The organism is Streptomyces sp. NPDC096176, assembly GCF_044763255.1.
GTDB lineage: Bacteria > Actinomycetota > Actinomycetes > Streptomycetales > Streptomycetaceae > Streptomyces.
On sequence record NZ_JBIWFV010000008.1, the window covers coordinates 1 to 57,671 of the forward strand.

A 57,671-nucleotide genomic window follows, 5' to 3' on the forward strand; every position below is an offset into this window, starting at 1 on the left:
GTATCCAATCCGCGTCACGGGCGGCAGGCATCCGCGAAGCTCGAAGCCGCGCAACAAGCCCTGGCCCGATTCCCGCGCCGCAAGGCCAAGGACCGCCCTCACGCTGGTCCGTGAGCATGATTTCATCGCGCACGAAGACCTCAAGATCCGCAACATGGGCAAGGCGCCCGCCCCGAAGCCCGATCCCGACAAGCCGGGCGCGTTCCTGCCCAACGGGGCAGCGTCCAAGGCCGGGCTGAACCGCTCGATCGCTGATGCCGGATGGGGGGTGTTCCTGACGAGCCTGCACGCCAAGGCTGAAAGCGCCGGACGGGAAGTGATCGCTGTGGACCCCCGCAACACCTCCCGACGGTGCCCCGAATGCGGGCACACCGTCAAGGAGAACCGGCCCACACAGGAGAAGTTCCACTGCGTCGCCTGCGGCCACCACGCGCACGCGGACACGGTGGGGGCGATCAACGTTCTACGGGCCGGGCTGGTCCGTCGCGAAGCCCAACCGGCATAGCGAGAAGCCACCCCCTTCAGGGGGCGGAGGAGTCACGATTGCTTCCCGCTGGAGAGTCGCCCGCTCTGCGGCCAGACGGATCTTCGCTTCTTCCTGGGCGAGCAGCCGGTCACGCCGGAGGGTGCGTGCGTCGGACAGCTTCTGACCGAGCAGCGAGCCGAGACTTCCCAGGACGAAGCATGGCGGGCGAACGTGTGCTGCCGCTCCCGGCGCTCGTGCGCGAGGCGCTGAAGACGTTCCGCGCGACGCAGGCGAAAGCGGCGGGCGAAGGGTACGAGGGCGGCGGGTACGTGCTCGTGGACGGACTCGGCGCGGCGTTGAACGGTCGGCAGTTGCGAGTGCCGGCCTACAAGGTGATGGACGAGAACGGCCTTCGCAGGGTCCGTCTGTACGATGCTCGGGCGTCGTGCTTGACCTTCCTGGCGAATAGACGGGGTGCCGGATCACCTGCTCGCCATGTGGGCCGGGCACACGAACGTGAAGACGACCAAGAAGTGGTACGTGAAGCCAGACGTGGCGGACCTGCTTCCAGCAGCGGAGGCATGGGGAGGTCTCGCGGGGCGTGTGTGACAGATCGTGACAGATGAAGGTGTGAACCCGTGAGCGAGACCAAGATCAATATGCTGCAATACCGCTTTGACGGGCCAGAAGACGCCCCAGTCCTGATCTTGGGCCCGTCCCTGGGTACTACATGGCACATGTGGGACCGGCAGATCGCCGAGCTGTCCGAGCGCTGGCGGGTGCTCCGGTTCGACCTGCCCGGCCACGGCGGCGCGCCCGCGCACCCCGCCACCTCCGTCACCGCCCTCGCCGAGCGGCTGCTCGCCACCCTGGACCAGCTGGGGGTGCAGCGGTTCGGCTACGCGGGCTGCTCCATCGGCGGCGCGGTCGGCATCGAGCTGGCGCTGCGCCATCCGCACCGCGTGGCGACGCTGGCACTGGTCGCGGCGTCTCCGCGGTTCGGCACGGCCGACGAGTTCCGCCAGCGCGGCGTGGTCGTCCGCACCAACGGCCTGGACCCGATGGCACGCAGCGCGCCCGAGCGCTGGTTCACCCAGGCCTTCGCCGCCGCCCAGCCGGCGATCGTCGAGTGGGCCGTCCAGATGGTCCGCACCACCGACCCCGGCTGCTACATCGCCGCCTGCGAGGCGCTCGCGGCCTTCGACGTCCGCGCCGAACTCGGCCGGGTCGGCGTCCCCACACTCGTCCTGGTGGGCTCAGAGGACCAGGTCACCGGCCCCGCGGAGGCCCGCACTCTGGTCGCGGGGATACCGGACGCCCGGCTGGCTCTCGTGCCCGGCGCCTCCCATCTCGCCCCCGTCGAGCAGCCCGCCGCCGTCACGGATCTGCTCGCCCACCACTTCGCCACCGCCTGGCACGACACCCTCACGGCCTTCCCTGCGCCGCCCGCGCCGGTGATCTCCGCCCCGGTCGCCCCGGTGGCGGAGATCGGCCCCGCCTCCCCGGAGCAGCCGCAGGCGCACACCGGCAGGACCGACCCGTACCAGGCCGGGATGAAGATGCGCCGCGCGGTGCTCGGCGACGCGCACGTCGACGCGGTCATGGCCGACGAGGACGACTTCACCGGCGACTTCCAGGAGCTGATCACCCGCTACGCGTGGGGCGAGGTGTGGACCCGCGAGGGCCTGGACCGGCGCACCCGCAGCTGTGTGACGCTGACCGCCCTGGTCGCCGGCGGACACCTGGACGAGCTGGCCTTCCACACCAGGGCCGCGCTGCGCAACGGTCTGACTCCCGCGGAGATCCGGGAGGTACTGATCCACACGGCCGTGTACTGCGGTGTCCCGGCGGCGAACTCCGCGTTCAAGGTCGCGCAGGCCGTGATTCAGGAGGAGACGACGCCGCGGGCATAGCAGGATGGGGACATGAGGCTCACCAAGAAGACCCATGCCTGCGTGCGACTGGAGAAGGACGGGCGGTGTCTGGTCGTCGACCCGGGAGGCTTCAGCGAGCAGGACGCCGCCGCGGGCGCCGACGTGCTCCTCGTGACCCATGAGCACCCCGACCATTTCGACGAGGGTCGGCTGCGGGCGGCCCTGGAGACGAATCCGGCGGCCGCGCTGTGGACGCTGCGCAGCGTTGCCGACCAGCTCTCCGCGGCGTTTCCCGGCCGCGTCCACACGGTGGGCCACGGTGACTCGTTCACCGCGGCCGGCTTCGACGTGCAGGTGCACGGCGAGCTCCACGCCGTGATCCACCCGGACATTCCGCGGATCACCAACGTCGGATTCCTCGTGGACGGCTCCGTCTTTCACCCCGGCGACGCGCTGACCGTCCCCGACCATCCGGTGGACACGCTGATGCTGCCCGTGCACGCACCGTGGAACAAGATCTCCGAGGTCATCGACTACGTACGCGAGGTGCGGCCGCGCCGCGCCGTCGACGTCCACGACGCCCTGCTCACGGACCTCGCCCGGCCGATCTACGACCGGCAGATCGGCGAACTCGGCGGCGCGGAGCACGGCCGGCTGGCTCCCGGGGAGTCGCGGGACGTGTGAGACGCGGCGGGCGGACCGGTGACTGTCGTACCCCGCCGTTAGGCTTTGGACCATGCGTATCGCCACGTGGAACGTCAACTCGATCACCGCCCGGCTGCCCCGGCTGCTGGCCTGGCTGGAGAGCAGCGGCACCGATGTGCTGTGCGTCCAGGAGACCAAGTGCACCGAGGAGCAGTTCCCCGCCGACGAGCTGCGCGAGCTCGGCTACGAGTCCGCGGTCCACGCCACCGGCAGGTGGAACGGTGTGGCGCTGATCTCCCGGGTCGGTCTGGACGACGTCGTCCGCGGTCTGCCCGGCGCCCCGGACTACGAGGGCCTGCAGGAGCCACGGGCGATTTCCGCGACCTGCGGCCCGGTCCGCGTCTGGTCGGTCTACGTGCCGAACGGCCGGGAGGTCGCCCATGACCACTACGGCTACAAGCTGCGCTGGCTGGAAGCCCTGTCCGTCGCGGTGACCGACGACGCCGCGGGTGGGCGTCCGTTCGCCGTGCTCGGCGACTTCAACATCGCGCCGACCGACGACGACGTGTGGGACCCGTCCTTCTTCGAGGGCATGACGCATGTGACGCCGCCGGAGCGGGCGGCCCTGGAGGCGCTGCGCAAGCGGGGTCTGTCCGATGTCGTGCCGCGCCCGCTGAAGTACGAGCACCCGTTCACGTACTGGGACTACCGCCAGCTGTGCTTCCCCAAGAACCGCGGCATGCGCATCGACCTGGTCTACGGCAACGAGCCCTTCGCGAAGGCCGTCAAGGACAGCTATGTCGACCGTGAGGAGCGCAAGGGCAAGGGCGCGTCGGACCACGCACCTGTTGTTGTCGATCTGGACACGTGAGGTTGGTTGACGCGCGCCCAGTGGTGCGCTCGGGCGCCGGGATGCGACTCTTTGCCATATGAACATCCCTTTCTTGGACCACTGGCTGGGGCGCCACAGCGATGAACGGGACAAGGGCGAGTCGGCCGCCGCCGAACACGATCCGGAGCGCGCGGCAGCCATCACCGAGCTGCTGTCCGAGTGTGAGCTCCTGCGCGCCCGGGCGGGGCAGTCCGGGCTCGAACTGGACGACTCTCCCGGCTCATTGGCCGCGCTGGATCAACTGCCGCCGCGTTGGCGCGACGATCCGGAGGAACTGCCGTGGCTGGGCAACGACGCGGGCCTCTACCTCGGCACCGTGATCGTCCGTACGGTGCCCGGTGCGGCCTGGCACATCTGGCCGGGCGGCCATCCCGTGGTGCGGCTCGCCTCCGGCCGGGAGATCAGTGTGGTCGAGGCGGGGGTGGAATGGGCGTTCAACGGGGCGCCCCAGCTGTCGCAGGTCTACGGCGAGGCGGCGGAAGCCTGACCGTACCCCCAAGGCCGCACCTATACCGTGTTCATGAGGTTCTATATTAATACGGCTTATGCCCTACTTATGCGTGTCGGGTGTGAAGTCCCTTGGAGCGCTGGATAGTTTGCGCTGACCTCGACACACAGCTGAGAGTGGGTAGGGCAGCGTATGGCCGTCGATCCGTTGATCGAGCTGCGTGATGTCAACAAGCACTTCGGGCAGTTACACGTTCTCCGGGACGTCAACCTCACCGTCGGCCGGGGGGAGGTGGTCGTGGTCATCGGACCGTCGGGCTCGGGAAAATCGACGCTGTGCCGGGCCATCAACAGACTCGAGACCATCGAGTCGGGCCACATCACCCTCGACGGGCAGCCGCTCCCGGAGGAGGGCAAGGCCCTCGCGAATCTCCGCGCCGACGTCGGCATGGTCTTCCAATCGTTCAATCTCTTCGCGCACAAGACCGTGCTGGCGAACATCTCCCTCGGTCCCGTCAAGGTCCGAGGGCGCAAGAAGGAAGACGCCGAGCGCCGCTCCCGTGAACTGCTCGAGCGCGTCGGTCTCGCCGATCAGGCGGACAAGTTCCCCGCCCAGCTCTCCGGCGGCCAGCAGCAGCGCGTGGCCATCGCCCGCGCCCTGGCCATGGACCCCAAGGTCATGCTCTTCGACGAGCCGACCTCTGCCCTCGACCCCGAGATGATCAACGAGGTGCTGGAGGTGATGCAGCAACTCGCCCAGGAGGGAATGACCATGGTCGTCGTCACCCATGAGATGGGCTTCGCCCGCTCCGCCGCCAATCGCGTCGTCTTCATGGCCGACGGCCGCATCATCGAGGACCGCACGCCCGAGGCGTTCTTCACCGATCCTCGGACCGACCGTGCCAAGGACTTCCTCTCCAAGATCCTCAAGCACTGACTGCCTTCGAGCACTGACTGCCGTGGGATCCCCCTGCCCTGACAGCGGGAGCGGGAAGCGGCAGTGGTTCATGGGGCACCACCCTCTCCCCTGTGTGAGGCAGGGGACCCAGCCGGCAGCAGCCGGTGATCACTCCTGGCGCAGCGGGACCGACAGATACGAGGGGTCGGCCGTTGGCGAGGAGAAGGTCAGCTGCGCGCCGGTCGGGTTGTGCTCGATGTAGAGCGGGTCGACGGTGTCGACGACCACGGCCAGACGGTGGCCGGCCGGTACGTCGTAGGCGGTGGAGAACAACTCCAGGTCGACGGCGAACGGCTGACCGGGCGTCTTGTCGTGGAAGGTGTACGGCGCGTTGGAGACCAGCTTGCCGAGGCCGAGCGGGCCCACGTCGTAGAGGTAGGCGACGAGGGTGCCGCTCTCCTTGGTGCTCGTCACCGTGGTGTGCAGCTTCGCCGTGCCCCGGACCTGCTGGGTGCTGCGGTAGCGCGGCGACTGCCATACGGCGGCGTACGAGCGCGGCAGCAGCGGGATCGACGCCATGGGCGGCACCTTGACGAACTGGTCGAGGAGGCTGGACAGGAAGATGACCCCGCCGTTTGCCCCGGAGTCGACGTTGGCGCGGATCCGCGGCGAGCCGCCCAGCTCGATCTTGTGCCGGTCGGCACCCACCGACTTCCAGTGGGGATACGTCTCGTACGCGCCGGTGGAGCGGGTCTTGATGCGGACGGGCTGCTCGCGGTCGACTCCGTTGTCGACGCCCTTGAGGTGGTGGTCGAACCAGCGGTGGGCGCTGGTCCAGGTGTCGTTGGGCAGGCCGAGCAGGCCGGTGGCCTCCGCGGTGGCGTGGTCGCCCGGGCGGAACTCGAGACGCTTGGGGACGCTGAGCCGCTCGTAGAAGTCGGCGTACTGGTTGGGCGGGAAGAGCGAGTCGCCCCACGCGTTGCCCAGCATGATCGCGGCGCCGTTGGCGTTGATCTCGTCGAGGTATGCGCCGGGGGAGCGTTTGCGTCCCCACGCGATCATGTCCTGCTCCTTGGTCAGATCGGAGGTCAGGAAGTCGGACATGACCTGCTGGAGTTCGTCGCTGGGGCGGCCGGTGAGATAACCGGCGCCGCTGAGCAGGGCGGCGGCCTGGAGGTGCTGGGTGCGGCCGCTGTAGATGGAGTCGATGAGGTCGGCCCAGCCGCTGAGCGCGACGACGGCCTTGATGCGCTTGTCCTTCGCGGAGGCGAGCAGGCTGATGCCCGCGCCGTAGGAGACGCCCGCCATGCCGACTCTGTCCGGATCGGCCGGCGTGTTGGCCAGCGCCCAGTCGATCACCTTGGACGCGTCAGCGATGTCGGGGGGCCCGGCGGTCTCGATCTCGCCGCCGGACTGCCAGAAGCCGCGGGAGTTGTAACTCACCACCACATAGCCGGAGTCGGCGAGCCTCCTCGCTTGGGCGAGGTACTCGACCTGCGGCATCGCCCAGCTGGTGGGGAGCACGATGACGGGATAGGTCTGCCGGCCGTCCCAGCTCGCGGGCGTGGTGACGTTGGCCTTGAGCACCGTTCCTCCGTCGCCCGTGATGTCGACGAACCGGAGGCCGGGAAAGGCGGTGGCGCTGTCCTGCTGGGCCAGGGCCGGGGCGGCCGTGAGGGCGGCGGGGGCCGCGGCGGTGGCGGAACCGGCGAGCAGTGCGGCGGAGACCGTACCGATGGCAGTGGTGCGCAGAGTATTGCGAGGAAGTCCCACAGGTCACTCCTGACTCATCTGTCCCTACGAAGTGACCCGACGGTAACGGGAGGAGCCACTGGAGGTAACTCCCCAGTAAGTTACGCCAGCGTAACAATTATTGGACGTCGTGTCAGCGGGCTGCGCAGCGAGAAGCCGGGCCCCAGGCGCCCCGTCGAGCGGGGCCGTGCCGGTGGCCGGAAGGCCCCGGGGTCCCATACGCCGTCCGGGGTATTGCCCGGACAGCCGTGGACCAGCACTGTTGTGGTGTTCCGCAAGAGCCGCTGAACGGAGGCGCCGTGGCCCCCATCCCGCTGCCCCACTCCCTGCACGGTTCCGGCCCGCACGGCGTGCTCGCCGTCCACGGCTGGTTCGCCGACCGCTCCGACTACGACAGCCTCCTCCCCGACATCGACGGGCGGACCTTCACCTACGCTCTCCCCGACCTGCGCGGCTACGGGGAGGCGCGGGACGCACAGGGTGCGTACACGACCTCCGAGGGCGCCGCCGACCTGCTCGGACTCGCCGACCGGCTCGGCTGGGAGACGTTCTCCCTCGTCGGCCATTCAATGGGCGGCTCCGTCGTGCAGCGTGTGCTGGCGGCCGCGCCGGAGCGGGTGCGCCGGATCGTCGGGATCTCACCCGTGCCCGCCTCCGGTCTGGAATTGTCCCCGGAACAGTGGGAGCTGTTCACCTCCGCGGCGAAACAGCCCGCGAGCCGCCGGGTGATCATCGACTTCACCACCGGTTCCGTCCGGCCCGACGCCTGGCTGGACCGCATGGTCGAACGCTCACTGGCTCGCAGCGACGCCAAGGCGTTCCGCGCCTGGCTCGACTCCTGGGCGGGCGACGACTTCCACACCGAGGTGGCAGGCGCCACCCTCCCGGCGCTCGCCGTGGCCGGGGCGCTCGATCCGGTGATCACCACGGACTTCCTGCACGAGACCTGGCTGCGCCACTACGCCGGAGCGGCCCTCGTCGAACTGCCTTGCGCCGGCCACTACGCGATGGACGAGACCCCGCTTCAACTCATCCGCACGATCGAGGACTTCCTGCGGGCCGACGAGAGCGGGGAAGATCTTCCGGCATGACGGTGCCCGATGTCTTCGACCCGCGGATCTACGCCGCAGGAGTGCCGCACGCGTCCTACCGCGAGCTGCGCGACCACCACCCGGTGGCCTGGCAGGAGGAGTGCGAGGTCCTCGGCTGGCCGCCGGGGCCCGGATTCTGGGCGGTCACCCGGCACGCGGACGTCGTCCGCGTCCTCAAGGACGGGGCGACCTTCTCGTCACACCTCGGGGCCACCCAGATCCGCGACCCCGACCCCGCCGACCTGCCCTTCATCCGGCGCATGATGCTCAACCAGGACCCTCCCGACCACGGGAGGCTGCGGCGCCTGGTCAGCCGGGCGTTCACCCCCGGCCGCATCGACCGCTTCACCGCGTCCGCCCGCACCCGCGCCCGCCGACTCCTCATGGCAGCACGGCAGTCGGGGGACACCTTCGATCTGGTCCGCACCGTCACCGACGACTACGCGCTGCTCAACCTGGCCGACCTGCTCGGCGTCCCGGAGAGCGACCGCGGGCTGCTGCTCGAGTGGACGGAACGGGTGATCGCCTATCAGGATCCCGACGAGCCGCCCGTCCTCGGGCCCGACGGCAGACCCGTCAACCCCCGTTCACCGGCCATGCTCCAGGAGATGTTCGACTACGCCCAGCAGCTCGCGGCGCACAAACGCCGGCACCCCGCCGACGACGTCATGACCTCGCTGGCCACAGGTGAACTCCAGGGCGCCGAACTGGAGATGTTCTTCTTCCTGCTCACCGTCGCCGGCAACGACACCGTCCGCAGCGCCGCCCCCGGCGGCTTTCTCGCCCTGGCGGAGCACCCGTCCGAGCAGCGCAGACTGCGCGCGGGCGAGGCGGACGCCGGCACCGCCGTCGAGGAACTGCTGCGTCACCACCCTCCGGTCCTCAGCTTCCGACGGACCGCGACGGAGGACACCCTGCTGGCAGGACAGCAGATCCGGGCCGGCGACAAAGTCGTCGTCTTCCACGTCTCCGCCAACTACGACGAGCGGGTCTTCGACGAGCCGCAACGCCTCGATGTGTCCCGGAGCCCCAACCCGCACGTGTCGTTCGGTGACGGCCCGCACGTCTGCCTGGGCGCGCACTTCGCCCGCCTCCAGCTGCGGGTGCTCCACGAGGAGGCACGGGACGTGCTCCCGCCGTACCGGCAGGCGGGACCGCACCGTCGGCTGGTGTCCAACTTCATCAACGGAATCACGTCACTGCCGCTGACCACCGTATGAGGTCCGGCGGTCAGCTCGCCGCCCGGTGAGAGGTGCGGGCCGCAGGGGCGGGCGCCTGCGCGGCCCGCGTCACATCGGCGACCAGTTCGACCACATCGGGGCCGTACGCCTGCGAGTTGATCACCTTGAGCAGCAGACAGAAGGAGCCGTTGCCGTGCTTGCGGGCGAGCTTCACATGGTGGCGGGCCAGATAGCGGCCGGCCGCCTGGTTGGTTATGGCGCGCTGGCCGCAGAACAGGAACACCGGCCGCGAGTCCTGCCCGGCGGTCAGCCGCGCCAGCAGCACGTACTCGGACGAACCCGGCTCCATGCGGTACCGCTCGGAGCCGATCTGGAACGAGACCTGGTCGGGCCCCGGTTCGGCCTCGAGGTTCACCTTCACGCCCGGCAGCATGCTCTGCAGATGCGCCGCCATGCGGCGATTCGACCCGGGGCCGCCCACGCAGAACTCGGTTCGTTCACCGAAGCCCTGCTGCGCCGTGTCGTGCCAGACGATCTGGGCCTTCGCCCCGCAGTCCTTGATGAGCGCGGCCAGCTCCAGCAGCGCGAAGACGTCGAAGCGGTGCACCGAACCGTCGCGCCCGGCCTCGCGGTTGACGACGAGCAGCGACTCGGAGTTCGGCGGCAGCCCGAAGAACGCCTGTTTGCGTCGCAGCCGGCGCCGCCACAAGTAGGTGCGGGCGAGCCAGCCGAGCGCGGCACTGATCCCCGCTGCCACCACCCCGAGCACGATGTTGCGCACGTCGTCAGTCATGGGCGCGCATGTTAGCGGTGCTGCGCACCGTTGTTCGAGCCGGTCCTGTCAGCGGGCGCCGAGGAAAGTTACGCTGCGGCGATACCGGCTGACTGGAGGTACGAATGCGTCGCTCCGCCGCACGGAAAGCATCGATCGTGGCCCTTGCCGCGACTGTCGTCACGATCGGTGCGGCAGCCCCGCCCGCGCATCACTCGCCGCCGACCTCGCCCCCTGCCAAGTCGCCCGTCGCCGTCGGCCACGGCGGAGCGGTCGCGAGCGTCGATCCGGACGCCTCCGCCGCCGGCATCGAGGTGCTGCGCAACGGAGGCAACGCCGTGGACGCGGCGGTGGCCACCGCCGCGGCACTCGGTGTGACGGAGCCGTACTCGGCGGGCATCGGCGGTGGCGGATACTTCGTCCACTACGACGCCAGGACCCGCGCCGTGCACACCATCGACGGCCGTGAGACCGCGCCGCGCTCGGCCGACGCCTCCCTCTTCCTGGAGAACGGCCGTCCCATCCCGTTCGCGGAGGCCATGACCAGCGGCCTCGGCGTCGGCACCCCGGGCACGCCCGCCACGTGGGACGCCGCGCTCGACGCATGGGGCAGCAGGCCGCTCGGCGAACTGCTCAAGCCGGCGGAGCGGCTGGCGAAGCACGGCTTCACCGTCGACGAGACCTTCCGCTCGCAGACCGCGGCCAACGAGACGCGCTTCCGTGACTTCCCCGACTCCGCGGAGCTGTTCCTGCCCGGCGGCCGGCTCCCGGTCGTCGGCTCGGTCATCCGGAACCCGGATCTGGCCCGTACCTACAAGGAACTCCGTCGCGAGGGCGTCGGAGCGCTCTACGAGGGCCGGATCGCCGAGGACATCGTGCGAACCGTGCGCACCCCGCCGGTGGCCGCGGGCGCCGCGCGGGTGGTCCGGCCGGGCGACCTGACCGAGCGCGACCTCGCGACGTACAAGACGGTGCGCCGCACACCGACGAAGGTGGCGTACCGCGGCCTGAACGTGTACGGCATGGCACCGTCGTCCTCCGGCGGCACCAGCGTCGGCGAGGCGCTCAACATCCTGGAGCGCACCGATCTGTCGGAGGTCTCGAAGGAGCAGTATCTGCACCGGCTCATCGAGGCGAGCCGTATCGCGTTCGCCGACCGCGGGCGGTGGGTCGGCGACCCGGCGTTCGAGGACGTGCCGGTCGATGGGCTGCTGTCGCAGAGGTTCGCCGATTCCCGCGAGTGCCTGATCCAGGACGACGCGGTGCTCGCGAGCCCGCTCGCACCCGGCGACCCGCGTCGGCCCGCACCGTGCAAGGACACGGGTCGGGCCGCCCCGACGACGTACGAGGGCGAGAACACCACCCATCTGACGACCGCCGACAAGTGGGGCAACGTCGTCGCCTACACCCTGACCATCGAGCAGACGGGCGGCAGCGGCATCACCGTCCCGGGACGCGGCTTCCTGCTCAACAACGAGCTGACGGACTTCTCGTTCGCCCCGGCCGACCCCGCCGTCCACGACCCGAACCTGCCGGGCCCCGGCAAGCGGCCGCGTTCCTCCATGTCGCCGACGATCGTGCTGGACCACCACGGCCGTCCCGTGCTGGCGCTCGGATCACCCGGCGGCGCGACCATCATCACGACGGTGCTCCAGACACTGACGGGCCATCTCGACCGGGGCCTGCGGCTCGTGGACGCGATCGCCGCCCCCAGGGCGAGCCAGCGCAACCAGCCGACGACGGAGCTGGAGCCGGAGTTGTGGAACGACAGCCTGCTGCGGAAGCGGCTGGAGGCCATCGGGCACTCCTTCCGGCTGAACCCGGAGATCGGCGCGGCCACCGGCATCCAGCGGCTTCCTGACGGGCGCTGGCTCGCGGCGGCGGAGAAGACGCGGCGCGGCGGCGGCTCCGCGATGGTGGTGCGCCCGTCCCGCTGAGCGGCCGCCGGCAGAGGCGCCCTGATGTCGGTCGCCGGGCAGACCGGCCCGGCGACCGGCATCAGGCACTCCGAGGGACGGATGCTCGAACGCGCATCCGCGCTCAATGTCACCCGAACAGCGCTTTGATTCGGGCCGGTCGGTGTCCGCGGAGGTAGGAAGGCTTTCGACAGAAAGGGTTCCCCGTGCACATTCGAAACATCACTCTCGCCCTTGCCATGAGCACAGTTGTGCTCGGAACGACAGCACTGCCCGCAGCCGCGTACGCCGGCGCCGTGCCGCCGCCGCCCGCACCGGGCGACCAGCGCGCCGCAGGCTACGGAGTCGACGCGGACGACCTGCTGGACTCGCTCGGACGCTGCGACCAGATATCCGACGGCAGGTACAGCACCGACAGCGGCAGGCCGGAGAACATACCCGTCTGCGACCACGGCCCCGCGGTGTCCTGGAAGGCCGACATGGACATCGACTGCGACGGTCGGCGCACCGAGCGCTGCAACGAGGACACCGATCCGTCGTACCTGCCGACGACATCCTTCACCCAGTCCGACGGAAGGTACCTGAACTCGGCGAAGCTGCCGTTCATCGTCGTACCGATGCCGAGCTCGACCTGGGACTACCGACGGTCCGGCATACGCGGCGGCTCGCTCGCGGCGATCGTCTACAGGGGCAGGGTCCAGTACGCGGTCGTGGGGGACACCGGGCCGGCGGACATCATCGGAGAGGCGTCGTACAGCGCGGCGAAGGCGCTCGGAATCGACCCGGACCCCGCGACGGGCGGCGTCCCCTCGGGCGTCACCTACATCGTGTTCAAGGACTCCCGGGTCTCGCCGATCGAGAGCCGGTCCGCCGCCGAATCGCTCGGCGAGGACCTGGCCGAGCGCTTCGTGTACGGAGACTGAGCGGGGGCGGTGCAACATCTGGCCGGGGGCAACCGCCCTCGGGCAGGGGAGTTGCTCACCGAGCATCCTCGACGGCAGCCGTGCGGCACTACAGCGCCGTGAGGATCCGCGGACCGTCGTCCGTGATCGCGAACGTGTGCTCGGCATGGGTGGCGCGGCTGCCGTCCACCGTGCGCACGGTCCAGCCGTCCCGTCCCGTCCTGTGCCGTCCTGTGCCGTGCCGTGCACGTGTCGTCGTGGCCGCCCGCGATCACCGTCGTCTCGATCGCCAGGGCCATGCCGTGACGCAGGGGTCCCCCTGCCGGGCCGCCGCCTCGTTCGGCACCCCCGGCTCCTCGTGCATGGTCCTGCCCACGCCGTGGCCGTCGAGCCCGTCCGGGATGCCGTAACGCGCGGAGCGGCACCCCCGGCCCACGGCGTGGGCGATGTCGCCGATGCGATTGCCGACGACGGCCGCCGCGATGCGCGCGTCGAGGGCCTCCTTCGCCGTGCCGCTCAGCCGCAGGTCCTTCGGCCTGGCGCGTCCGACGGTGAAACTGACGGCCGCGTCGCCGACCCAGCCGTCCAGGACGGCGCCGCAGTCGAGACTGACCAGATCGCCGTTGCGGAGCTCGTACTCGCCCTCGCCCGGGATGCCCTGGACGACCGCGTCGTTGACGGCAACGCACAGCACGGCGGGGAAGAGGAGGGGCACACAGTCCGGGTGGTGGCCGAGGAAGGGGGGAACCGGCCCGAGCCTCCTCGAGGGCCGCGCGGGCCGCCCCGTCCAGGTCGCGGAGCCTCACGCCCACGTCGGCGGCCCCCGTGCGGCCGCAAGTGCCTGGCCACGATACGGCCCGCCTCGCGCATCGCCTCGATCGATGTATCGCTCTTGATCTCCACCATGCCGACTGCCATACCGTTGATGCGGTATGGCAATACCGGCATGGTCCGCACACCTCTCACCCCCGAAGAGCGCGAACGCGGCGAGCGACTCGGCCGGCTCCTGCGCCAGGCGCGCGGCGACCGCAGCATGGCCGACGTCGCCGCGGCTGCGGGACTCTCCGCGGAGACACTGCGCAAGATCGAGACCGGCCGCGCCCCGACGCCCGCGTTCTTCACCGTCGCCGCGCTCGCCGCGACGCTGGGCCGTTCCCTGGGCGAACTCGTCGGGCGCTGCGCGCTCGCGCCGGCGGCGTGAGACCGGCTTGCGCGCTGCGCCCGTGTGCCGGCGGAGTGGGGCCGGCGGGTGGCCCCTGTTCGGTGGCGGCGGGTACCGCGTAGTCTCGCGGACGTGAGTGCCGACAAGTTCGCCGACGCCAAGTACGTCAGTCTGACCACGTTCCGCAAGAACGGGACCGGGGTGGCCACGCCCGTGTGGTTCGCCGTGGACGGCGGTGAGTTGTTCGTCTGGACCCGGTCCGACTCCTGGAAGGTCAAGCGCCTCCGCAACGACAGCCGTGTCGTGGTCACCGTCTGCGACGTGCGCGGCAGGATCGAGGACGGCGCGCCCACGGCGGAGGGCACCGCCCGGCTGCTCGACGCCGCCGAGACCGGCGGGGTACGCAAGTTGCTCTCCCGCAAGTACACCTGGCAGTTCTGGGTCGTCGACTGGCCCGCGATGGTGGCGCGCCTCGGCAAGCGCCCGCACGCGGGTATCGCGGTCACTTTCTGAAAACACGCCGTAGCAGCCCCGTAACACCACTGCGATCCAATGCCTGCGGTGCCCTCGGAACGGAGGGCTCCAGTCGGCGGTGAGTCAGGGGCGGCGATGATGGAGCATCAACTCCCGTTCGAGGCGGTAACGTTCGGGCGGTACCTCGGGGAGCTGGTGGCGCGACTCGACCCCGACGACGGCTGGTACGCCGTCTTTCGGCAGCGTGACCCCGAGGGGATGCGGGCCTGTCTGGACGGCGCGGAGATCCCGCCCTGGGACGTGGTCGAGTCCCTTCTCCAGGACCTGTCCGGCGGGCAGGGGGCAGAGCCCGCGCAGGCGAGGGCGCTGCACGCTTCGGCCGCGGCGGCACACGACCGGCTGCCGGGCGGGCGCGAAACGCTGGAAGAGCGCATCGAGTTCATGCGCCGCGAACGACTGCGCGCCCAGGCCAGGGCGGAGGAACTGCTGCGGCTCCTGCCGGGCCGTGCGGAAATGTCGCCGGAGGCGGAACGCCTCAGCCACGAACTCGCCTGGGTACGTGACGACCACGCCCGCGCGGTCCGCCGCACAGCGGAACTGCAGTCCCGCCTGTCGGCTCTGCCTGCGCTCGACCCGGCCGCGCCCTCCGGCGTGGATCGGCCCGAAGGCCCCGGCGAGACGCAGCCCTCCGTGGCGCATCCCCCCGTTACGCGACCCGACCACGCGTCAGCCGAACCCGGCCGTGCGTCAACCGGACCTGCGCCAAAGACCTCGGCCCGCAAGAAGAAGCCCCGCAAGCGGGGCGGCGCCCGGTTCGCCGGGGTCGAGGACGCGGGGGAGGATGCCGTCGCCGTGCCCCTCCTGCCCGTCGGCGGGGACACGCCCCGAGGCGCCCGCTACGGCGGCGGCGCCGAACCGCCGCCCCCCGCGGACCCCGCGCCCACGCCAGAGGGGGCGGAGCTCGCCGCCAAGGACACCGTCGCCGCTCTCGGACGGCTGCGCGTCCAGGGCCGCGGCGGCGAGGCCCATGCCGTGATCTGCGAGGCCGCCGCCCGCCCCGCGGCCTGGCTTCCGGCGCTCGCCGACGAACTGCACCGCTTCGGGCTCGACGCCGACTGGGCCACCCTGCTCTGGGAGGCGGCGTCGCAGCCGGCCCTACGGCTCGCCGCGGCCGCCGACGCGCTCATCGCGGCGGGCCGTGACGACGACGGCAGGCAGCTGCTGCGGCAGGGCGTGTTCCGCTCCGCCGACGAGATAGCGGACGCGGTCCTCGTTCTCGAGGACGAGGGGATGTCCCGTCGCGCACACTCCTTGCTGTCCGTGTTCGTGCAGGTCCGCACCGCCGAGGATGCCGCTGCCGTCGCCGGGCGGGAACCCGCCCGCCTTGTGCCTCTGCTGCTCGCCACCGCCCGGGGACTCGCGGCGTCGCAGGAGCGCGACATCATCCACGCGCTGCGCGTGGCCGGACATCTCAGCGGCTGAAACTGTCCGATGTCGACCGCTCGGGTGCGAAACAAGATCGACTCAGCGGGTTCACGACGATGGTCTTGCCCCAGTGTGTGACGAGGCTTACGTTCTCCTCCTACGCACTGCGTCTACGTGCGTAGAAGCTCTCTGACGTCCCGTCGAAGGAGCAGCTCATGGCCACTGTCGTACGCGCCGCACTCGTCCAGGCGACCTGGACCGGCGACACCGAATCCATGATCGCCAAACACGAGGAGCACGCCCGCGAGGCGGCCCGGCAGGGCGCCAAGGTCATCGGTTTCCAAGAGGTGTTCAACGCTCCCTACTTCTGCCAGGTCCAGGAGCCGGAGCACTACCGCTGGGCGGAGCCCGTCCCGGACGGTCCGACGGTCCGGCGGATGCAGGACCTCGCCAGGGAGACCGGCATGGTGATCGTGGTCCCGGTCTTCGAGGTCGAGGGCGCGGGCTTCTACTACAACACCGCGGCCGTGATCGACGCCGACGGCAGTTACCTCGGCAAGTACCGCAAGCACCACATCCCCCAGGTCAAGGGTTTCTGGGAGAAGTACTACTTCAGGCCCGGCAACCTCGGCTGGCCGGTTTTCGAGACCGCCGTCGGCAGGGTCGGCGTGTACATCTGCTACGACCGCCACTTCCCCGAGGGCTGGCGCCAACTAGGCCTTGAAGGAGCCCAGTTGGTCTACAACCCCTCGGCCACCCACCGCGGCCTCTCGTCCCACCTCTGGCAGCTGGAACAGCCCGCCGCCGCCGTCGCCAACGAGTACTTCGTCGCCGCCATCAACCGCGTCGGCATCGAGGAGTACGGCGACAACGACTTCTACGGCACCAGCTACTTCGTCGACCCCCGCGGCCAGTTCGTCGGCGACCTTGCCAGCGACAAGGAGGAGGAACTGGTCGTCAGGGACCTCGACTTCGACCTGATCGAGTCCGTACGGCAGCAGTGGGCGTTCTACCGCGACCGCCGCCCCGACGCGTACGAGGGGCTGGTGCAGCCGTGACCGACCTGTACGAGCGGCACAGGGCCGTCATCCCGGACTGGGTGGCGCTCTACTACAGGAAGCCGATCGAGATCACGCACGGCGAGGGCAGGCACGTCTGGGACGCGGGCGGCAACCGCTACCTCGACTTCTTCGGCGGCATCCTCACCACCATGACCGCGCACGCGCTGCCCGAGGTCACCAAAGCGGTGACCGAACAGGCCGGGCGGATCATCCACTCCTCCACGCTCTACCTCAACCGCCCCATGGTGGAGCTCGCGGAGCGGATCGCCGCCCTGTCCGGCATCCCCGAGGCCCGCGTCTTCTTCACCACCTCCGGCACCGAGGCCAACGACACCGCCCTCCTGCTCGCCACCGGCCACCGCCGCTCCAACCAGATCCTGGCGATGCGCAACAGCTACCACGGCCGGTCGTTCTCCGCGGTCTCCATCACCGGCAACCACGCCTGGTCCCCGACGAGCCTGTCGCCGCTGCAGACGCTGTACGTGCACGGCGGTGTCCGCACCCGCGGCCCCTTCGCCCACCTGTCCGACGCGCGGTTCGTCGAGGCGTGCGTCGCCGACCTCGAGGACCTGCTCGGCCACACCCACGACGTGGCCGCGCTGATCGCGGAGCCCGTTCAGGGCGTCGGCGGCTTCACCTCACCGCCGGACGGCCTGTACGCGGCCTTCCGGGAGGTGCTCGACCGGCACGGCATCCTGTGGATCTCCGACGAGGTGCAGACCGGCTGGGGACGCACCGGTGAGCACTTCTGGGGCTGGCAGGCCCACGACGGGAACGGCCCGCCGGACATCCTCACGTTCGCCAAGGGCATCGGCAACGGCATGTCCATCGGCGGAGTCGTCGCCCGCGCCGAGATCATGAACTGTCTCGACGCCAACTCCATCTCCACCTTCGGCGGCAGCCCGATCACCATGGCCGCCGGCGTCGCGAACCTCTCCTATCTCCTGGAGCACGACCTCCAGGGCAACGCCCGACGGGTCGGCGGCCTGCTGATCGAGCGGCTGCGCGGTATCGCCGCCGGCGTACCGGCGGTGCGTGAGGTACGGGGCCGCGGACTCATGATCGGCATCGAGCTGGTGAAGCCCGGCACGGACGAGGCAGACCCGCAGGCGGCCGCGACCGTCCTCGAGGCCGCCCGCGAGGGCGGGCTGCTCATCGGCAAGGGCGGCGGCCACGACACCAGCGTCCTGCGCATCGCCCCGCCCCTCTCACTGACCGTCGCGGAAGCCGAACGAGGTGCCTCGGTCCTCGAACAGGCCCTGCGCAACCTCTAGTCACACGAGGAGACCATGAGCAACCGCACCCTGATCCGTGGCGGACTTGTCGTCACCGCCGCCGACGAGATGCACGCCGACGTACTCGTCGAGGACGGCCGGATCGCCGCGCTCGCCGCACACCACTCGCCCGCCGCGCAGGCATGGACGGCGGACCGCACGATCGACGCGACCAACAAGTACGTCATCCCGGGCGGCGTCGACGCGCACACCCACATGGAGCTTCCGTTCGGCGGGACCTTCGCCTCCGACACCTTCGAGACCGGTACCCGTGCGGCCGCCTGGGGCGGTACCACCACCATCGTGGACTTCGCCGTGCAGTCGGTCGGCCGGTCGCTGCGCGAGGGCCTGGACGCCTGGTACGCCAAGGCCGACGGCAAGTGCGCCGTCGACTACGGCTTCCACATGATCCTCTCCGACGTCAACGAGACCTCGCTGAAGGAGATGGACCGGCTGGTGGAGGAGGGCGTCACCTCCTTCAAGCTCTTCATGGCCTACCCCGGCGTCTTCTACAGCGACGACGGCCAAATCCTGCGCGCGATGCAGCGCTCCGCCGTCAACGGCGGCCTGATCATGATGCACGCGGAGAACGGCATCGCCATCGACGTCCTCGTCGAGCAGGCCCTCGCCGAGGGCCGCACCGACCCCCGCTTCCACGGCGAGGTCCGCAAGGTGCTGCTCGAGGCCGAGGCCACCCACCGGGCCATCCAGCTCGCCCGGGTCGCCGGCGCCCCGCTGTACGTCGTGCACGTCTCGGCCGAGGAGGCCGTCGCCGAGCTCGTCCAAGCCCGCGACAAGGGGCTCAACGTCTTCGGCGAGACCTGTCCCCAGTACCTCTTCCTGTCCACCGACAACCTCGCGGAGCCGGACTTCGAGGGCGCCAAGTACGTCTGCTCCACACCGCTGCGGCCGCGCGAGCACCAGGCGGCCCTGTGGCGGGGGCTGCGCACCAACGACCTCCAGGTCGTCTCCACCGACCACTGCCCGTTCTGCTTCACCGGCCAGAAGGAGCTGGGACGCGGCGACTTCTCCAAGATCCCCAACGGCCTGCCGGGAGTGGAGAACCGGATGGACCTCCTCCACCAGGCCGTCGTCGACGGGCACATCAGCAGGCGCCGCTGGATCGAGATCGCCTGCGCGACCCCGGCCAGGATGTTCGGCCTCTACCCGAAGAAGGGAACCATCGCGCCCGGCGCCGACGCCGATGTCGTCGTCTACGACCCGCACGCCGAGCAGACCCTGTCGGCCGAGACCCACCACATGAACGTCGACTACTCGGCGTACGAGGGCCGGCGCGTCACCGGCCGGGTGGAGACCGTCCTGTCGCGCGGCGAAGTGGTCATCGACCAGCGGACCTTCACCGGCCGCGCGGGCCACGGCGTCTACACCCCCCGCTCCACCTGCCAGTACCTGACCTAGCCTGAACCAGGAGGCCTCGACGTGGACTTCGGACTCGTCCTGCAGACCGACCCGCCCGCATCGGCGGTCGTCGGACTGATGCGGCGCGCGGAACGCAACGGTTTCCGCTACGGCTGGACCTTCGACTCCGCGGTGCTGTGGCAGGAGCCGTTCGTCATCTACAGCCGCATCCTGGAACACACCACAAAACTCACCGTCGGCCCCATGGTCACCAACCCGGGCACCAGGACCTGGGAGGTCACCGCCTCCACCTTCGCCACGCTCAACGAGATGTACGGCAACCGGACCGTGTGCGGCATCGGCCGCGGCGACTCGGCGATGCGCGTCGCCGGCCGCAAGCCCAACACCCTGGCCAGGCTGGGCGAGGCCATCGACGTCATCCGGGACCTCGCCGAAGGGCGCGAGGCGGTCGTCGACGGAAACCCGATCCGGATCCCCTGGGTGCGGGGCGGGAAGCTGCCGGTCTGGATGGCGGCCTACGGCCCCAAGGCGCTGGCTCTCGCCGGGCAGAAGGCGGACGGCTTCATCCTGCAGCTCGCCGACCCGTTCCTCACCGAGTGGATGATCAAGGCCGTCCGGCAGGCCGCCGCCGACGCGGGCCGCGACCCGGACACGCTCACCATGTGCGTGGCGGCGCCCGCCTACGTCGGGGACGACCTGGCGCATGCACGCGACCAGTGCCGCTGGTTCGGCGGGATGGTCGGCAACCACGTCGCGGACCTCGTCTCCCGCTACGGCGAGCACTCCGGGATGGTTCCCGACGCACTGACCGCTTACATCAAGGACCGGCAGGGCTACGACTACAGCCACCACGGCCGGGCCGACAATCCCTCCACCGACTTCGTGCCGGACGAGATCGTCGACCGCTTCTGCCTGCTCGGCCCGGCCGAGGCCCACGTCGAGAAGCTGCGGCGGCTGCGGGACCTGGGCGTGGACCAGTTCGCCGTCTACGCCATGCACGACGCCAGGGAGTCCACCATCGACGCCTACGGCTCCGAGATCATCCCCGCGATCCAGGAGTAGCCAGAGGGATTTTCCCGGTGAAACGGAACAGAATGACGCCGACGCCACCCAGAACCGTCTGGGTGGCGCCGGTGCGCGGGGAGGCCGTCGAAACCGACCGCGATGCGGGGCGGCCGTTGCGGCCGACCGGTCGTCAGGGACGGCTGGTGAGGTAGCCGCCCATGGAAGTGAAGTACTCGGCCGCGGACAGCTCCTGGCCGTCCTCGGTACGGACGCGTGTGATGGCCAGGCCGTGGTTGCGGCCCGTGCGGGCGTCGGCTCCCGCGACGATGGCGACGCCTTCGCCCTCACGGTAGAAGATGCGGCCGGGGGTGCCGCCGTAACGGCCCTCGGACACCACGGCGGAGAGGACTTCGAGGCGCTTGCCCTTGTGGAAGGTGAACGCTGCCGGGTACGGGGCGGACTGGGCGCGGACCAGGCGCGACAGGTCCTCTGCGGGCCAGTCCCAGTTGATCCGGATGTCCTCTTCGGAACGCTTGTGGAAGAAGGTGGCCTGGGAGCGGTCCTGCTTGGTGAACTCGGTCTGCCCGGAGGCGATCAGGGCCAGGGCGCCGACCGTGACGGGAGCGATGAGGTCGACGGTCTTGTGGAACAGGTCGGTCGTGGTGTCCGTGGGCTCCACCGTCACCGCGCGCTGGTCCACGATGTCGCCCGCGTCGAGCACCTCGTCCATCATGTGGGCCGTGACGCCGACTTCCGGCTCTCCGTTGATGAGGGCCCAGATCAGCGGCGAGAATCCGGCGTACTTCGGCAGCAGCGAGTCGTGGATGTTCAGCGTGCCGTGGCGGGGCAGGGTGTAGATCCGCGGCGGGATCCACGTGCGCCAGTTGTTGGCCACGATGATGTCCGGGTCGGACTCCTTGAGGCGCTGGAACAGTTCCTCGTCGTCCGGCCGGTTGCGGATGACGACGGGGACGCCGTGCTCCTCGGCGAGGTCGGCGACCGAGTCGCTCCAGATCTTCTCGTAGGCGTGCTCGCTCTTGGGGTGTGTCACGACCATCACCACGTCGTGCTCGGAGTCCAGGAGAGCTTGCAGGGTGCGGTGCCCCCAGGTCTGGTAACCGAACATGACGACCCGCATGGGTGTTCCTCCTCAGAAGCGCGATTGACCGCCCAAGTAAAGCAAGGCTTACCTAACTGTGCAACAGGCCCCGGTTTGGCGCCCGTTCGGCGCCGAGGCCTATCGCATGTCCGTTTTGCCCGGTCGACAGGTCGGTTCAGGTCAGGTTAGCTTTACCTAAGTTCGGCTGGCCGGCGTCAACGGCGGGCTCAGCGTCTCGTTCTTTTCATCCACGCCTGACAGGCGGCTGTCCCGCACGATGGGAGTGACATGTCACAGGTTCTTCCTGGCGACGCACCTCTGATCCACGACCTCATAGGAATCGGCTTCGGGCCGTCCAATGTGGCCATGGCGATCGCGCTCAGCGAGCACAACGCGAGCGTGGGCAGGCAGGAGGCGATCACTGCTCACTTCTTCGAGCGTCAGCCCAGCTTCGGCTGGCACCGCGGCATGCTGATCGACGACGCGACGATGCAGGTGTCCTTCCTCAAGGACCTGGTGACACTGCGCAACCCGTCCAGCGAGTACACCTTCCTGCGCTATCTGCAGAGCAAGGGCCGGCTGATCGACTTCGTCAACCACAAGAACCTCTTCCCGCTCCGCGTCGAGTTCCACGACTACTTCGAGTGGGCCGCGGCGAAGGTCGACGACATGGTCTCCTACGGCCACGAGGTCATCTCCGTCGAGCCCGTCGTCCGCGACGGAGTGGTGGAGTACCTCGACGTGACGGCTCGTTCGGAGTCGGAGACGGTGGTCCACCGTGCCCGCAACCTCGTGATCGGTACCGGACTGCGGCCGCTGATGCCGGAGGGTGTCGAGCGGAGCGAGCGTGTCTGGCACAACTCCGACCTGCTCTCGAAGGTCGACGGCCTCGAGGGCACCGACCCCGCCCGCTTCATCGTGGTAGGCGCCGGCCAGAGCGCGGCCGAGAACGTGGCGTACCTGCACCGCCGGTTCCCCAAGGCCGAGGTCTGCGCCGTCTTCTCCCGGTACGGCTACAGCCCCGCCGACGACAGCAGCTTCGCCAACCGCATCTTCGACCCCGAGGCGGTCGACGAGTACTTCGCGGCACCGGACGACATCAAGCGCAGGCTGATGGACTACCACGGCAACACCAACTACTCCGTGGTGGACATCGACCTGATCGACGACCTGTACCGGCAGTCGTACCAGGAGAAGGTCCTGGGAACCGAGCGGCTGCGCTTCGTCAACATCTCCCGGCTGACCGGCGTCGAGGAGAGCGGGGACAAGGTCCGTGCCACCGTCACGTCCCTGGTCACCGGCGACGAGCAGGTGCTGGACGCCGATGTCGTGGTCCTCGCCACCGGCTACAGCCAGGCGGATCCCATCGGACTCCTCGGCGAGGTCGGGGACCGCTGCCACCGCGACGGTCAGGGCCGTGTCCGGGTCGAGCGTGACTACCGCATCACGACGGACCCCGAACTGCGCTGCGGCATCTACCTCCAGGGCGGCACCGAGCACACCCACGGCATCACGTCGTCGCTGCTCTCCAACACCGCGATCCGGGTCGGCGAGATCCTGGACTCCATCCGCAACCGCGGTCTGGAGCCTGCACACAGCGACTCCCTGCCGGTCGCCGACGGTATCGGCTCGGTCCGCTAGGACTCCCTCGTTCCCACGACCGCTTGCCGGTCGAGCCCCCCCACTCGCTTCCCTCGCCTCGTAGCGCCGTCGTATGTGGCGGGTGTGGCATGCACTGTGAAAGCCCCGTGAAAGGAAAATCCGTGTCCACTGGTACACGCCCTGCTCTGACGCGGTTCGTCAGACACCTCCCCCGTGTGGCCGTCGCCACCGTCGCCGCGCTTGCTCTGTCCGCCTGTGGGGGCGGGACCGAGAAGACGGAGTCCAAGCCTTCGGGTGAGGCGAGCAGCAAGTCGGCCGCCTTCCCGGTGACCGTGGAGCACAAGTACGGCAGCACGACGATCGAGGCGGAGCCGAAGAGGGTCGTCACCCTGGGACTGTCGGACCAGGACGCGGTTCTGGCGCTCGGCGTCAAGCCGGTCGGAGCGGTCGACTGGTTCAAGGAGACGCCGTACGGCAAGTGGCCGTGGGCGAAGGACAAGTGGGGGACCACGAAGCCCGAGATCGTCGGCGAGCGCGACGAGTACAACATCGAGAAGATCGCGGCGCTGAAGCCGGACCTCGTCATCGCCCAGTACTCGGGGATGAAGAAGGAGCAGTACGACACGCTCTCGAAGTTCACCAAGGTCGTCGCCCAGCCCAAGGGCCTCCCGGACTACGGAGCGTCCTGGCAGATGATGACGCGCCAGATCGGCAAGTCCCTCGGCAAGGACGCGGAGACCGAGAAGCTGATCGCCGGCATCGACGCCCGCTTCAAGGCCGTCCGTGAGAAGCACCCCGAGTTCGCCGAGAAGACCCTCGCCGTCGCCGACAGCTTCGAGGCCGGCACGTACTCGGCCTTCACCAAGACCGACCCGAAGGCGATCTTCTTCTCCGAGCTCGGCTTCAAGCTGAAGCCCGAGATCGACAAGATGGCCAAGCCGGGCTGGAACGTCGCCGAACTGAGCGCCGAGAAGCTGAACGTGCTCGACGTCGACCGCCTGGTCTGGGTCACCTCCAGCACCGAGGCCAACAACCGGATCAAGGCCGAGCCGCTCTACAAGAAGCTGAAGGTCAACCAGGAGAAGCGCGACCTGTTCGTGCCCTACCAGGACCCGGACATCGGCGCGGCCTTCTCCTTCAACACCGTCCTGTCGATCCCGTACGCCATCGACGAGGTCGAGCCGCTGATCGCGGCCATCAAGTAGGCGCCGGTCCGCCGGCTCCCGCCCGTCCGCCGAGAAAGACGCGGACGGGCGGGCCCCGCCGTCTGCGCCCCGTTCCTCCTTCGCCCGCGTCCTGTCGCCCGCCCGTACGGCGGCCCTTTCCGCGCGGCCGGGAGCGGGGCCCGCGCCGCGGCACAACTCACTGACGCATCACCAGGGAAAGGCCCATTCGAACGATGTTTGACGTCGAGTCGGACCGGACGTCCGCTTCCGGCATATCCGTCACGGGCGGGCAGACCGGCATCTGGCTTGCCCAGCAGATCGACCCGGACAGCTCCGCCTACAACATCCTGTTCGTCCTGGACCTGCGAGGCGATGTCGACCTCGACCGCCTCGCCTCCTCCGTACGGCAGGCCGTGGGGGAGGCCGAGAGCCTGCACGTGCGCGTCGGCGCCGGCGACGGCGGCCCCCGGCAGACGCCGGCTCGCGTTCCCATCGACGTCCCCGTCGTCGACCTGCGAAGCGCCGCCGACCCCGAGCGGGCCGCCGACGAGTGGATGGACGCCGAGCGCGACCGCCCCGCCGATCTCGGCACGGCCCCCCTCTTCGCCCACGCCCTGCTGCGTCTGACGGACGACCATGTCGCGTGGTACCAGCGCTACCACCACATCGTCACCGACGGCATGGGCGTCGCCCTGATCACTCGGCGGGCGGGGGAGATCTACACCGCCGGCGAGCAGGCACCGGCCGCCCCCGACTGGCGGATCTCCGCCCTGGTGGACGCCGACCAGGCGTACCGCGCCTCGGATCGCCCCCAGGAGGACCGCGCCTACTGGCTGGCCCGCATGGCCGATCGTCCCGAGCCGGTACGCCTCGTGGAGCGCGCACCCTCGCCCATGACGCGGCGGCTGCGACGCACGTCGGAGCTGTCCGCCGAATCCGTCGAGCGGCTGCGGGCCACGGCCGGCAGCGCGGGCATGCGGATCTCGCGTCTGCTGATCGCGGCCGTGGCCGTCTACCTGCACCGGGTCAGCGGTGAGCAGGACCTCGTCCTCGGCCTGCCGATCGCCGCCCGCCAGGACGCCGTGTCGGCCGGCATCCCCGGCATGGTGTCCAACATCGTTCCCCTGCGGCTGTCCGTCCGCCCCGGCACGACCGGCGCCGAACTCATGACCGACGTCAGCGCCGCGGTCGCCGAGGCGGTCGCCCACGGGCGCTACCGTGCCGAGGACCTGGCCAGGGAACTGGGCCTGGCCGACGGGGTGTCCGAGCTGGTCGGCCCGACGGTCAACGTCCTGCCCCGCCCCGAAGACCTGCGGTTCTCGGACCACGAGACCGAACTCGACCCCGTCTGGCTCGGCCCGGTCAGCGACCTGGCCCTCAGCTTCATCGACACCCAGGGCGGTCTCGGCATGCGTGTCCACGTCGACGCCGACGCGGACGTGTGCGACGAGGAGACCCTGCGCGCCCACGAGACCCGCTTCCTGGCGCTGCTGGACGCCCTCGCCGAGGACCTGCACCGTCCCGTCGGTCACATCGAGCTGATCTCCGGTGCGGAACGGGCCCGGCTCCTCGGCGAGTTCGGCGTGTCCCCGCGTGAGACGGCCGAGCTCTCCTGGCCCGCCGCCTTCGAGCGCCAGGTGCGCCGCACCCCGGACTCCGTCGCCCTCGTCTGCGAGGACCGGGAGCTGACGTACGCCGAACTGAACGCGGCGGCCAACCGGTTGGCACGCCTCCTCGCCGCCCGTGGCGTCGGTACCGAGGACATCGTCGGTGTGGCCGTGCCGCGCTCCCCCGAACTCGTGGTCTCCCTGCTCGCGGTCATGAAGGCGGGAGCCGCCTACCTGCCGCTGGACGCCGACCACCCGCAGGACCGCATCGCCTACATGCTGGAAGACGCCGGGGCCCGCACCCTCGTCACCACCCGCGAGCTGTCCGACGCACTGCCGGAGGCCGCCGGTGTCGGCCGGCTGCTGCTCGACTCCCCGTCCGTGACCTCCGAGTGCGCGGCCTTCGACGCCTCGGACCTCGGCCTGCCCGCCACCCTCGGCCAGGCCGCGTACGTCATCTACACCTCCGGGTCCACCGGCCGGCCCAAGGGCGTCGTGGTCTCCCACGACGGTGTCGGCAGCCTCATCGCCACCGCCACCGACCGCATCGGCATCACGTCCGACAGTCGCGTCGTCCAGTTCGCCTCCGTGGGCTTCGACGTGACGGTCTGGGACCTGATCATGTCGCTGTGCGTCGGCGGCCGTGTCATCGTCGTTCCCGCGGAGCGGCGCGTCGCCGGGCCCGCCCTCACGGACTACATCGCACGCCACCGCGCCACGCACATGATCCTGCCGCCGTCCCTCGTCTCGGCGCTGCCGCAGGACTGCGACCTGCCCGACGGCGCCGTGCTGATCGTCGGCACCGAGGCGGTGCCCAGCGAGCTCATCGCCCGCTGGGCCGGCCGGCTCCAGGTCGTCGTCGCGTACGGCCTCACCGAGGCCACCGTCAACTCCACCCTGTGGATCGCCACCGCCGACAGGCCCGGGCCCGCCCCCATCGGCGAGCCCGACCCCAACACGCGTGCCTATGTGCTCGACTCCGCGCTCCGCCCCGTGCCGCTCGGCACCGAGGGCGAGCTGTACGTCGCCGGACGCGGCCTCGCCCGCGGCTACCTGGGCAGGCCGGGGCTCACCTCCGAGCGCTTCGTCGCCGACCCGTACGCCGCCGAGCCGGGCGCCCGGATGTACCGCACGGGCGACCGCGTCCGCTGGACCGAAGACGGCAACCTGGAGTTCCTGGGACGCGCCGACGGCCAGATCAAGATCCGCGGTCACCGCATCGAACCCGGCGAGATCGAGAGCGCCTTCATGGCCTGCCCGGGCATCGCCCAGGCCGCCGTCCTCGTCCGCGAGGACCACCGGAGCGCCAAGCGGCTCGTCGCCTACCTCGTGGCCGACACCGGCACGGACACCGACGCCTCCGTGGCCGAGGCGCGTGCCCGGATCGCCGAGGCGCTGCCCGAATACATGGTTCCCTCCGCCGTCGTACGCCTGGACGGGCCCCTGCCACTGACGCCCAACGGCAAGCTCGACAGCCGCGCCCTTCCTGAGCCGCAGTGGACCGCGACGGCAGGCGGCGACGCGCCCACCACCCCCGCCGAGACCGCGCTCGCCGCCCTGTTCGCCGAGGTGCTCGGGCTGCCGTCGGTCGGCGTCCACGACAGCTTCTTCGAGCTGGGCGGCGACAGCATCGTCGCGATCCAGCTGGTGAACCGCGCCCGCGCGGCCGGGCTCGCGATCACCCCGCGTGAGCTGTTCCGGCAGCGGACCGTGGCGGCGCTCGCCCGGACGGCGGGCCGGGCCGGCGCCGACGAGGCGTCGGCGCTCGCCCGGACGATCGCACGCGAGGTGCACCTCGACGAGGACGCCCTGCCCGTCTCCCCGCTCCAGGAAGGTTTCTTCTTCCACGCGGAGTTCGACCAGGAAGCCGGCGACCTGTACGTCGTCCAGGAACTTCTCGACCTCGCGGGCGCCGTCGACCCTGACCGGCTGCGCCGGGCGCTCCAACTGCTGCTCGACCGGCACCCGCTGCTGCGCGCCTCGTTCCGCCAGATGCCCGGCGGCGAGGTCGTCCAGCGCATCGCCGACCGCACGGACCTGCCGTGGCGCGAGGCGGACACCGCCCGCACCGCGCTCAGGGACGTGCTGCGGCAGGACCGCGCAGAGGGCTTCGACCTCGCCCGGCCGCCACTGATGCGGGCCACCCTGATCCGGGACGGGCAGCGCCACCGGCTGCTGCTCACCCTCCACCACATCATCGCCGACGGCTGGTCGGTCTCCGTCCTGCTGCGCGAACTGACGGCCGCCTACCAGGGCGAGACCCTGCCCGAGCCGCCCGCCCCGCAGCCGTACCTGTCCTGGCTGGCCGGCCGGGACCGCGACGCCGCCCGCGACGCGTGGCGGCAGGCGCTGGCCGGTCTGGAAGGCCCCACCCGGCTGTCCGCCGCCAGCGCGGGCGACGGCCGGACCGCACCGGTCGCCAGGCCCGAGCACGTGGACGTCCGGCTGCCCGAGTCGCTCACCGCCGACCTGATCACCTGCGCCCGCAGCCACGGCCTCACGCTCAGCACCGTCGTGCACGGCGCCTGGGCCGTGCTCCTCGGCGGCCTGACCGGCAGCCAGGACGTCGTCTTCGGCACCACCGTCTCGGGACGCACCACCGAGGTCGAGGGCCTGGACTCGGCCGTGGGCCTGTTCATCAACACCGTCCCGGCCCGGGTCACCCTCCAGCCGGGCGAATCGCTCGCCGAGCTGCTGCGGCGCGTCCAGGACGAGCACGCGGCCCTCCTGGACCACCAGCACCTCGGGCTCGCCGAGATCCAGCGGATCGCGGGCGGCGGCGAACTCTTCGACACACTCGTGGTGTTCGAGAACTTCCCCTCCGGCGATCTGTCCCCCGGACACGACCAGGACGCGCTGCGCGTCACCGGCGCCGAGGTGTTCGACGCCGTGCACTACCCGCTCGCGCTGATCGTCGAGCCCGGCGGCGCGCATCTGTCGCTGCGGTTCAAGTACGACGCGGCCCGGCTCGAAGCGCTGTCCGTGGCGGTGACCGCCCATCGGTTCGAGGCGCTGCTGCGGACCCTCGTGTCCGACCCGGCCCGCCCGGTCGCCCGGCTCGGGATGCTGTCCGACGGCGAGCAGGAGCACCTCGACGCGCTGAACGCCACCACACACCCGCTGCCCGACGCAGACGCCACCCTCGCCTCGCTCTTCGCCGCACAGGTGGCACGGACCCCCGACGCCCCGGCCGTCGTGTTCGAGGACACCACCCTGAGCTATGCCGAGCTCGACCGGCGCGCGGAGGCACTGGCCCGGCGGCTGCGGGCACGCGGCGCCGGCCCGGAGCGTTTCGTCGCGGTCGCGGTGCCTCGCTCGGCGGAGCTGATGGTCGCGCTGCTCGGCGTGCACAAGGCCGGCGCCGCCTACCTGCCCGTCGACCTCGACTACCCCGCCGACCGGGTGGCGTTCATGCTCGCCGATTCGGGCGCGCGTACCGTCGTGACCACCGGCGACTCGGCCGGGCGGCTGCCCGACGTGCCGGGTCTCGAACACGTCGTCGTGGACCACGACGAGGAGGCCCCCGACGCGCCGAGCGTGGCGGCGGGACCGGACCACCCCGCGTACCTGATCTACACCTCCGGCTCCACCGGGCGCCCCAAGGGCGTCGCCGTCACCCACCGGGCGATCGTCAACCGGCTCGCCTGGATGCAGGGCGAGTACGGGCTCGATTCCGCCGACCGGGTGCTGCAGAAGACCCCGTCCAGCTTCGACGTGTCGGTCTGGGAGTTCTTCTGGGCCCTCGTCGAGGGCGCGACGGTCGTCCTCGCCCGGCCCGACGGCCACCGCGACCCCTCCTACCTCGCCGACCTGATCCACAGCCGGCGCATCACCACGATGCACTTCGTGCCGTCGATGCTGGCCGCGTTCGTCCAGGCGATGGACGGCACCGCCGACGCCCCGGACTGGGCCGCGAGCCTGCGCCGGGTGTTCTGCAGCGGCGAGGCGCTCACCGGACCGGACGCACGCCGCTGGTCGGACCTGACGTCCCGTCACGGCCGCCGCCCCGTGCCGCTGCACAACCTGTACGGGCCCACCGAGGCGGCCGTCGACGTCACGCACTTCCCGTACGAGGGTGCGACCGAGCTCGCCGTGCCGATCGGCCGTCCCGTGTGGAACACCCGCCTGTACGTGCTCGACGCCTTCCTGCGACCCGTCCCGGACGGCGTTCCGGGCGAGCTGTACCTCGCCGGCGTCCAGCTGGCCCGCGGCTACCACGACCGGCACGGCCTGACCGCCGAGCGGTTCGTCGCCGACCCGTTCGGCGAGCCGGGCACACGCATGTACCGGACCGGCGACCTGGTGAGGCGTCGCGCCGACGGCGCCGTCGAGTACCTCGGGCGCACCGACCGACAGGTCAAGGTCCGTGGCAACCGCGTCGAGTTGGGCGAGATCGAGGCCGCCCTCGCTGCCCTGCCGGGTGTCGCCCGCGCCGCCGTGATCGTCCGTGACGGGGCGCTCCTCGGCTACGCGGTCCCCGGCACCGGTGCCGCCCTGGACACCGAAGCCCTCCACGGGGCGCTCACCGAGGCGCTGCCCGCCGCCATGGTGCCGACGGCCGTCATGGCCCTCGGCGAACTGCCCCTGTCACCCAGCGGCAAGCTCGACCAGAACGCACTGCCCTCGCCGTCCGTCGCCCCCAGGGAAGGCGGACGCGCGCCCGGCGACGAGCGCGAGCGGGCCCTGTGCGAGATATTCGCCGCCGTCCTCGGCATGCCGGGGATCGGCGCCGACGACGACTTCTTCATGCTCGGCGGCGACAGCCTCACGTCGATCGCCGTCGCCACCCAGGCCCGGGAAAGGGGACTGACGATCAGCCCGCGTGACGTGTTCGAGCACCGTACGCCTGCCGCGCTCGCCGCGACGGCCCAGGAGGCTCCGCGCCCTCAGAACAGCGCCCCGGCCCCCGTCGACGCCCCGTCCGTGACCGTCTCGGCCACGGACGCCGGGCAGGCCGCCGCCGCGCTCCAGGCGATGCTCGTTCAGCAGAGCCAGTCCGGTGGGGCGATCGACCCCGCCCTCCAGGCGCTGCTGAACCAGCTGACCGCCGCCGCGGGCACGCAGCAGGAGCCGCAGGCCCCCGCCGGCCCGCTGGGCGGCCTCGACCTGTCCCCGGAGGAGACCGCCCGCGTCGAGACCGCCGCCGGGCTGCCGGTCGCCGACATCTGGCCGCTCTCCCCGCTCCAGGAGGGCATGTACTTCCACGCCACCTACGACGCGGGTGACGCGCTCGACGTCTACCTGTCGCAGGAAACCCTGGAGCTCGACCACCGCCTGGACGCCGACCGGCTGCGCACCGCCTGCCGGGCGCTCCTGGAACGCAACGCCGGCCTGCGCGCCGGGTTCACCAGCGACGGCCTGCCCCGGCCCGTGCAGTTCATCGCGGACGGCGCCGAGATCCCCCTGGTCGAGACCGACCTGTCCGGGCTCCCCGCCGACGAGCAGCGCGCCCGCCTCGACGAGCTCCTCGACGCCGACCGCCGACGCCGCTTCGACCTGTCGGCGCCGCCCCTGTGCCGCCTCCAGCTGATCCGGCTCGGCGAGGGCCGCGACCGGCTCGTCGTCACCCACCACCTCATCCTGTGGGACGGCTGGTCCGCGTGGCTGTTCCTGGAGGAGCTCTTCACGCTGTACGAGCGGGCCGGCGACACCACCGGTCTGCCGGCCCCCGGCTCGTACCGCGACTTCCTGGCATGGCTGGACGAGCAGGACACGGCCGAGGGCGTCGGCGCCTGGCGCGGCGCGCTCGCCGGTTTCGACGAGCCGACCCTCGTCGCCCCGACGGGCCGTGACGCCGGCCCGGTCATCCCGGCCGACTACGACGCGGTCCTGACACGGGAGACCAGCGACCGGCTGCGCGCCCTCGCCCGGCAGCACGGCCTCACCCTGAACACGCTGCTCAACGCCGCCTGGGGCTTGGTCCTCTCCGCGATGACCGGCCGGGGCGACGTCGCCTTCGGCACCGCCGTCGCCGGACGGCCGGCCGACGTGCCGAACGTCGCCGGCATCATCGGCATGTTCCTCAACACCATCCCGGCACGCGTCGCGTTCACCCCGGACGAGCCGCTGATCGACCTGCTGCGCCGTATGCAGTCCGAGCGGGCCGCGGTCATGCCGTACGAGTACGTCGGCCTCGGCACGCTCCAGCAGGAGACCGGCCACCGCCGCCTGTTCGACACGCTCTTCGTGCTCCGCTCCGCCGACGGAGAGGACCGCGCCGCGGCGCTCCGGCAGCGGCACGGCATCACCGACGTGTCGAACGTGGACGGCACCCACTTCCCGCTGACCCTGATCGTCACGCCCGAGAACCGGCTGCGGGTGACCCTGGCGGCCCGGCCCGACCTGTTCGACGCGGAGGCCGCGAACACGATCCTCGGCCGGTTCACGACCGTCCTCGAGCGACTCGGGGAGATGCTCGCCGCCCCGGACGCGGCCTCGGCCCGGACCGTCTGCGTGGACCTGCTCCTGCCGCCGGAGCGCGCCGCCCTGCGCGCCGAATGGGCCGGCAGCCGCGAGCCCGTGCCGAACGAGACCATCGCCGACATGCTGACGGCCCAGGTCGCCCGTACCCCGGACGCGGTGGCGCTGGTCTTCGGCGAGCGCGCCCTGACGTACGCCGAACTGGACGCGCACATCAACCGGATCGGCCGCCTGCTCCTCGCCCGGGGCGCGGGACCGGAGAAGGTCGTGGCACTGGCGCTGCCCCGGTCCATCGACATGGTGGCCGCGCTGTTCGCCGTCCTGCGGACCGGCGCCGCGTACCTGCCGCTGGATCTGGACCACCCCGCCGACCGGCTGCGGCTGATGGTGGAGGACACCGAGCCCCTGTGCCTGGTGTCCACCACGGCCGTCGCGCCGACCCTGCGCGGCGACGACGGCGCGGTGGCGCCCGAACTGCTCCTGGACGACGAGGCCGTGGCCGCTGAGCTGGCCGCCCTGCCCGGCGGGGAGATCACCGACGCCGAGCGGCCCGCGTTCGCCCACGACGTCCCGGACCGCCTGGAGTACCCGGCGTACGTCATCTACACCTCCGGCTCCACCGGCCGGCCCAAGGGCGTCGTCACCCCCTACCGGGGACTGACGAACATGCAGCTCAACCACCAGAAGAAGATTTTCGACCCGGCCATCGGCTCGGCCGGCGGGCGGCGGCTGCGCATCGCGCACACCGTGTCCTTCGCCTTCGACATGTCGTGGGAGGAGCTGCTCTGGCTCGTCGAGGGCCACGAGGTCCATGTCTGCGACGAGGAGCTGCGCCGCGACGCCGAGGCGCTGGTCGCCTACTGCGACCGGCACCAGGTCGACGTGGTCAACGTGACCCCCACCTACGCGCAGCTCCTCATCGAGGAGGGCCTTCTCGAGCGGGACGAGAGGGCGGGGAAGCACCGTCCGGCGCTGGTCCTGCTCGGCGGCGAAGCCGTCTCCGACACGGTGTGGACGAAGCTGCGTCGCACCGAAGGCACCTACGGCTACAACCTGTACGGGCCGACCGAGTACACGATCAACACGCTCGGCGGCTCGACGACGGACAGCGCGACCTCCACGGTCGGCATGCCCATCCGCAACACCCGCGGCTATGTCCTGGACGCGATGCTGCGCCCCGTTCCGCCGGGCTGCCCCGGTGAGCTGTACATCGCCGGCACCGGCCTGGCCCGCGGCTACCACGACCGTCCCGCGCTGAGCGCCGAGCGGTTCGTCGCCGACCCGTTCGGCGAGCCGGGAGAGCGGATGTACCGCACCGGCGACCTCGTACGGCAGCGCCCGGACGGCCTGCTCGACTTCCTCGGCCGCACCGACGACCAGGTGAAGATCCGTGGCTACCGGATCGAACTGGGCGAGATCGAGGCGGCCCTGTCCTCGCACCCCGAGGTCGCCCACGCGGCGGTCGTCGTGAACGAGAGCACCGGCACGAAGCGCCTGGTCGGCTACTTCGCGCCGGAGGACGGCACGGAGACCGGGGAGGAGCTTCTCCAGCGGCTGCGCGACCACCTGAAGGCGGGGCTGCCCGACTACATGGTCCCGTCCGCGCTCGTCGCCGTGGACACCTTGCCGCTCACCGTCAACGGCAAGCTGGACGTACGCGCCCTGCCCGCCCCGGACTTCGCCGGAACGGGTGCGAGCCGCACACCCCGCACCCCGCAGGAGGAGACGCTCTGCGCACTCTTCGCGGAGGTACTCGGCCTGCCGGAGGGCAGCGTCGGCATCGACAGCGACTTCTTCGAGCTGGGCGGCCACTCGCTGCTCGCCACCCGCCTCGTCAGCCGTGCCCGTACCGCTCTCGACGCCGAACTCGCGATCCGCGACCTGTTCGAGGCGCCGACCGTCGCGGAGCTGGTCGAGCGCACGGCCCGTTCCGGCGGTGCCGCCCGGCCGGCACTGACCGCCGGTGAGCGGCCCGCCGAGCTGCCGCTCTCGCACGCCCAGCAGCGGTTGTGGGTCATCCAGCAGATCGAGTGCACCTCGGCCGCGTACAACTTCCCGCTGGTCATGCGGTTGCGCGGCGCCCTCGATGTCGACGCCTGGGAGGCGGCACTCGTCGATGTGACGAGCCGTCATGAAGCCTTGCGGACGCTGTTCGTCGGGCCCGAAGGACAGGCGATCCAGCGCGTACTGCCCGCCGGAGAGGCACGGCCCGTCGTGGAGCGGCTTCGCGCCACCGAGGACGAGGTGCCCGCCCTCGTCGACGCGGCGATCAACCGGCCGTTCGACCTCGTCGCGGAACTGCCGCTGCGCGCCACGATCGTGGAGCTGGCACCGGAGGACCACGTCGTCGTCCTGCTGCTGCACCACATCACCACCGACGAGTGGTCGGACCGCCCGTTCCTCCGCGACCTCGCCGCCGCGTACTCCGCCCGGATCTCAGGATCGGCACCCGACTGGGAGCCGCTGCCCGTCCAGTACGCCGACTACGCGCTGTGGCAGCAGCGCCTCCTCGGCGACCCGACGGACGCGGACAGCCTGGCCGCCCGGCAGCTGGAGTACTGGCGCACGACGCTGGACGGCGCCCCCGAGGAGCTGGAGTTGCCGACGGACCGGCCGCGCCCGGCACGGCCGGCGTTCTCCGGCGACGAACTGGACGTCGCCTTCGGCGCCGATGTCCACGAGGGTCTGAAGCGACTCGCACGCGAGACCGGGGCCAGCATGTTCATGGTGGTGCACGCGGCCGTGGCCGCCCTGCTGCACCGCATGGGCGCCGGGACGGACATTCCCCTCGGCTCGCCCATCGCGGGCCGCGGCGACGAAGCGCTGGACGACCTGGTCGGCTTTTTCGTCAACACACTGGTGCTGCGCACCGACCTGAGCGGCGACCCGAGCTTCACCGAGCTCCTCGCCCGGGTCCGGGAGACCGACCTTGCCGCGTTCTCGCACGCGGACGTGCCGTTCGAGTCGGTGGTGGAGAAGCTCAACCCGACGCGCTCACTGTCCCGGAACCCGCTGTTCCAGGTGATGGTCGGCTACCACGCACGCACGGGCGACGGACTCGAACTGCCCGACCTCCACGCCGACCATGTGCCGTTCCGCATCCGCTCCGCCAAGTTCGACCTGGTGTTCAGCTTCACCGAGCACACACCGGCCGACGGCGGTGAGGGCTCCCTGAACTGCCGCTTGGAGTTCGCCACGGAGCTGTTCGACCACGACACCGCCGAACGGCTCGGCGACCGCCTCACGGCCCTCGTCGCGGCCCTCGTCGCCGCGCCCGATCGGCCCGTCTCGCAGGCGGAGATCCTCGGCGACGACGAGCGGCAGCTGGTCCTTCAGGGCTTCAACGCCACGTCGCGCGAAGTCGAAGAGGCGTCGTTCCCGGCGCTGTTCGCGCGGCGCCTCGCCGAGCGTCCCGACGCGGTCGCCGTCGTCGACCGCACCCGCTCCGTGACGTACGCGCAGCTCGACGCCCGGGCCAACCGTGTCGCCAGGCTGCTGGCCGCGCGCGGCGTCGGCGCAGAGAGCGTCGTCGGTGTCGCCGTTCCGCGCTCGGTCGACATGGTCGCCACCGTGCTCGCCGCGCTGAAGCTGGGCGCCGCGTTCCTGCCCCTCGACCTGGTCCACCCGGCCGACCGTCTCACCTACATGATCGAGGACTCGCGGGCGGCGCTCGTGGTCGGCACCGAGCCGGTCGCGGGGAAGATCCCGGCGGTGGCGGGCGTAGCGGTGGTGCTGCTCGACGAGCCTTCAGTGGCCGCCGAGCTGGACGCCCTGCCGGAGACCTTGCCCGAGAGCGACCGGGTCGACCTGGACCAGGCCGCGTACGTCATCTACACATCCGGCTCGACGGGCCGCCCCAAGGGCGTGGTGGTCCCGCACGAGGGCATCGCCAGCCTGGTGGCCACAGCCGTCGACCGGATGGGCCTGGAACGCGACAGTCGTGTCCTGCAGTTCGCGTCGATCGGCTTCGACGTCTTCGCCTTCGAACTGTCGATGGCGCTGTGCCATGGCGGCCGGCTCGTCCTCATCACGGACGAGGCGCGGGTCGCCGGCCCGGCGCTCACCGACTTCCTCGCGGACCAGCGGATCACCCACATGATCCTTCCGCCGTCGCTCGTGTCGGCCCTGCCGCCGGGCTGCGAGCTGCCCGAGGGGTCGACCGTCCTGGTCGGCACGGAAACCGTGCCGCCGGACCTGTTCGAGCGCTTCGGCGCCACGGCCCACCTGATCTGCGCCTACGGGCTCACCGAGGCGACGGTCAACTCCACGCTGTGGCCCGCCCGCCAGTACGGCCGACTCCCGTCCGGCCGGGTGCCCATCGGCCGGCCCGACCCCAACACCCGCGCCTACGTCCTGGACGAGAACCTGCGGCCGGTCCCGCCCGGTGTCGCGGGCGAGCTGTACGTCTCCGGACGCGGCCTCGCACGCGGCTACCTCGGCAAGGCCGCACTGACCTCCGAGCGGTTCGTCGCCGACCCGTTCGGCCCGCCCGGCAGCCGGATGTACCGCACCGGTGACCGCGCCCGCTGGCGCGCGGACGGCAACCTCGACTTCCTCGGGCGGGTCGACACCCAGGTGAAGGTGCGCGGCTTCCGCATCGAACTGGGCGAGATCGAGGCGGCCCTCGCCGGACACCCGTCGGTCGCGCAGGCCGCCGTGGTGCCCGACCGCGACGGCGACATCGTCCGGCTGGTCGGCTACGCCGTTCCGGAAGCCGGCGAACTCGACCCGCAGGAGCTGCGCACCCATGTCGCCGGTGTCCTGCCCGAGTACATGGTCCCGGCGCTCGTCGTGCCCCTGGACGGTCCGCTGCCGCTGACACCCAACGGCAAGCTGGACCGCAAGGCGCTGCCCACGCCGGACTGGGCCGCGATGACCGGCGACGCGCTCCCGGCCACCGAGACGCAGGCCAGGCTCGCCGAGCTGTTCTGCGAGATCCTCAAGCTGGAGAAGGTCGGCATCCACGACAACTTCTTCGCGCTCGGCGGCCACTCCATGGCCTCGATGCGGCTCCTGGGCCGTATCCGCGCCGAGTTCGGGGTCGAGCTGAGCATCCGGGACGTCTTCGACGCACTGACGGTCGCCGGTATCGAGGGCAAACTGAAGGGCGCGGCGACCGCCCGCCCCGCACTGCTCCCGGCGGAGGACCGCCAGGAGCCGTCGGCGGCGGCCCCGGTCCAGCGCTGGCAGTGGGACACCTACCGCCGTCACGCGGGCTTCGACCACGCGCTCGTCCTGCGCTCTCCCGGCGGTCTGGACGCGGACGCCCTGTCCGCCGCGCTCGCCGACGTGGCTGCTCGTCACGAGCCGCTCCGCACGGCGTTCGCGGAACGGGACGGCGTGCTGTACCACCGGCCCGCCGCTGCCCCGGCTCTGACGCTGGAGAAGTGCGAGGAACTGGAGGCCCGGCTGGCGGAACTCGCGGCCGGGGCACCGAAGCCGGACCGGGAGGCACCCCTCGGGGCGCACCTGCTGACCGAGGCCACGGGCCGGCAGGCACTGCTGCTGACCATGCACTACCTGGCGGTCGACGAATGGTCCGTCGTGCCCCTCTTCCGCGACCTGACGACGGCGTACGCGGCCCGTACGGAAGGCCGGGCGCCCGAGTGGCAGCCGCTGCCGGTCTCGTACACGGACTACGCCCACTGGGCCCGTGAGGTCCTCGGCGAACTGGACGACCCGAACAGCCGCGGCGGCCGGCAGCTCGCCTACTGGCGCGAGACGTTGAAGGACGTACCGGCCGAGCCGGCACTCCCGGCGGACGGCCCCCGCTCGCCCTCGCCCGGCGCGGACCATGTGGGCTTCGTGCTCGACGAGGAGCTGCACGCGGCCATGGACGATCTGGCCCGGGCGACCGGCACCAGCATGTTCATGGTGCTGCACTCCGCCCTGGCGGCGCTGCTCACCGCCCACGGCGCGGGCACGGACCTGCCCATCGGTACGATGGTCGCCGGCCGTACGGACGACCAACTGGCCGACCTGGTGGGCTGCTTCTTCAACACGGTCGTGCTGCGCACCGACACCGCCGGCGACCCGACGTTCGCGGAGCTGCTGTCCCGCGTACGGGAGACCACGCTCGGCGCGCTCGACCGGCAGGACGTCCCGTTCGAGGAGGTCGTCCGGGCGACCGGACTGCCGCCGGAGGGCCCGCAGGTCATGGTGATCCACCATGAACAGGCGGACCTGGAGCAGCTGGAGGGCGGGGTCGGCTCCCTCGACGCCGTACCGACCGGCTCGACGCGGGCGCAGCTGACCCTCAGCTTCTACGAACCGCGCGGCGAAGGCCCGGTCCACTGCGGCCTGATCCACGCGCCCGATCTGCTCGGCACCGCCAAGGCACGGCGGCTCGCCGACGAACTCCAGAGGCTGCTGCGCTCCGTGGCAGCCGACCCCGAGCAGCCGCTCTCCGAGCTGTTCACCGCCATGACCGCACTGTCGACCAGGAAGTGACACCGATGACCACCAACCCGTTCGAGGACCCGCAGGGCCGCTTCCTGGTCCTGGTCAACGACGAGAACCAGCACTCGCTGTGGCCGTCCTTCGCCGAGGTTCCCGCCGGTTGGCGGACCGCCTTCGGCGAGGACACCCGCGAGGCGTGCCTCGCCTACGTCGAGGAGCGCTGGACGGACCTGCGTCCGGCCAGCCTGGTCGCCCAGCAGGGCTGACGCGCCCGGCACGACGCCGCCGCCCGTGGAGAACCTTCTCCACGGGCGGCGGTGTTCTGGGCGGTCAGTAGTGGTAGCGGGCCTTGAGGATCTTGACTTCCTTGTCGTCCACCCGGTACACGAGCCGGTGCTCGTCGTTGATGCGGCGCGACCAGTAGCCGGACAGGTCGCCCTTCAGCGGCTCGGGTTTGCCGATACCTGTGAACGGGGTGCGCTGGATCTCGCTGATCAGCCGGGTGATCCTGCGGGCTGTGCTGCGATCCGAGCTCAGCCAGAACAGGAGGTCCTCCCATCCGGCCGGGTCGAAGTGGACGCTCCTCACCCGTCACCTGCCAGGGCTTCAAGCTCTTCCACAGTCTTGGCGATGGTGGCCTCACCGGCTCTGTCGCGGGCGACGGCTTCCATGAGACGTTGAGCGTTGGCAGGGGATTTCAGCAGGTAGACGGTCTCCTGCCAGGAGTCGTAGTCCTCGGCCGACATCAGAACGGCGTCGCCGCCCTTGGAGCTGATACGCACCGGGACGTGATCGTCGTTGACGCGCTTGATGAGCGGGAAGAGGTCCTTGCGGGCCTCACTGGCGCTTATGGTCATGAGCGGCACCTCTCTCCAAAGTCGTACGACTAAATGGTACCAGCCTCGTACGGGTTTTGGGTACCACTCAGGCATGCAAGGCGGCGCTGAGCACCGTAAGGCTCCCGCCCACGGATGCATGGGCGGCAGCCTTGGCGGGACGAAGGGCGAGGCCTATGCCGGGACCGCCGGTTCGCGGCGGCTGTCGGACCAGGCCGACCAGAGTTCGGCGTAGCGGCCGCCCGCCGCGACGAGTTCGTCGTGGGTGCCCGTCTCGACGACGCGGCCCTGGTCCAGGACGACAACGCGGTCCGCGGTCGCCGCCTGCGGGAGGCGGTGCGCGACCATCAGGCCCGTGCGGCCCTCCAAAGCGCGCAGGGCGGCGGTCTCCAACACGCGGGCACCCGCGCTGCCGGCGTCCGCGGTGGCCTCGTCCAGGATCGCGATGGGCGGGTCGGCGAGGACAAGACGGGCGAGGGCCAAGTGCTGGGCCTGGGTGACCGTGAGGCGATGGCCGCCCTCGCCCACGACCGTGGCCAGGCCGTCGGGCAGCGCGTCGACCCAGTGGAGGGCGTCGACGTGGGCCAGCGCGGCGCGCAGCTCCTCGTCCGTCGCCTCGGGGCGAGCCAGTCGCAGGTCCTCGGAGAGGGGGCCGGCGAAGACGTGGACTTCCTGGCTGATGAGGGTGACCGCCTGCCGGACCCCGGCCGGGCCCAGCTCCCGGGAGTCCACGCCGCCCAGGGCGATGGTTCCGGTGGCCGGGTCGTGGACGCCCGCGATCAGCTTCGCCAGTGTGGTCTTTCCCGCGCCGCTGGCGCCGACCAGGGCCACGCGTTCGCCGTCGCGCACCTCCAGATCCACCGCCCGAAGCACGGGGTGGCCGTCCACGTACGCGTGGCCGAGGTCCTTCACCTTGACCGAGCCGTCCACGGGCGCGGCGGCCCGCCCGTCGGGCTCCCGTTCGGCCGGGAGGCTCGACACCCCGACGAGGCGGGCCAGGCTCGCCCCCGCTGACTGGGCGTCGTCGATGAGGAAGAGCGCCGCGTTGATCGGGTTGAACAGGCCGTGGAAGTAGAGGGCCGCAGCCGTTGCCGTACCGATGCTCACCGAGTTGCTGTCGACGAGGAGGAATCCGGTGACGAGGATCGACGTCATGCCGATGAACTCGGCGATGTTCAGGCGGGAGAAGAAGCCCGAGACGAGGCGCATTCCTCGTGCCGCCAGGTCGACGGCCGTCTGCGACCGCTGTTCCAGCAGTCCTGCGTGCCGGCCGTTCAGCCGGAACGCCCGCACCGTGCGGACGCCGCCGACGCTGTCCAGCAATTGGTGCTGCAGGGCGCCGGTCGCCACCCGGTGCGCGGCGTAGATGCTCGCGGCGCGCGGGATGTACCACCGCACTGTGAGGACGTGGACCGGGACGGCGACCAGGATGGCGAGCAGGAAACGCCAGTCGAGCACGGTGAGACCCACCAGCGTGAGCACGATGGTGAGGAAGGCGCCGGCGAACTCGGGCAGTGCCTGCCGTACCGCCTTCGCGATCAGGGTGACGTCGCCCGTCACCCGCGACGTCAGGTCGCCAGAACCGGCCTGCTCCACCCGTTCGAGCGGCAGCCGCAGCGCCCGCGCGATGAACCGTTCACGCAGGTCCGCGAGGACCGTCTCGCCGAGCCTGGCGACCAGGGACTTGCCGATCGCGGTCGCGACGCCCCTGGCGACGGCGACCGCGAGGAGGAGCACCATGGGCACGGTCAGCGCGGCCGCGCCGCGCTGGTCCACGACGAGGTCCACGATGCGGCCGAGCAGCGGGGCGGTCAGCAGGCCGATGCCCGTGCCGACGACCAGTACGGTCACCGCGCCCACCGTCAGCAGCCGGTGACGGCGCAGCAGCTTCCGGACGACGGAGAGGGTCTGGGCGCCGGTGGCGGTGGGCAGGAGCTCGCGTTCGGGCGTGCCGGGTCCGCTCATCGTCCGTCCGTCGTCCTTCTCGTGTCGGTCCTGCGGGTCTTGGTTCTGGGCCGTCGTCATGCCAGTACCGCCGAGCGGTAGCTCTCGTGGGCGCCGACCAGCTCGGGGTGGCTGCCCTCGGCGGCCACGCGGCCGTCGTCGAGCATGACCACGACGTCGGTGCCGGCGAGCAGGGCGGGGCTGGTGGTCACCAGGACCGTCGTGCGGCCCCGGCGCAGGTCGCGCAGCCGGGCCGCGATGCGGGCCTCGGTGACGGTGTCGACGGCGGTGGTCGGGTCGTGGACGACGAGGACAGGCGGGTCGGCGGCCAGGGCCCGGGCGAGCGCGACGCGTTGGCGCTGGCCGCCGGACAGCGACCGGCCGCGTTCGGTGAGGACGGTGTCCACTCCCTTGGGCAGCGCCTGTGCGACGTCGTCCGCCGCTGAGGCGGCCAGCGCCGGATTCACGTCCGCCCCGTCGTTGTCCGCTCCGGCACGTACGTTGGCGAGCAGGCTGTCCTCGAACAGGTCGGCGTCGTGGTGGGCGACCAGGATCGTGCGGCGGGCGTCGCCGGGGTCGAGGTCGCTCAGCGGTACGCCGTCGAGCTCGACGGTGCCTGCGGCCGGGTCGACTTCGCGGCCCAGGCACAGCAGCAGGTCGTTCGCGGCGGCCGGGTCTCGGGTGACCACGCCGACGACGCTGCCGGGGGCGATGTCGAGGTCGACACCCCGCAGCGCGCCCTGTGTGACGCCCCGCAGCCGCAGCCGCCCGACGAGCGGGTCGGGAAGAGTGGCCGTCCCGGCGGCGACGGCGGGAGGCGAGGCGAGGACCTCGGCGATCCGATCGGCCGAGGCACGGCCCTGGGCGAACTCGCCGTTGACATAGGTGAGGAGCTGGAAGGGGCCGAGGAGGTACTGGGCGAGGCCGACGGCCGCCACCAGGTCACCCACGCTGATGGTGCCGCGCATCGCCAAGTGGGCACCGACGAGTCCGATGACCGCGATGAAGATGCCCGTCAGGGCGAGGATCGCGCCGTCGTGCCAGGCCCGGCTGCCGGCCGCTCGGAGGGCGGCAGCGAGAGAGCTCCGGCTCGTCTCCCGGTACCGGGAGACCGCCGCGTGTTCGGCGCCGATGCCCTTCAGGACACGCAGGCCGGCGACCAGGTCCGCGGCGACCCCGGAGGCGTGGGCCGCGTGCTCCTGCTCGGCCTCGCTGCGCCGCTCGAGCGGGCGGCTGATGAGGTGGCCGATCAACAGCATGGGCGGGACGCCGAGGAGGACGGTCAGACCGAGCGGCACGGAGATACGGAGCAGCGCCACCGCGCTGATGGCCAGTCCGGCGATCGCGGCCAGTGCGTACGGCAGTGCGGAGGCGACCGAGCCGACGCGTCGGGCGTCGCCGGTCGCGACGGCGGTCAGCGCGCCGGGCAGCCGTCCGGTGTCGGCGCCGCCCCGCGGGTCGAGCACCCGGGCGGCGAGGTCCTGTCTGATCCGGTGCGCGGCGCTTTCGGCCGCGCCTTCGGTGAGCCGTGCGGAGTTCCGGTAACACGTGGACAGCACCAGGAAGACAACGGCGAGTACCAGCAGCCAGCGCAGAAGAGCGCCGGAGGAACCGGTCGCCACCGCCTCGTCGATGACCAGACCGATGACGACGGGGACGAGGGCCTCGCACGCCTGGTGCGCCATGCCGAGGGCCGACGCCCCGGCGACACGGCGGCGCTGATCGGCGAGCGCTCTGCGGAGGACATGGCCCCCCGTTGGTCCTCCAGCGGGCATGCGGCGCCTCCACAAGAAAGGGCTGGATGGTTAGGTAAGCCTACCTTAATCGGGGCTTGTGCCAAGGGTGCGCGTGGGGTCCTGGCGGCGGCCCGCTCGGCGGGTGTCGACGCAGGTCGCATCGCCGCGTTGACCCCGCCGTGGCCGTGCGGTTAGGCTCACCTAAGTTCACTTGCTCGTCTGTCATGTCGCTTGCCGCATACCAGTGTTCAACGCTTCGCGCGGTGCGCGGGGCACTCGAAACCGCCGCCAGGGGAGTGGTCGTTGTCCGTCGAAGCCCAGGCGGCATCCGCAAACGAGACCCGTGGCCCCGTCGAGCCCGTCGTGTCCACGGCGCGCCCGTCCGTGGTGGCCCTGCGCGGTCTCGGGCTTCTCGTCACGCTCGGCGCGCTCGCCCTCGTCGGCCTGGTCAGTGTCTGGGTGGGCACCAGGGGGATTCCGTTCGCCGCGACATGGGACCTCCTGTGGCAGTCCGACGGGTCGGAAGCCTCCGTCATCGTCCACGACTACCGGATCCCCCGCACCCTCCTCGGCCTTCTCGTCGGCATGGCCCTCGGACTGGCGGGCGCCCTGATGCAGGCCCTGACACGCAATCCGCTCGCCGACCCCGGACTGCTCGGAGTGAACCTGGGCGCCTCCTCGGGCGTCGTCGTGGCCATCGCCTTCCTGGGCGTCGCCGCGCCCCTCGGCTACGTGTGGTTCGCCCTCGCCGGTGCCGCCGCCGCGTCGGTCGGCGTCTATCTCCTCGGCTCCTCCGGGCGGAAACTGGCCACACCCGACCGGCTCGTCGTCGCGGGAGCGGCGGTGACCGCGGTGCTGTACGCCTTCAACTGGGGCGTGCTGCTGTTCGATCCGGAAGCGTTCGACCAGTTCCGCTTCTGGACAGTGGGCTCTCTCGCGGGCCGGTACTACGACATCGTGCTCCTCGTCCTGCCGTTCGTCGCCTTCGGTCTGATCGTCGCCTTCCTGCTCGCCCCGTCCCTCAACGCCCTTGCCATGGGCGACCAGATGGGGCGGGCCCTGGGTGTGAACGTGGGCCGCACCCGCGTGCTGGCGGCAGTCGCCGTGATGCTGCTGTGCGGCGCCGCGACCGCCGCCGTCGGACCGATCAGCTTCGTGGGCCTGGCCGTTCCGCACGTCGCCCGGTTCGTCGCTGGAGCCGACCAGCGTTGGGTGTTCGCGTACTCGATGCTGCTCGCGCCCGTCCTGCTCATCGGCTCGGACGTGCTGGGCCGTGTGCTCGGCGCTCCGGGCGAGGTGCAGGTCGGCATCGTCACCGCGTTCATCGGCGCGCCCCTGTTCCTCGCGCTGTGCCGCCGTCGAAAGCTGGTCATGCTGTGAGCGCCGTACAGGAGGGGAAGACCTCCGTGCCCGGACCCGCGCACACCCCTGCCCCCCGTGTCATCAGCGGCCGCGTCCTGCGCACCGGCGCGGGCGGCGTCTCGCTGCGCGTGCAGGGCCGGACCGTCGCCGTGACCGTCGGGCTGCTCGTCTCGCTCGTCCTCGTCATGGGCGTCACCCTGACCACCGGCGACTTCCCGCTCACGGTCGCAGAGGTCGTCCGGGCCCTGACCGGCAACGGCTCCGGAGCCGCCGACTTCGTCGTCAACACCCTGCGCATGCCGCGGATCCTGACCGCGGTGTTCGTCGGCGCGGCCCTCGCGGTGAGCGGAGCGATCCTGCAGAGCCTCACCCGCAACTCGCTCGGCAGCCCCGACATCATCGGCTTCACCAACGGCTCCGCCGTGGGCGCGCTCGTCGTCATCATCGTGCTGCACGGCAGCATGACCCAGATCGCGCTCGGCGCGCTGATCGGCGGCCTCCTCACGGCCCTCGCCGTTCACCTGCTTCTGATCGGCCGCGGGCTGCAGGGTTTCCGGCTGGTCGTCATCGGAATCGGCGTCAGCGCCCTGCTGCTCGCCGCCAACTCGTACCTGATCACCCGGGCGACCTTCCAGGAGGCACAGGAGGCCCAGGCATGGCTGATCGGCAGCCTGGGGAACCGGCTGTGGATGCACGCCAACGCCATCGGTCTCGCCCTCGCCGTCCTGCTGCCGCCCGCCTTTCTCCTGTCCCGCCGCCTCTCCATGGTGGAGATGGGGGACACCACCGCCATGGCGCTCGGCATCAACGTGGGGCGCACCCGAACGGTCCTCCTCGTCATCAGCGTCGCCCTCGCCGCGTTCGCCACCGCCGTCACCGGCCCCATCTGGTTCATCGCCCTGGCCGCTCCCCAAGTGGTCCGCAGACTCACCGGATCGTCAGGACCCGCGCTGCTGCCGTCCGCCCTCATGGGTGCCGTCCTGCTCGCCGTGAGCGACCTCGTCGTGCAGCGGGTCTTCGCACCCGCACTCCTCCCTGTGGGCACGGCGACCGGCGCCATCGGCGGGCTGTACCTCATCTGGCTGCTGATCACCGAGTCGCGAAAGAGCCGCGCATGACTGCAACGAACTCCCCGCAGCCCCGGCTGCGTGCCGACGACCTCACGCTGTCCTACGACCAGCGGACGGTGGCCACCTCCCTGAGCGTCGACATCCCCGACCATTCCTTCACGGTGATCATCGGTCCGAACGCCTGCGGCAAGTCCACGCTGCTCACGGCGCTGGCGCGGATGCTCAAGCCCAAGGCCGGGAAGGTCTACCTCGACGGCGCCGCCATCTCCTCGTACCGCTCGCGTGAAGTCGCCCGCCGACTCGGCCTGCTCCCGCAGTCCTCCAGCGCGCCCGGCGGCATCACGGTCGGCGACCTCGTGGCCCGCGGCCGGTACCCGCACCAGCGGCTGCTGAAGCAGTGGTCCGTGGAGGACGAGTCGGCCGTCGTCGAGGCAATGCGGCAGACCGGGGTACTCGAACTCGCCGACCGACCCGTGGACGACCTCTCCGGGGGCCAACGGCAGCGCGTCTGGCTGTCGATGGTGCTGGCGCAGCAGACCTCCATCCTGCTGCTGGACGAACCGACCACATACCTCGACATCGCCCACCAGGTCGAGGTGCTCGACCTGTGCGCCGAGCTGCACGCCCGCAAGGGTCACACCGTCGTGGCGGTCCTGCACGACCTCAACCAGGCGTGCCGCTACGCCACTCACCTCGTCGTGATGCGGCCCGGCGGAGTCATCGCCGCGCAGGGCGACCCGGCCACCGTCATGACCGCCGAGCTCGTCGAGGACGTGTTCGGCCTGCCCTGCCGGATCATCGACGACCCCGAGACCGGCACCCCCCTGATGATTCCGGCCGCCCCCAGGCGGTTCGAGCCGGAGGCCGGAACGTGCGGCAGCGCGGACCCGGCCGCCGACGCCGTGCTCGCCGAAACCCCCTAGGGACGGACGGACTGCGCATGATGCTGTGCACGAGGCTGACGAACGCGCGCATCCTCACCATGGATCCGGACCACCCGGTCGCCCACGACCTGGGCATCTGGCGGGGCCGGATCGTGGGCCTGGACGAGGCCGTGACCGCACTGCCCGCCCGCGAGGTGATCGACCTCCAGGGCGCCACCGTCCTGCCGGGATTCATCGACAGCCACGTCCACCTGGCGTGGACGGGCCTCAAGGCGAGCTCCCCGAGCATCGCCGGCCTCGAACGCGTCGAGGACGTCCTCGACGCCGTGGCGGACGCCGCCCTGCGCACACGCGCCCCCGGCGCGTGGGTGAGCATCGGCGGCTACGACCAGCGGGTCCTCGGCCGGCACCTGACCGCGGCGGAACTCGACCGAGTCAGCCACGGCCGCCGCGTGTTCGTGATGCACGACTCCGGCCATGCCTGCGTGGTCAACAGCGCCGTGCTCGACCTGCTGCCGGCCGGCGTCCCCCACGACGACGGCGTCCTCGTGGAGAGCGCGATGGGCGCCGTACGGAACCTGCGCCTGCCGTACTCCCAGGTGGAGCTCGCCGACGCCATCGAGCACGCCGCACGCGTGTGCCTCGCCGAAGGCATCACGGCCTGCGCCGAGGCCGGCATCGGCGGCGGCCTGCTGGGCCACAGCCCCGTCGAGCTCGGCGCCTACCAACTCCTGCGCGACCAGGGCCGTCTGCCCCTGAGGATCCAGCTCATGCCGGGCGGCGACACCCTTCGACCGCTCGGCGCGCACGACCACGACGGCATCCCGCGCGCGCTCGACCTGGGCCTGCGCACGGGGTTCGGCGACGACTGGCTGTCGGTCGGCGCTCTCAAGATCTACACCGACGGCGGCATGATGGCCCGTACGGCCGCTCTCACCTCGCCCTACGAGGGCATGACCCACACGGGCCAGCTCCAGGACGACCCCGAGCGCCTCACCTCCCTCATCGTCGACGGCCACCTCGCCGGATGGCAGCTCGCCGTCCACGCGATCGGCGACCGCGCCGCGGACCTCGCCCTGGACGCCCTGGAACGGGCCCAGACGCTGCGGCCCCGGCCCGACGCGCGTCATCGCATCGAGCACGCCGGGCTCATCCGGCCCGACCAGCTGCCCCGCTTCGCCCGGCTCGGGCTCAGCGCCGTGATCCAGCCCAACTTCCTGCGCTACTTCGGCGACGACTACGCGGCGATCATGGGCTCGGAGCGGGCGCCCTGGATGTACCGCGGCCGGGCGTTCCTCGACCACGGCGTCACACTTGTCGGCAGTTCCGACCGGCCGGTCACCGACGGATCTCCGCTGCGGGCCGTCCAGTTCATGGTCGAGCGGGCCTCCCTCTCCGGGCAGCTCATCGGGCCCGAGGAGACGATCACCGTCGACGAGGCACTGCGCGCCTACACGGTCGCCGGGGCGTACGCCTCACGATGGGACGACAGTGCCGGCACCCTCACCCTCGGCAAGCGCGCCGACTTCGTCGTCCTCGGCGACGACCCGCACCACGTCGATCCGTCCGGGATCGGCGACATCGAGGTCGTCGCGACCTTCGTGGACGGCCGCGAGGCGACGGAGGGCCGGAAGCTGTGAGGCGGCATGGAGCATGCGGGACGACCGTGCTGGTAGGGACGCATCCCGCTCAGCTGGGAACGACCGGGCTGCCCGCGCCCTGGGAGCCCGGGCAGACCGGCGCACACCTGTGGGCCGTGCGGGTCGGCGCGTACGCGGCCGACGCCCTGGCGGGGGACGGGCTGCTCGACCCCGGCGAACGGGCCAGGTGCCAAGCCTTCGTGCGGGATGCCGACAGGGTCCGGTACCGCGTCGCGCATGTGGCGCTGCGCCGGCTGCTCGGGGCCTATCTGGACCGGAATCCGGCGGCCGTACGCTTCGTCCGCGAGCCGTGCCCCGGGTGCGGAGAGCCGCACGGCCGGCCCGCCGTGCCCGGCGCGCCCCTGCACTTCTCGCTCTCCCACGCCGGTGACGCCGTTCTGCTCGCCTTCGCGGGCGTACCGGTCGGCGTGGACGTCGAGGAGGTACCGACCGCCGACGCGGCGGCCGAGGTGGCGGCCGTGCTGCATCCGGCCGAGCGGGCCGAACTGGCCGCGCTGCCACGGTCGGAGTTCCGCGCGGCGGTGGGCCGCTGCTGGTCCCGCAAGGAGGCGTATCTGAAGGGCGTCGGCATCGGTCTCGGTGAGCTGCCGTCAGTGACGTACGTGGGCACGGGCCGGGTACCGGGGGATGTGCCGGCGTGGACCGTGGCCGACGTGGCGTGCCCGCCGGGCTACGCCGCCGCCTGCGCCGTCCGTACGGCGGAGGCGACTTGAGCAACCTGGTTAGGTAAGGCTAACCTTGCTTGACTGTGTTTCACCGGGACGGCACGGCGCACCAAGACGGCGTCCCGCACGGTGGAGCCGAGGAAGGAACGCCTTGATCACGGCCACGCCGGGCCCCGCCACGCTGCTGCCCGACGCGCCCCACCCGACATCCTCCGTCCCCATTCTGCCGGTGCGCTCCGCCCGACCGCAGGACGCCGCGGCACTCGCTGCTCTCTCCGAGCCGTTCGTCCGCTCCGGTGCACTGCGAGCCCGGCCGTTCCAGGTCTACGCCTGGCACGCCACGGACTTCCTGGTGGCCGAGGCTCCCGACGGAACGATCGACGGCTGCCTGGCGCTCCGTCACCACCCCGACCCGACGCGCGACGCGCGGGTGACCGGGGTCCTGTACAACTTCTGCGTCGTGCAGTACAGGCAGGGCAGCGGGCTGGGCGCACAGCTCCTGTCCGCCGCGCTGGCCGAAGGCCGCGCGCGGGCACTTGACGTGCTGTTCACCGCGACGACCGGCAGCGGCCGGCTCTTCCTCCACCACGGCTTCGTCGAGGTCTCCCCCCATCTCGCCCCGAAGACCTGGGCGCGGTCGCTGGACCCGCGACGCAACGCCAAGGTCTTCGCCTGCGCCTTGTGAACACGACCTCGGCGCCGGCACGTACGGCGTGCACCTTCCGGAGGTGCTCACCGGCGGCCAGCCGCCCAAGCTGCGCGCCACGGACGAGCGGGGCTGGTTCCGCTTCCAGCGGCTGTACGACACGGCCCGCTCCTGCCTGCCGACGGGGCGGGTGGAAAGGGATTTGGGCGAACGGCGGCCGACCGGCCCGCTTACCCGACCGTGAGGCTGCGTGCGCACGGCAGGCACAACAACGGGCAGGGCCCGAGCCGGACGGCTCGGGCCCTGCCCGTTGAGACGTGGGGCGTCAGGCGCCCAGAATGCAGGGCAACTCCTTCACCAGCGCGGCGATTTCCTCCTCCGTGACCGTCAGGGCCGGAGCCAGCCGTACGGTCGACGTGCCGGTCGCGGTGATCAGGAACCCGGCATCCTGAGCAGACCGCTGCACGCGTGCCGCCACCGGTTCGGCGAGGCCGACACCCAGGAGCAGGCCCGCGCCCCGCACCTCCCGCAGGAGGGGGCGCCCCAACTCCTCAATACCCCGCCGCAGTTCCGCGCCCTTGCTGACGACCTGCGAAAGCAGGTCCTCAGCCTCGACGGTCTCCAGTACGGCGAACCCTGCCGCGCACGCCACGGGGTTGCCGCCGAAGGTCGACCCGTGGTCCCCGGGGCCCAGCAGATCGGCCGCCCTCCCGAACGCCAAGGTGGCGCCGATCGGCAGCCCGCCGCCGAGGCCCTTCGCGAGGGTCACCACGTCGGGAGCCAGGCCGGGCACGGACTGATGGGCGAACCAGTGCCCCGTCCGGCCGATGCCCGTCTGCACCTCGTCCAGGACCAGCAGCGTCCCCGTGGCGTGTGTGATCTCCCGCGCCGCCCGAAGATACCCCGGCGGCGCCGGCACGACCCCCGCCTCGCCCTGGACAGGCTCCAGGACGACGGCTGCGGTGTCCTCGGTGACGGCGCCGCGCAGGGCCTCGACGTCTCCGAAGGGTACGTGCGTGACCTCACCGGGCAGCGGCAGGAACGGGTCGCGTTTGGCGGCCTGCCCGGTGAGGGCCAGAGCGCCCATGGTGCGTCCGTGGAACCCCTGCTCGGCGGCGACCATGTGGGTGCGCCCGGTCCGCCGGGCGATCTTGAACGCCGCTTCCACCGCCTCCGTACCGGAGTTGGCGAAGAACACCCTGCCCGGCCGCCCGAACAGGGCAACCAGCCGCTCCGCCAGGGCAACGGCCGGCTCCGAGACGAAGAGGTTCGACACATGCCCCAGCCGGGACACCTGGGCGGTGACCGCTTCGACCACAGCCGGATGCGCGTGCCCGAGTGTGTTGACCGCGATCCCGCCGGTGAAGTCCGTGTAGGCACGGCCCGATTCGTCCCAGACCGTGCTGCCTTCACCGCGGACGAGCGCCGGCCGGGGAGCGCCATACGTGTCCATCATGACCGCGCTCCAGCGGTCCGCGAGTGACGCAGCGCTGTTGTCGGCGGTCATGTGAGGTCCTCCTTGGACTCGGGGGCCTCGTCCGGGAGGACCGTCGTGCCCGGGCCCTCCTCGGCGAAGACGCCGCGCAGCAGGGCGTGCGGCACCCGGCCGTCCAGCACATGGGCTTTGCGGACGCCCGCACGCACTGCCCGTAGACAGCTCTCCATCTTCGGGAGCATGCCGCTCGCCAGCCCCGGCAGCAGCGCGTCCAGTTCACCGGCCGTGAGCCGGCCGATCACCTCGGTGCTGTGCGGCCAGTCCGCGTACAGCCCCTCGACGTCGGTCAGCACCACCAGTCTTTCCGCGCGGAGCGCGACGGCCAGTGCCGACGCCGCGAGATCGGCGTTGACGTTGTAGACCTCCCCGTCCGCACCGCGCGCGATGGGTGAGACGACGGGGATGCGGCCCTCATCGAGCAGGGTGCGTACCGTGGCGGGCTCCACGGCCACGACCTCTCCGACGAGCCCGATGTCGACCGGCTGTCCGTCCACCAACGCCGGGCGTCGTACGGCCGTCATGGTGTGCGCGTCCTCGCCCGACATGCCCACGGCGAAGGGGCCATGAGCGTTGAGGGCGCCGACCAGCTCCCGCTGGACCTGACCGGTCAGCACCATGCGGACCACGTCCATGGTCTCGGGCGTGGTCACACGCAGCCCCGCCTCGAACCGGACCTCCAGGTCGAGCCGGTCGAGCATCGCGCTGATCTGCGGTCCGCCGCCGTGTACGACGACCGGACGCAGTCCCGCGTGCCACAGCTCCACGACGTCCTGAGCGAACGTCCGGTGCAGCGCGGGGTCCACCATGGCGTTGCCGCCGAACTTGACGACCACGGTGCGGCCCTGGAGCTCCTCCAGCCACGGCAGGTCGGCGGCCGCGGCGGGTCGGCCGGCCGGGAGCGATCTCATCCGTGTCGTCCCCTGCCCGTTCATGAGCTGTACGCGCTGTTCTCGTGGACGTACTCGGCGGTGAGGTCGTTGGTCCAGGTCACCGCGGAGGCGTCGCCGGCGCACAGATCCACCGTGATCGTGATCCGGCGGCCCGACAGGTCGACCTTGTCCCTGGACTCGCCCGCCGCGCCGTTCCGGCACACCCGGACGTCGTTGATCGCCACGCCCAGGCTGTCGGGATCGTAGGCGGCCGACGTGGTGCCGATCGCGGACAGGACCCGCCCCCAGTTCGGGTCCTCCCCGTGCAGCGCGCACTTGAGGAGGTTGTTCCGTGCCACCGACCTGCCCACCTCCACGGCGTCAGCCTCCGAGGCCGCGCCGACGACGGCCACCTCGATCTCCTTGGACGCACCCTCGGCGTCGGCCACCAGCTGCTGAGCCAGATCCAGGCACACCGTGTGCACGGCCTCTGCGAACTCCGAGGGACCGGGTGCGACTCCCGAGGTGCCCGACGCGAGCAGCAGCACGGTGTCGTTGGTGGACATGCAGCCGTCGGAGTCCACCCGGTCGAAGGTGGTGCGGACCGCCTCGCGGAGCGTCGAGTCCAGAGCGGCCGCGCCGAGGTCGGCGTCCGTGGTGAGGACGACCAGCATGGTGGCGAGACCGGGAGCGAGCATGCCCGCGCCCTTGGCCATACCGCCCACGGTCCAGCCGTTCCGGGTCACCACGGCGGTCTTGTGCACGGAGTCCGTCGTCTTGATGGCGACGGCCGCGTCCTGCCCGCCGTCGGCCGACACCCGCTCCGCGGCGGTGTCGATGCCCGCCGTGACCCGGTCCATCGGCAACGGGACGCCGATGAGACCGGTGGAGCACACCGCGACGTCGTTCGGATCCACATCCAAGGCGCCCGCCGTGCGCTCGGCCATCAACTGCGCGTCGGCGGCGCCCACCGGCCCTGTACAGGCGTTGGCGCCACCGGAGTTGAGGACGACGGCCGAAATACGGCCGTCGGCCAGCGCGAGCCGGGACCAGCGCACGGGCGCGGCCTGCACACGATTGGAGGTGAAGACGCCGGCGGCGGCGCGCGACGGCCCTCGGTTCACCACGAGGGCCAGATCACGGTCACCGGACTCCTTGATGCCGGCGGCTACACCGGCGGCAAGGAATCCGCGGGCAGCGGTCACGCTCACGGAGCGACTCCATTCGTGGGCAGGCCCAGCCGTTCCGGCAGGCCGAGGGCGACATTCATGCACTGCACCGCTCCACCGGCGGTGCCCTTCGTCAGGTTGTCGATGGCGCTCACGCAGATCAGCCGGCCGGAGTCCGGGTCCACGGCGATCTGCACCTGCGCGGTGTTGGAGCCCGCCACGGCTGCGGTCGAAGGCCACTGTCCGGGCGGCAGCAGCCGCACGAACGGCTCGTCGGCGTACACCGCTTCGTAGGCCGCGCGCACCTGGTCCTCCGCGGCCGCGGCAGCGTCCGCCCGCAGGCGCGCCGAGCAGGTGGCGAGGATGCCCCGGGGCATGGGAGCGAGGGTCGGGGTGAAGGAGACCGTGACGTGTTCGCCCGCCACCAGGGAGAGGTTCTGCGTCAGCTCGGGCGTGTGCCGGTGGCCGCCGCCGACTCCGTACGGGCTCATGGAGCCCATCACCTCGGCGCCGAGCAGCTGCGGCTTGAGCGCACGTCCGGCGCCCGACGTTCCACTGGCCGCGACGATCACGGCCTCCGGCTCCACGAGGCGGGCGCCGTAGGCGGGGAACAGTGCCAGCGTGACCGCCGTCGGGTAGCAGCCGGGCACGGCGACCCGGCGACTGCCCGACAACTCCTCACGTACGCCGGGAAGTTCAGGAAGCCCGTACGGCCACGTCCCCGCGTGCTCGGAGCCGTAGAAGCGTTTCCACTCGGCGGCGCTCCGCAGCCGGAAGTCCGCGGCGCAGTCCACGACGAGGGTGTCGTCCCCGAGGGAACGCGCGAGCGGCGCGGATTCACCGTGCGGGAGGGCGAGGAACACGACGTCGTGTCCGCGCAGGACCTCGGCAGAGGTCGGCTCCAGCGTACGGTCGGCGAGCGAGCCCAGATGCGGATGCGTGTCCCCGACCCGGCGCCCCGCACTGCTGTGGGCCGTCACGGCGCCGATGTCCACGCAGGGATGGGCGGCCAGGAGGCGCAGCAGTTCACCGCCGGCGTAGCCACTGGCCCCGGCCACCGCGACCCGTACGGTCATCTTCGTTCCGTCTTTCCTTGTGTGAGAAGGAGCTCTCTGTATGGGGGGAGCTCGTGTCCGGGGAGGCCGACGAAGCGGGCTCTTACGCGTTCCGCGTCGCCTTCTGGAGCAGCAGGTCGCGCAGCAGTGTGTCCGTCGTGCAGGCCACGCGGCTTCCAGGCGCCCACCGCAGGGCCATGGTGTGTTTCTCCGCGGAGAAGTCGGCCACGGCATCCGCGACCACGAAGGGCTGAATGTCGTTCATGAAGGCGTCGGCGGCCGTCAGGAGGACGCCGAGGTGCGCGTGCACACCGCAGATGATCAGTTGGTCCCGCCCCTCCACACGCAGCAGTCTGCCCAGATGGCTCCGGAGGAAGGCGTTGTGACGCACGTTCGCCATCAGGTGTTCGCCGGGGCGCGGGGCCGGCGGGGCGATGATGGCCGCGGCGTCGGGCGTCCTGAAGGACAGGCGGTGAAGCCGCTCCGAAAGCCGCGCGTTCGATCGGACGGTGAAGGTGAAGTCCTTGCCCCGCATGAGCTTGGGGACGGTGACCTGCCGGCCGTGTCCCACTCTGTCTCCCCACACGTTCGTGATGACCGGTTGCGCTGTGAACGGTTGCGCCTTATCCGAGTTGAGGCACGAGGAGTCGGCTGATCTGCTCGCCCGCTTCCGCGGCGTTACGGGCCGGTGCCGCGAACAGCAGGCGCAGGTCGCAGTGACCGATGGGGTATTCGCAGCGCAGTGTGATGCCGTGGCGATCGAGGGCCAGCGGCACGGCCCGGGTGAAGCCCTGCGGGACGCGGGGCCCGGCGAGCGCCACGAGTCCGGCCAGCATGTCCTCGTGTGCGTCGGCGAGATGAGTGAGCATCTCCGCTTCCTCGATCGCGAGCGGATCGGGGGAGGCCGACGTCATCTCGTCGAGCCCCACCTCGACCGTCTCGGCCGGTGTGCTCAACGTGACGCGCGCGGTGTCGAGGCGCAGTGTTGTGGCGTCCCCGCGCCTGTCCGGTGTCAGCCACCCCGAGACCCTGACCCGGGCCCGCACGCGGGCGCGTGTCGCGGTCGGCGTGATGTCCGTGAACTCCAGCAGGGCGGCGAGACTGCCGCGCGGTGCGTGCTCCATCTGGGAGGCGAGCGGGCTGTCGACCTGCGGGTGCAGCGTGATCCGCCCCCTGCGGCTCACGGAGTGCATGCCGATCAGGTCGTACGCCTGGCCTTGCGTGGTGAGGGACAAGGAGACGGCGCGGGCGACGACGGAGCGGACCTGTTCCGCCGCGGTCGGCTGGGTCGGCTCGGTCGGCGGTGTCTCGGCTGCGGTGCTCACTGGACTCCATGCGGTACGGGTTGGATCGGTGCGCCTCCAAGGGACGGCGGCGCAGGGTGCCCAGCCGCTCTCCGGCGGAGCGGGGCAGGGCGGTCGGGGTGGTGGCCCGCCTCGTCCCGGTGGTGGTCCGGAAAGCGGAATGCAGGAGGTCGTGTGCCGGTATCGGCTCGGTGTTCTTCCGGCGTGAGCCACAACCCCATTGAGCGAAGTAAGGCTAACCTTACTTGATAGCCCTGTCCATGCGGATGTGAACGATCCGCGGGGTGTGCACGCGCGGAATGTGCCCCCAAGGACGAGGATCCGCGAATGTTTTCCGACGCGAACACCGCTTACATCCGGCCACCGCGCCGCTACGATGACAGCCGCCGCGCCGGCAACCCCTCCACGGGCTTCGCCCCCGACGAGAGCGCCGACCGGTTCTGTCTGCTCGGACCGGCCCAGGCGCACGCCCACCGGCGCGAGGCACTGCGTGACCTGGGCGTCGACCAGTTCGCCGTTCCCACCATGCACGACGCGAAGCAAGCCTGGTGATCGACGCGCACGATGGGGAGATCACCCGGTCCTGAAACCGGCCCTGAACCGCTGATCCGGCCTGATCCGATTGAGGGGGTCCTGCCCGTCATGACCGCGACCGTCCCGCCCGTGCCCCCGTCTGGATCCCTGTCCGAGCCGTCGGGACGCGTCGAGCTGCCACCGGGTACCAGCTTCCCCGACGGCCGCTTCGTCAATGACGACCTGCTGCCGGTGCCCGTCGCCCGCCGCCGCTGGACCACCTACAACTTCGCGGCCCTGTGGGTCGGCATGGCCCACAACATCCCCTCCTGGCTGCTCGCCTCCGGCCTGGTCGCGCTCGGCATGGACTGGAAGCAGGCCGTCTTCACCATCGCCCTGGCCAATGTCATCGTGCTGCTGCCGATGCTGCTGACCGGGCACGCCGGCCCCAAATACGGCATCCCCTTCCCGGTCCTCGCCCGCGCCTCCTTCGGGCTGCGCGGTGCGAATCTGCCCGCGATGATCCGGGCCGGGGTGGCCTGCGCCTGGTTCGGGATCCAGACCTGGATCGGCGGCCAGGGAATCTTCGTCCTGCTCGGCAAGATCTTCGGCGGCTGGGCCGAGGTGTCGAAGGTGGGCGGCCAGCCGTGGACGCTGTGGGTCTGCTTTCTCCTCTTCTGGGCGCTCGAACTCGCCATCATCTACCGGGGCATGGAAACCCTTCGCCGCTTCGAGAACTGGGCTGCGCCGTTCGTGATCGTGGGTGCGCTGGTGCTGCTCGGGTGGATCGCCGCCAAGGCGGGCGGCCTCGGTCCGCTGCTCGACCAGCCGTCCCGGCTGGGCTGGGGCGCCGAATTCTGGCCGGTCTTCTTCCCGTCCCTGATGGGCATGATCGCCTTCTGGGCCACGCTCTCCCTGAACATTCCCGACTTCACCCGCTTCGGCGCCGGTCAACGTGCCCAGGTGTGGGGCCAGACGCTCGGCCTGCCCACCACCATGACGCTGTTCGCGCTGCTGTCGGTGTTCGTCACCTCCGGCTCGCAGGCGGTGTACGGCGCGGCGGTCTGGGACCCCGTCGCACTGGCCGCCAAGACCGACAACGTCTTCGGACTGTTGTTCGCCCTGGTGACCGTGCTCATCGCCACTATCTCGGTGAACATCGCGGCGAACGTCGTCTCGCCGGCGTACGACCTGGCCAACCTGGCGCCCAGGTTCGTCAACTTCCGCACCGGAGCGCTCATCACGGGCGTCGTCGGAGTGCTGATCATGCCCTGGAAGCTGACCGAGACGCCCGAGCTCTACATCTTCACCTGGCTCGGGCTGGTCGGCGGGCTGCTCGGCACGGTCGCGGGCATCCTCATCGCCGACTACTGGCTGCTGCGCCGTACCGTCCTGGACCTGCCGGCGCTGTACACGCCCGGCGGCCGCTACTGGTACACCGCCGGCTGGAACCTGCGCGCGGTAGCCGCCTTCGTGGTGGGCGGGGTGCTCGCGGTCGGCGGCTCCCACTCCGCCCCGGGCAAGGGTCCCTTTCCCGAGGACGGACTGATCC

At 71.2% G+C, this 57,671-nt stretch carries 41 protein-coding genes and 3 pseudogenes (1 of these 44 running past the window's edge); 30 read left to right on the forward strand and 14 right to left on the reverse strand.

Annotated features, from left to right (window positions below):
- The 6 genes and pseudogenes from ACIQ7Q_RS22405 to ACIQ7Q_RS22430 form a co-directional block, all read left to right on the forward strand.
- Nucleotides 1–505 (forward strand): annotated as a pseudogene (locus tag ACIQ7Q_RS22405) (RNA-guided endonuclease InsQ/TnpB family protein); the annotation flags it as partial.
- Nucleotides 506–1,104: 599 nt separating this feature from the next.
- Nucleotides 1,105–2,379 carry a 4-carboxymuconolactone decarboxylase gene (pcaC, locus tag ACIQ7Q_RS22410; protein ID WP_403864841.1) on the forward strand — a complete coding sequence of 425 codons (1,275 nt, stop codon included), beginning with the start codon at nucleotides 1,105–1,107 and terminating at the stop codon, nucleotides 2,377–2,379.
- Between the two features lie 12 nt (nucleotides 2,380–2,391).
- A complete protein-coding gene (locus ACIQ7Q_RS22415; RefSeq protein ID WP_403864844.1) occupies nucleotides 2,392–3,024 on the forward strand; it encodes an MBL fold metallo-hydrolase in 633 nt (210 codons plus the stop codon).
- Between the two features lie 52 nt (nucleotides 3,025–3,076).
- Complete coding sequence (locus ACIQ7Q_RS22420) at nucleotides 3,077–3,856, forward strand: exodeoxyribonuclease III (protein ID WP_403864847.1); 780 nt, start codon at nucleotides 3,077–3,079, stop codon at nucleotides 3,854–3,856.
- 58 nt (nucleotides 3,857–3,914) lie between these two features.
- Nucleotides 3,915–4,364, forward strand: a complete 450-nt coding sequence (locus ACIQ7Q_RS22425; RefSeq protein WP_403864850.1) for a DUF6278 family protein — start codon at nucleotides 3,915–3,917, stop codon at nucleotides 4,362–4,364.
- Nucleotides 4,365–4,517: 153 nt separating this feature from the next.
- Nucleotides 4,518–5,261 (forward strand): amino acid ABC transporter ATP-binding protein, encoded by a 744-nt coding sequence (locus ACIQ7Q_RS22430; RefSeq protein WP_403864853.1) that lies wholly within the window; start codon nucleotides 4,518–4,520, stop codon nucleotides 5,259–5,261.
- Between the two features lie 129 nt (nucleotides 5,262–5,390).
- Here the strand turns inward: ACIQ7Q_RS22430 and ACIQ7Q_RS22435 are convergent, their stop codons facing one another.
- A complete protein-coding gene (locus tag ACIQ7Q_RS22435; protein ID WP_403864856.1) occupies nucleotides 5,391–6,995 on the reverse strand; it encodes an alpha/beta fold hydrolase in 1,605 nt (534 codons plus the stop codon).
- 278 nt (nucleotides 6,996–7,273) lie between these two features.
- On the opposite strand from ACIQ7Q_RS22435, the gene ACIQ7Q_RS22440 reads away from it, so the two are divergent.
- The gene (locus ACIQ7Q_RS22440; protein ID WP_403864859.1) at nucleotides 7,274–8,065 is read left to right on the forward strand and encodes an alpha/beta fold hydrolase; all 792 of its coding nucleotides are present in this window, start codon (nucleotides 7,274–7,276) and stop codon (nucleotides 8,063–8,065) included.
- The gene (locus ACIQ7Q_RS22445; RefSeq protein ID WP_403864862.1) at nucleotides 8,062–9,285 is read left to right on the forward strand and encodes a cytochrome P450; all 1,224 of its coding nucleotides are present in this window, start codon (nucleotides 8,062–8,064) and stop codon (nucleotides 9,283–9,285) included. Before ACIQ7Q_RS22440 ends, ACIQ7Q_RS22445 begins: the two co-directional genes overlap by 4 nt.
- Nucleotides 9,286–9,295: 10 nt before the next feature.
- Here the strand turns inward: ACIQ7Q_RS22445 and ACIQ7Q_RS22450 are convergent, their stop codons facing one another.
- The gene (locus ACIQ7Q_RS22450) at nucleotides 9,296–10,039 is read right to left on the reverse strand and encodes a hypothetical protein (protein WP_403864865.1); all 744 of its coding nucleotides are present in this window, start codon (nucleotides 10,037–10,039) and stop codon (nucleotides 9,296–9,298) included.
- A gap of 104 nt (nucleotides 10,040–10,143) precedes the next feature.
- On the opposite strand from ACIQ7Q_RS22450, the gene ggt reads away from it, so the two are divergent.
- Both ggt and ACIQ7Q_RS22460 read left to right on the forward strand, forming a co-directional pair.
- Entirely contained in the window at nucleotides 10,144–11,955 is a 1,812-nt protein-coding gene (ggt, locus tag ACIQ7Q_RS22455; RefSeq protein WP_403864868.1) for a gamma-glutamyltransferase, read from the forward strand.
- Between the two features lie 218 nt (nucleotides 11,956–12,173).
- The gene (locus tag ACIQ7Q_RS22460; protein ID WP_403864871.1) at nucleotides 12,174–12,857 is read left to right on the forward strand and encodes a glycoside hydrolase family 75 protein; all 684 of its coding nucleotides are present in this window, start codon (nucleotides 12,174–12,176) and stop codon (nucleotides 12,855–12,857) included.
- A gap of 88 nt (nucleotides 12,858–12,945) precedes the next feature.
- Here the strand turns inward: ACIQ7Q_RS22460 and map are convergent.
- Nucleotides 12,946–13,742: pseudogene (gene map / locus ACIQ7Q_RS22465) on the reverse strand (type I methionyl aminopeptidase).
- Between the two features lie 40 nt (nucleotides 13,743–13,782).
- Here map and ACIQ7Q_RS22470 point away from each other — a divergent pair.
- The 7 genes from ACIQ7Q_RS22470 (at nucleotide 13,783) to ACIQ7Q_RS22500 (ending at nucleotide 20,674) form a co-directional block, all read left to right on the forward strand.
- Nucleotides 13,783–14,037 carry a helix-turn-helix domain-containing protein gene (locus tag ACIQ7Q_RS22470; protein ID WP_403864874.1) on the forward strand — a complete coding sequence of 85 codons (255 nt, stop codon included), beginning with the start codon at nucleotides 13,783–13,785 and terminating at the stop codon, nucleotides 14,035–14,037.
- Between the two features lie 93 nt (nucleotides 14,038–14,130).
- Nucleotides 14,131–14,511 carry a PPOX class F420-dependent oxidoreductase gene (locus tag ACIQ7Q_RS22475; RefSeq protein WP_403864877.1) on the forward strand — a complete coding sequence of 127 codons (381 nt, stop codon included), beginning with the start codon at nucleotides 14,131–14,133 and terminating at the stop codon, nucleotides 14,509–14,511.
- A gap of 96 nt (nucleotides 14,512–14,607) precedes the next feature.
- Nucleotides 14,608–15,954 carry a UL36 very large tegument protein gene (locus tag ACIQ7Q_RS22480; RefSeq protein ID WP_403864880.1) on the forward strand — a complete coding sequence of 449 codons (1,347 nt, stop codon included), beginning with the start codon at nucleotides 14,608–14,610 and terminating at the stop codon, nucleotides 15,952–15,954.
- 158 nt (nucleotides 15,955–16,112) lie between these two features.
- Nucleotides 16,113–16,955, forward strand: a complete 843-nt coding sequence (locus ACIQ7Q_RS22485) for a nitrilase-related carbon-nitrogen hydrolase (protein WP_403864883.1) — start codon at nucleotides 16,113–16,115, stop codon at nucleotides 16,953–16,955.
- The gene (locus tag ACIQ7Q_RS22490) at nucleotides 16,952–18,232 is read left to right on the forward strand and encodes an aspartate aminotransferase family protein (RefSeq protein WP_403864886.1); all 1,281 of its coding nucleotides are present in this window, start codon (nucleotides 16,952–16,954) and stop codon (nucleotides 18,230–18,232) included. Before ACIQ7Q_RS22485 ends, ACIQ7Q_RS22490 begins: the two co-directional genes overlap by 4 nt.
- 15 nt (nucleotides 18,233–18,247) lie before the next feature.
- A complete protein-coding gene (gene hydA, locus ACIQ7Q_RS22495) occupies nucleotides 18,248–19,651 on the forward strand; it encodes a dihydropyrimidinase (RefSeq protein WP_403864889.1) in 1,404 nt (467 codons plus the stop codon).
- Nucleotides 19,652–19,672: 21 nt separating this feature from the next.
- The gene (locus ACIQ7Q_RS22500; RefSeq protein ID WP_403864892.1) at nucleotides 19,673–20,674 is read left to right on the forward strand and encodes a TIGR03842 family LLM class F420-dependent oxidoreductase; all 1,002 of its coding nucleotides are present in this window, start codon (nucleotides 19,673–19,675) and stop codon (nucleotides 20,672–20,674) included.
- Between the two features lie 133 nt (nucleotides 20,675–20,807).
- On the opposite strand, the gene ACIQ7Q_RS22505 is transcribed toward ACIQ7Q_RS22500, so the two are convergent.
- The gene (locus tag ACIQ7Q_RS22505; protein WP_403864894.1) at nucleotides 20,808–21,755 is read right to left on the reverse strand and encodes a methionyl-tRNA formyltransferase; all 948 of its coding nucleotides are present in this window, start codon (nucleotides 21,753–21,755) and stop codon (nucleotides 20,808–20,810) included.
- 249 nt (nucleotides 21,756–22,004) lie between these two features.
- Between ACIQ7Q_RS22505 and ACIQ7Q_RS22510 the strand changes: the two genes are divergently transcribed.
- The 4 genes from ACIQ7Q_RS22510 to ACIQ7Q_RS22525 all read left to right on the forward strand — a co-directional run bounded on the left by ACIQ7Q_RS22510 (nucleotide 22,005) and on the right by ACIQ7Q_RS22525 (nucleotide 39,176).
- On the forward strand, nucleotides 22,005–23,357 hold the full coding sequence (locus tag ACIQ7Q_RS22510; RefSeq protein ID WP_403864897.1) for a lysine N(6)-hydroxylase/L-ornithine N(5)-oxygenase family protein: 1,353 nt from the start codon (nucleotides 22,005–22,007) through the stop codon (nucleotides 23,355–23,357).
- A 122-nt stretch (nucleotides 23,358–23,479) separates the two neighbouring features.
- A complete protein-coding gene (locus tag ACIQ7Q_RS22515) occupies nucleotides 23,480–24,523 on the forward strand; it encodes an iron-siderophore ABC transporter substrate-binding protein (RefSeq protein ID WP_403864900.1) in 1,044 nt (347 codons plus the stop codon).
- A gap of 194 nt (nucleotides 24,524–24,717) precedes the next feature.
- Nucleotides 24,718–38,961 carry an amino acid adenylation domain-containing protein gene (locus ACIQ7Q_RS22520; protein ID WP_403864902.1) on the forward strand — a complete coding sequence of 4,748 codons (14,244 nt, stop codon included), beginning with the start codon at nucleotides 24,718–24,720 and terminating at the stop codon, nucleotides 38,959–38,961.
- Nucleotides 38,962–38,966: 5 nt separating this feature from the next.
- Nucleotides 38,967–39,176 (forward strand): MbtH family protein, encoded by a 210-nt coding sequence (locus ACIQ7Q_RS22525; protein WP_403864905.1) that lies wholly within the window; start codon nucleotides 38,967–38,969, stop codon nucleotides 39,174–39,176.
- A 64-nt stretch (nucleotides 39,177–39,240) separates the two neighbouring features.
- Here ACIQ7Q_RS22525 and ACIQ7Q_RS22530 read toward each other — a convergent pair whose 3' ends face one another.
- The 4 genes from ACIQ7Q_RS22530 to ACIQ7Q_RS22545 all read right to left on the reverse strand — a co-directional run bounded on the left by ACIQ7Q_RS22530 (nucleotide 39,241) and on the right by ACIQ7Q_RS22545 (nucleotide 43,465).
- The gene (locus tag ACIQ7Q_RS22530; RefSeq protein ID WP_403864908.1) at nucleotides 39,241–39,498 is read right to left on the reverse strand and encodes a Txe/YoeB family addiction module toxin; all 258 of its coding nucleotides are present in this window, start codon (nucleotides 39,496–39,498) and stop codon (nucleotides 39,241–39,243) included.
- Nucleotides 39,495–39,767 (reverse strand): type II toxin-antitoxin system Phd/YefM family antitoxin, encoded by a 273-nt coding sequence (locus tag ACIQ7Q_RS22535; RefSeq protein ID WP_403864911.1) that lies wholly within the window; start codon nucleotides 39,765–39,767, stop codon nucleotides 39,495–39,497. Before ACIQ7Q_RS22535 ends, ACIQ7Q_RS22530 begins: the two co-directional genes overlap by 4 nt.
- Nucleotides 39,768–39,920: 153 nt before the next feature.
- Nucleotides 39,921–41,771, reverse strand: a complete 1,851-nt coding sequence (locus tag ACIQ7Q_RS22540; protein ID WP_403864914.1) for an ABC transporter ATP-binding protein — start codon at nucleotides 41,769–41,771, stop codon at nucleotides 39,921–39,923.
- Nucleotides 41,768–43,465: an ABC transporter ATP-binding protein gene (locus ACIQ7Q_RS22545; RefSeq protein ID WP_403864915.1), complete on the reverse strand. Its 1,698-nt coding sequence runs from the start codon at nucleotides 43,463–43,465 to the stop codon at nucleotides 41,768–41,770. Before ACIQ7Q_RS22545 ends, ACIQ7Q_RS22540 begins: the two co-directional genes overlap by 4 nt.
- A gap of 264 nt (nucleotides 43,466–43,729) precedes the next feature.
- Here ACIQ7Q_RS22545 and ACIQ7Q_RS22550 point away from each other — a divergent pair, with 264 nt between their 5' ends.
- The 7 genes and pseudogenes from ACIQ7Q_RS22550 to ACIQ7Q_RS22580 all read left to right on the forward strand — a co-directional run.
- On the forward strand, nucleotides 43,730–44,806 hold the full coding sequence (locus ACIQ7Q_RS22550; RefSeq protein WP_403864917.1) for a FecCD family ABC transporter permease: 1,077 nt from the start codon (nucleotides 43,730–43,732) through the stop codon (nucleotides 44,804–44,806).
- Entirely contained in the window at nucleotides 44,803–45,906 is a 1,104-nt protein-coding gene (locus ACIQ7Q_RS22555; RefSeq protein ID WP_403864920.1) for a FecCD family ABC transporter permease, read from the forward strand. The genes ACIQ7Q_RS22550 and ACIQ7Q_RS22555 overlap by 4 nt, the downstream gene beginning before the upstream one ends.
- Nucleotides 45,903–46,781: an ABC transporter ATP-binding protein gene (locus ACIQ7Q_RS22560; protein WP_403864923.1), complete on the forward strand. Its 879-nt coding sequence runs from the start codon at nucleotides 45,903–45,905 to the stop codon at nucleotides 46,779–46,781. The genes ACIQ7Q_RS22555 and ACIQ7Q_RS22560 overlap by 4 nt, the downstream gene beginning before the upstream one ends.
- A 20-nt stretch (nucleotides 46,782–46,801) precedes the next feature.
- On the forward strand, nucleotides 46,802–48,382 hold the full coding sequence (locus ACIQ7Q_RS22565; RefSeq protein ID WP_403865810.1) for an amidohydrolase: 1,581 nt from the start codon (nucleotides 46,802–46,804) through the stop codon (nucleotides 48,380–48,382).
- Nucleotides 48,383–48,411: 29 nt separating this feature from the next.
- Complete coding sequence (locus ACIQ7Q_RS22570) at nucleotides 48,412–49,116, forward strand: 4'-phosphopantetheinyl transferase family protein (protein WP_403865813.1); 705 nt, start codon at nucleotides 48,412–48,414, stop codon at nucleotides 49,114–49,116.
- Between the two features lie 103 nt (nucleotides 49,117–49,219).
- On the forward strand, nucleotides 49,220–49,753 hold the full coding sequence (locus ACIQ7Q_RS22575) for a GNAT family N-acetyltransferase (protein ID WP_403864926.1): 534 nt from the start codon (nucleotides 49,220–49,222) through the stop codon (nucleotides 49,751–49,753).
- Between the two features lie 13 nt (nucleotides 49,754–49,766).
- Nucleotides 49,767–49,892 (forward strand): annotated as a pseudogene (locus ACIQ7Q_RS22580) (adenosine deaminase); the annotation flags it as partial.
- A gap of 147 nt (nucleotides 49,893–50,039) precedes the next feature.
- Here ACIQ7Q_RS22580 and ACIQ7Q_RS22585 read toward each other — a convergent pair.
- The 6 genes from ACIQ7Q_RS22585 to ACIQ7Q_RS22610 all read right to left on the reverse strand — a co-directional run bounded on the left by ACIQ7Q_RS22585 (nucleotide 50,040) and on the right by ACIQ7Q_RS22610 (nucleotide 55,627).
- A complete protein-coding gene (locus ACIQ7Q_RS22585) occupies nucleotides 50,040–51,221 on the reverse strand; it encodes an acetylornithine transaminase (RefSeq protein WP_403864929.1) in 1,182 nt (393 codons plus the stop codon).
- Nucleotides 51,218–52,117, reverse strand: coding sequence for an acetylglutamate kinase (gene argB / locus ACIQ7Q_RS22590; protein WP_403864932.1), 900 nt, complete (start codon nucleotides 52,115–52,117; stop codon nucleotides 51,218–51,220). The genes ACIQ7Q_RS22585 and argB overlap by 4 nt, the downstream gene beginning before the upstream one ends.
- A gap of 20 nt (nucleotides 52,118–52,137) precedes the next feature.
- Complete coding sequence (gene argJ / locus ACIQ7Q_RS22595) at nucleotides 52,138–53,289, reverse strand: bifunctional glutamate N-acetyltransferase/amino-acid acetyltransferase ArgJ (RefSeq protein WP_403864935.1); 1,152 nt, start codon at nucleotides 53,287–53,289, stop codon at nucleotides 52,138–52,140.
- A complete protein-coding gene (gene argC, locus ACIQ7Q_RS22600) occupies nucleotides 53,286–54,323 on the reverse strand; it encodes an N-acetyl-gamma-glutamyl-phosphate reductase (RefSeq protein ID WP_403864937.1) in 1,038 nt (345 codons plus the stop codon). Before argC ends, argJ begins: the two co-directional genes overlap by 4 nt.
- Nucleotides 54,324–54,405: 82 nt before the next feature.
- A complete protein-coding gene (locus ACIQ7Q_RS22605; protein ID WP_403864941.1) occupies nucleotides 54,406–54,873 on the reverse strand; it encodes an isochorismatase family protein in 468 nt (155 codons plus the stop codon).
- Nucleotides 54,874–54,925: 52 nt separating this feature from the next.
- Complete coding sequence (locus ACIQ7Q_RS22610; RefSeq protein WP_403864944.1) at nucleotides 54,926–55,627, reverse strand: DUF2470 domain-containing protein; 702 nt, start codon at nucleotides 55,625–55,627, stop codon at nucleotides 54,926–54,928.
- Between the two features lie 306 nt (nucleotides 55,628–55,933).
- Between ACIQ7Q_RS22610 and ACIQ7Q_RS22615 the strand changes: the two genes are divergently transcribed.
- Nucleotides 55,934–56,158, forward strand: coding sequence for a hypothetical protein (locus ACIQ7Q_RS22615; RefSeq protein ID WP_403864947.1), 225 nt, complete (start codon nucleotides 55,934–55,936; stop codon nucleotides 56,156–56,158).
- Nucleotides 56,159–56,248: 90 nt separating this feature from the next.
- Nucleotides 56,249–57,671, forward strand: the 5' portion of a protein-coding gene (locus tag ACIQ7Q_RS22620) for an NCS1 family nucleobase:cation symporter-1 (protein ID WP_403864950.1). The gene runs 110 nt beyond the window's last position; the window shows 1,423 of its 1,533 coding nt (coding positions 1–1,423); it begins with the start codon at nucleotides 56,249–56,251; its stop codon lies beyond the right edge, outside the window.

Bases quoted from the DNA above. Each gene is read 5' to 3' on its own strand.
- ACIQ7Q_RS22430 (WP_403864853.1), top strand. From the start codon at position 4,518: ATGGCCGTCGATCCGTTGATCGAGCTGCGTGATGTCAACAAGCACTTC.
- ggt (WP_403864868.1), top strand. From the start codon at position 10,144: ATGCGTCGCTCCGCCGCACGGAAAGCATCGATCGTGGCCCTTGCCGCG.
- ACIQ7Q_RS22450 (WP_403864865.1), bottom strand. From the start codon at position 10,039: ATGACTGACGACGTGCGCAACATCGTGCTCGGGGTGGTGGCAGCGGGG.
- ACIQ7Q_RS22540 (WP_403864914.1), bottom strand. From the start codon at position 41,771: ATGACGACGGCCCAGAACCAAGACCCGCAGGACCGACACGAGAAGGAC.
- ACIQ7Q_RS22505 (WP_403864894.1), bottom strand. From the start codon at position 21,755: ATGCGGGTCGTCATGTTCGGTTACCAGACCTGGGGGCACCGCACCCTG.
- ACIQ7Q_RS22520 (WP_403864902.1), top strand. From the start codon at position 24,718: ATGTTTGACGTCGAGTCGGACCGGACGTCCGCTTCCGGCATATCCGTC.
- argB (WP_403864932.1), bottom strand. From the start codon at position 52,117: ATGAGATCGCTCCCGGCCGGCCGACCCGCCGCGGCCGCCGACCTGCCG.
- ACIQ7Q_RS22585 (WP_403864929.1), bottom strand. From the start codon at position 51,221: ATGACCGCCGACAACAGCGCTGCGTCACTCGCGGACCGCTGGAGCGCG.
- ACIQ7Q_RS22545 (WP_403864915.1), bottom strand. From the start codon at position 43,465: ATGCCCGCTGGAGGACCAACGGGGGGCCATGTCCTCCGCAGAGCGCTC.
- hydA (WP_403864889.1), top strand. From the start codon at position 18,248: ATGAGCAACCGCACCCTGATCCGTGGCGGACTTGTCGTCACCGCCGCC.
- argC (WP_403864937.1), bottom strand. From the start codon at position 54,323: ATGACCGTACGGGTCGCGGTGGCCGGGGCCAGTGGCTACGCCGGCGGT.
- ACIQ7Q_RS22485 (WP_403864883.1), top strand. From the start codon at position 16,113: ATGGCCACTGTCGTACGCGCCGCACTCGTCCAGGCGACCTGGACCGGC.
- ACIQ7Q_RS22460 (WP_403864871.1), top strand. From the start codon at position 12,174: ATGAGCACAGTTGTGCTCGGAACGACAGCACTGCCCGCAGCCGCGTAC.
- ACIQ7Q_RS22525 (WP_403864905.1), top strand. From the start codon at position 38,967: ATGACCACCAACCCGTTCGAGGACCCGCAGGGCCGCTTCCTGGTCCTG.
- ACIQ7Q_RS22560 (WP_403864923.1), top strand. From the start codon at position 45,903: ATGACTGCAACGAACTCCCCGCAGCCCCGGCTGCGTGCCGACGACCTC.
- ACIQ7Q_RS22470 (WP_403864874.1), top strand. From the start codon at position 13,783: ATGGTCCGCACACCTCTCACCCCCGAAGAGCGCGAACGCGGCGAGCGA.
- ACIQ7Q_RS22425 (WP_403864850.1), top strand. From the start codon at position 3,915: ATGAACATCCCTTTCTTGGACCACTGGCTGGGGCGCCACAGCGATGAA.
- ACIQ7Q_RS22565 (WP_403865810.1), top strand. From the start codon at position 46,802: ATGCTGTGCACGAGGCTGACGAACGCGCGCATCCTCACCATGGATCCG.
- ACIQ7Q_RS22480 (WP_403864880.1), top strand. From the start codon at position 14,608: ATGATGGAGCATCAACTCCCGTTCGAGGCGGTAACGTTCGGGCGGTAC.
- ACIQ7Q_RS22510 (WP_403864897.1), top strand. From the start codon at position 22,005: ATGTCACAGGTTCTTCCTGGCGACGCACCTCTGATCCACGACCTCATA.
- ACIQ7Q_RS22445 (WP_403864862.1), top strand. From the start codon at position 8,062: ATGACGGTGCCCGATGTCTTCGACCCGCGGATCTACGCCGCAGGAGTG.
- ACIQ7Q_RS22615 (WP_403864947.1), top strand. From the start codon at position 55,934: ATGTTTTCCGACGCGAACACCGCTTACATCCGGCCACCGCGCCGCTAC.
- ACIQ7Q_RS22535 (WP_403864911.1), bottom strand. From the start codon at position 39,767: ATGACCATAAGCGCCAGTGAGGCCCGCAAGGACCTCTTCCCGCTCATC.
- ACIQ7Q_RS22415 (WP_403864844.1), top strand. From the start codon at position 2,392: ATGAGGCTCACCAAGAAGACCCATGCCTGCGTGCGACTGGAGAAGGAC.
- ACIQ7Q_RS22420 (WP_403864847.1), top strand. From the start codon at position 3,077: ATGCGTATCGCCACGTGGAACGTCAACTCGATCACCGCCCGGCTGCCC.